Origin of the sequence: Tateyamaria algicola, assembly GCF_047715485.1 — a bacterium.
GTDB lineage: Bacteria > Pseudomonadota > Alphaproteobacteria > Rhodobacterales > Rhodobacteraceae > Tateyamaria.
Map to the genome: position 1 here is coordinate 2,449,501 of NZ_CP180422.1, position 53,455 is coordinate 2,502,955.

The 53,455-nt window shown below is 61.6% G+C and carries 61 protein-coding genes and 1 tRNA gene (2 of these 62 running past the window's edge); 37 read left to right on the forward strand and 25 right to left on the reverse strand.

The window, feature by feature from the left end:
• Positions 1-83, reverse strand: the start of a protein-coding gene (locus ACMHLQ_RS14415) for an NAD(P)/FAD-dependent oxidoreductase (RefSeq protein WP_415401390.1). The gene continues 955 nt to the left of window position 1, outside the view; the window shows 83 of its 1,038 coding nt (coding positions 1-83); it begins with the start codon at positions 81-83; its stop codon lies off the left edge, out of view.
• A gap of 50 nt (positions 84-133) precedes the next feature.
• Here ACMHLQ_RS14415 and mnmD point away from each other — a divergent pair, with 50 nt between their 5' ends.
• Both mnmD and ACMHLQ_RS14425 read left to right on the forward strand, forming a co-directional pair.
• The gene (gene mnmD, locus ACMHLQ_RS14420; protein WP_415401391.1) at positions 134-802 is read left to right on the forward strand and encodes a tRNA (5-methylaminomethyl-2-thiouridine)(34)-methyltransferase MnmD; all 669 of its coding nucleotides are present in this window, start codon (positions 134-136) and stop codon (positions 800-802) included.
• Positions 799-1,668, forward strand: a complete 870-nt coding sequence (locus ACMHLQ_RS14425; RefSeq protein WP_415401392.1) for a DMT family transporter — start codon at positions 799-801, stop codon at positions 1,666-1,668. The genes mnmD and ACMHLQ_RS14425 overlap by 4 nt, the downstream gene beginning before the upstream one ends.
• On the opposite strand, the gene ACMHLQ_RS14430 is transcribed toward ACMHLQ_RS14425, so the two are convergent.
• Positions 1,633-3,612, reverse strand: a complete 1,980-nt coding sequence (locus ACMHLQ_RS14430) for a transglycosylase SLT domain-containing protein (RefSeq protein WP_415401393.1) — start codon at positions 3,610-3,612, stop codon at positions 1,633-1,635. The genes ACMHLQ_RS14425 and ACMHLQ_RS14430 overlap by 36 nt on opposite strands.
• A gap of 128 nt (positions 3,613-3,740) precedes the next feature.
• Here ACMHLQ_RS14430 and dapA point away from each other — a divergent pair, with 128 nt between their 5' ends.
• Positions 3,741-4,613, forward strand: coding sequence for a 4-hydroxy-tetrahydrodipicolinate synthase (dapA, locus tag ACMHLQ_RS14435; protein ID WP_415401394.1), 873 nt, complete (start codon positions 3,741-3,743; stop codon positions 4,611-4,613).
• A 35-nt stretch (positions 4,614-4,648) separates the two neighbouring features.
• Here dapA and ACMHLQ_RS14440 read toward each other — a convergent pair whose 3' ends face one another.
• From ACMHLQ_RS14440 to ACMHLQ_RS14475, 8 genes are all read right to left on the reverse strand, one after another.
• Positions 4,649-5,521 (reverse strand): dimethyl sulfoxide reductase anchor subunit family protein, encoded by an 873-nt coding sequence (locus ACMHLQ_RS14440; RefSeq protein ID WP_415401395.1) that lies wholly within the window; start codon positions 5,519-5,521, stop codon positions 4,649-4,651.
• Positions 5,521-6,279, reverse strand: coding sequence for a 4Fe-4S dicluster domain-containing protein (locus ACMHLQ_RS14445; protein ID WP_415401396.1), 759 nt, complete (start codon positions 6,277-6,279; stop codon positions 5,521-5,523). The genes ACMHLQ_RS14440 and ACMHLQ_RS14445 overlap by 1 nt, the downstream gene beginning before the upstream one ends.
• A complete protein-coding gene (locus tag ACMHLQ_RS14450; protein WP_415401397.1) occupies positions 6,276-6,485 on the reverse strand; it encodes a hypothetical protein in 210 nt (69 codons plus the stop codon). The genes ACMHLQ_RS14445 and ACMHLQ_RS14450 overlap by 4 nt, the downstream gene beginning before the upstream one ends.
• A complete protein-coding gene (locus ACMHLQ_RS14455) occupies positions 6,482-9,292 on the reverse strand; it encodes a molybdopterin oxidoreductase family protein (RefSeq protein WP_415401398.1) in 2,811 nt (936 codons plus the stop codon). The genes ACMHLQ_RS14450 and ACMHLQ_RS14455 overlap by 4 nt, the downstream gene beginning before the upstream one ends.
• Entirely contained in the window at positions 9,289-10,302 is a 1,014-nt protein-coding gene (gene pta, locus ACMHLQ_RS14460) for a phosphate acetyltransferase (protein ID WP_415401399.1), read from the reverse strand. Before pta ends, ACMHLQ_RS14455 begins: the two co-directional genes overlap by 4 nt.
• A gap of 37 nt (positions 10,303-10,339) precedes the next feature.
• A complete protein-coding gene (gene xsc, locus ACMHLQ_RS14465) occupies positions 10,340-12,118 on the reverse strand; it encodes a sulfoacetaldehyde acetyltransferase (protein ID WP_415401400.1) in 1,779 nt (592 codons plus the stop codon).
• A 117-nt stretch (positions 12,119-12,235) separates the two neighbouring features.
• Entirely contained in the window at positions 12,236-13,693 is a 1,458-nt protein-coding gene (locus tag ACMHLQ_RS14470) for a PLP-dependent aminotransferase family protein (protein WP_415401401.1), read from the reverse strand.
• A gap of 332 nt (positions 13,694-14,025) precedes the next feature.
• Entirely contained in the window at positions 14,026-14,184 is a 159-nt protein-coding gene (locus tag ACMHLQ_RS14475) for a hypothetical protein (RefSeq protein ID WP_415401402.1), read from the reverse strand.
• Between the two features lie 136 nt (positions 14,185-14,320).
• Between ACMHLQ_RS14475 and ACMHLQ_RS14480 the strand changes: the two genes are divergently transcribed.
• The 8 genes from ACMHLQ_RS14480 to ACMHLQ_RS14515 all read left to right on the forward strand — a co-directional run bounded on the left by ACMHLQ_RS14480 (position 14,321) and on the right by ACMHLQ_RS14515 (position 21,957).
• Positions 14,321-16,054 carry an ABC transporter substrate-binding protein gene (locus ACMHLQ_RS14480; RefSeq protein ID WP_415401403.1) on the forward strand — a complete coding sequence of 578 codons (1,734 nt, stop codon included), beginning with the start codon at positions 14,321-14,323 and terminating at the stop codon, positions 16,052-16,054.
• A 93-nt stretch (positions 16,055-16,147) separates the two neighbouring features.
• Positions 16,148-17,212 (forward strand): ABC transporter ATP-binding protein, encoded by a 1,065-nt coding sequence (locus ACMHLQ_RS14485; RefSeq protein ID WP_415401404.1) that lies wholly within the window; start codon positions 16,148-16,150, stop codon positions 17,210-17,212.
• The gene (locus ACMHLQ_RS14490; protein WP_415401405.1) at positions 17,212-18,297 is read left to right on the forward strand and encodes an ABC transporter ATP-binding protein; all 1,086 of its coding nucleotides are present in this window, start codon (positions 17,212-17,214) and stop codon (positions 18,295-18,297) included. The genes ACMHLQ_RS14485 and ACMHLQ_RS14490 overlap by 1 nt, the downstream gene beginning before the upstream one ends.
• On the forward strand, positions 18,294-19,157 hold the full coding sequence (locus tag ACMHLQ_RS14495) for a carbohydrate ABC transporter permease (RefSeq protein ID WP_415401406.1): 864 nt from the start codon (positions 18,294-18,296) through the stop codon (positions 19,155-19,157). Before ACMHLQ_RS14490 ends, ACMHLQ_RS14495 begins: the two co-directional genes overlap by 4 nt.
• On the forward strand, positions 19,154-19,951 hold the full coding sequence (locus ACMHLQ_RS14500) for a carbohydrate ABC transporter permease (protein WP_415401407.1): 798 nt from the start codon (positions 19,154-19,156) through the stop codon (positions 19,949-19,951). The genes ACMHLQ_RS14495 and ACMHLQ_RS14500 overlap by 4 nt, the downstream gene beginning before the upstream one ends.
• The gene (locus ACMHLQ_RS14505) at positions 19,951-20,349 is read left to right on the forward strand and encodes a DUF2160 domain-containing protein (RefSeq protein ID WP_415401408.1); all 399 of its coding nucleotides are present in this window, start codon (positions 19,951-19,953) and stop codon (positions 20,347-20,349) included. The genes ACMHLQ_RS14500 and ACMHLQ_RS14505 overlap by 1 nt, the downstream gene beginning before the upstream one ends.
• Positions 20,350-20,429: 80 nt before the next feature.
• Positions 20,430-20,825, forward strand: a complete 396-nt coding sequence (locus tag ACMHLQ_RS14510; protein WP_415401409.1) for a BlaI/MecI/CopY family transcriptional regulator — start codon at positions 20,430-20,432, stop codon at positions 20,823-20,825.
• The gene (locus tag ACMHLQ_RS14515) at positions 20,812-21,957 is read left to right on the forward strand and encodes a M56 family metallopeptidase (protein ID WP_415401410.1); all 1,146 of its coding nucleotides are present in this window, start codon (positions 20,812-20,814) and stop codon (positions 21,955-21,957) included. Before ACMHLQ_RS14510 ends, ACMHLQ_RS14515 begins: the two co-directional genes overlap by 14 nt.
• Positions 21,958-22,048: 91 nt before the next feature.
• Here ACMHLQ_RS14515 and ACMHLQ_RS14520 read toward each other — a convergent pair.
• Positions 22,049-22,124, reverse strand: a tRNA-Ala gene (locus ACMHLQ_RS14520).
• A gap of 91 nt (positions 22,125-22,215) precedes the next feature.
• The gene (locus ACMHLQ_RS14525; RefSeq protein WP_415401411.1) at positions 22,216-22,545 is read right to left on the reverse strand and encodes a TIGR02300 family protein; all 330 of its coding nucleotides are present in this window, start codon (positions 22,543-22,545) and stop codon (positions 22,216-22,218) included.
• A gap of 225 nt (positions 22,546-22,770) precedes the next feature.
• Here ACMHLQ_RS14525 and ACMHLQ_RS14530 point away from each other — a divergent pair, with 225 nt between their 5' ends.
• The 3 genes from ACMHLQ_RS14530 (at position 22,771) to ACMHLQ_RS14540 (ending at position 25,206) form a co-directional block, all read left to right on the forward strand.
• Positions 22,771-23,391 (forward strand): M48 family metallopeptidase, encoded by a 621-nt coding sequence (locus ACMHLQ_RS14530; protein WP_415401412.1) that lies wholly within the window; start codon positions 22,771-22,773, stop codon positions 23,389-23,391.
• A gap of 31 nt (positions 23,392-23,422) precedes the next feature.
• A complete protein-coding gene (locus tag ACMHLQ_RS14535; RefSeq protein WP_415401413.1) occupies positions 23,423-24,073 on the forward strand; it encodes a GntR family transcriptional regulator in 651 nt (216 codons plus the stop codon).
• Between the two features lie 263 nt (positions 24,074-24,336).
• A complete protein-coding gene (locus ACMHLQ_RS14540) occupies positions 24,337-25,206 on the forward strand; it encodes an ATP-binding protein (RefSeq protein WP_415401414.1) in 870 nt (289 codons plus the stop codon).
• 3 nt (positions 25,207-25,209) lie between these two features.
• Here ACMHLQ_RS14540 and ACMHLQ_RS14545 read toward each other — a convergent pair whose 3' ends face one another.
• Positions 25,210-26,172 (reverse strand): acetyl-CoA carboxylase carboxyltransferase subunit alpha, encoded by a 963-nt coding sequence (locus tag ACMHLQ_RS14545; RefSeq protein ID WP_415401415.1) that lies wholly within the window; start codon positions 26,170-26,172, stop codon positions 25,210-25,212.
• A gap of 58 nt (positions 26,173-26,230) precedes the next feature.
• Positions 26,231-26,824, reverse strand: a complete 594-nt coding sequence (locus ACMHLQ_RS14550; RefSeq protein WP_415401416.1) for a LysE family translocator — start codon at positions 26,822-26,824, stop codon at positions 26,231-26,233.
• A 72-nt stretch (positions 26,825-26,896) separates the two neighbouring features.
• On the opposite strand from ACMHLQ_RS14550, the gene ACMHLQ_RS14555 reads away from it, so the two are divergent.
• Entirely contained in the window at positions 26,897-27,349 is a 453-nt protein-coding gene (locus ACMHLQ_RS14555; protein ID WP_415401417.1) for an Lrp/AsnC family transcriptional regulator, read from the forward strand.
• Between the two features lie 61 nt (positions 27,350-27,410).
• Here ACMHLQ_RS14555 and ACMHLQ_RS14560 read toward each other — a convergent pair whose 3' ends face one another.
• Positions 27,411-27,878 (reverse strand): DUF302 domain-containing protein, encoded by a 468-nt coding sequence (locus ACMHLQ_RS14560; protein ID WP_415401418.1) that lies wholly within the window; start codon positions 27,876-27,878, stop codon positions 27,411-27,413.
• Positions 27,879-28,015: 137 nt separating this feature from the next.
• Here ACMHLQ_RS14560 and ACMHLQ_RS14565 point away from each other — a divergent pair, with 137 nt between their 5' ends.
• Complete coding sequence (locus tag ACMHLQ_RS14565) at positions 28,016-28,489, forward strand: transglycosylase SLT domain-containing protein (RefSeq protein ID WP_415401419.1); 474 nt, start codon at positions 28,016-28,018, stop codon at positions 28,487-28,489.
• 62 nt (positions 28,490-28,551) lie between these two features.
• Here the strand turns inward: ACMHLQ_RS14565 and ACMHLQ_RS14570 are convergent, their stop codons facing one another.
• A complete protein-coding gene (locus ACMHLQ_RS14570; protein WP_415401420.1) occupies positions 28,552-29,511 on the reverse strand; it encodes an L-malyl-CoA/beta-methylmalyl-CoA lyase in 960 nt (319 codons plus the stop codon).
• Positions 29,512-29,782: 271 nt separating this feature from the next.
• Between ACMHLQ_RS14570 and dgcN the strand changes: the two genes are divergently transcribed.
• The 6 genes from dgcN (at position 29,783) to ACMHLQ_RS14600 (ending at position 34,829) form a co-directional block, all read left to right on the forward strand.
• Positions 29,783-30,784 (forward strand): N-acetyltransferase DgcN, encoded by a 1,002-nt coding sequence (gene dgcN / locus ACMHLQ_RS14575; RefSeq protein ID WP_415401421.1) that lies wholly within the window; start codon positions 29,783-29,785, stop codon positions 30,782-30,784.
• A gap of 45 nt (positions 30,785-30,829) precedes the next feature.
• The gene (dgcA, locus tag ACMHLQ_RS14580) at positions 30,830-31,795 is read left to right on the forward strand and encodes an N-acetyl-D-Glu racemase DgcA (protein ID WP_415401422.1); all 966 of its coding nucleotides are present in this window, start codon (positions 30,830-30,832) and stop codon (positions 31,793-31,795) included.
• A gap of 25 nt (positions 31,796-31,820) precedes the next feature.
• Positions 31,821-32,624, forward strand: a complete 804-nt coding sequence (locus tag ACMHLQ_RS14585) for a hypothetical protein (RefSeq protein WP_415401423.1) — start codon at positions 31,821-31,823, stop codon at positions 32,622-32,624.
• A gap of 31 nt (positions 32,625-32,655) precedes the next feature.
• Positions 32,656-33,519: a D-amino-acid transaminase gene (locus tag ACMHLQ_RS14590; RefSeq protein WP_415401424.1), complete on the forward strand. Its 864-nt coding sequence runs from the start codon at positions 32,656-32,658 to the stop codon at positions 33,517-33,519.
• A 135-nt stretch (positions 33,520-33,654) separates the two neighbouring features.
• Positions 33,655-34,551, forward strand: a complete 897-nt coding sequence (locus tag ACMHLQ_RS14595) for an SPFH domain-containing protein (protein WP_415401426.1) — start codon at positions 33,655-33,657, stop codon at positions 34,549-34,551.
• Entirely contained in the window at positions 34,551-34,829 is a 279-nt protein-coding gene (locus ACMHLQ_RS14600; RefSeq protein WP_415405291.1) for an NfeD family protein, read from the forward strand. Before ACMHLQ_RS14595 ends, ACMHLQ_RS14600 begins: the two co-directional genes overlap by 1 nt.
• A gap of 8 nt (positions 34,830-34,837) precedes the next feature.
• On the opposite strand, the gene ACMHLQ_RS14605 is transcribed toward ACMHLQ_RS14600, so the two are convergent.
• From ACMHLQ_RS14605 to ACMHLQ_RS14615, 3 genes are all read right to left on the reverse strand, one after another.
• Positions 34,838-35,428 carry an OsmC-related (seleno)protein gene (locus ACMHLQ_RS14605; RefSeq protein ID WP_415401427.1) on the reverse strand — a complete coding sequence of 197 codons (591 nt, stop codon included), beginning with the start codon at positions 35,426-35,428 and terminating at the stop codon, positions 34,838-34,840.
• Positions 35,425-35,739, reverse strand: coding sequence for a DUF1244 domain-containing protein (locus tag ACMHLQ_RS14610; RefSeq protein ID WP_415401428.1), 315 nt, complete (start codon positions 35,737-35,739; stop codon positions 35,425-35,427). Before ACMHLQ_RS14610 ends, ACMHLQ_RS14605 begins: the two co-directional genes overlap by 4 nt.
• Before the next feature lie 79 nt (positions 35,740-35,818).
• The gene (locus tag ACMHLQ_RS14615) at positions 35,819-36,556 is read right to left on the reverse strand and encodes an N-formylglutamate amidohydrolase (protein ID WP_415401429.1); all 738 of its coding nucleotides are present in this window, start codon (positions 36,554-36,556) and stop codon (positions 35,819-35,821) included.
• Positions 36,557-36,659: 103 nt separating this feature from the next.
• Here ACMHLQ_RS14615 and pyk point away from each other — a divergent pair, with 103 nt between their 5' ends.
• The 5 genes from pyk to ACMHLQ_RS14640 all read left to right on the forward strand — a co-directional run bounded on the left by pyk (position 36,660) and on the right by ACMHLQ_RS14640 (position 39,676).
• Entirely contained in the window at positions 36,660-38,105 is a 1,446-nt protein-coding gene (gene pyk / locus ACMHLQ_RS14620) for a pyruvate kinase (RefSeq protein WP_415401430.1), read from the forward strand.
• A gap of 30 nt (positions 38,106-38,135) precedes the next feature.
• Entirely contained in the window at positions 38,136-38,357 is a 222-nt protein-coding gene (locus ACMHLQ_RS14625) for a hypothetical protein (protein WP_415401431.1), read from the forward strand.
• A 133-nt stretch (positions 38,358-38,490) separates the two neighbouring features.
• A complete protein-coding gene (gene rpmI, locus ACMHLQ_RS14630; protein ID WP_027263382.1) occupies positions 38,491-38,691 on the forward strand; it encodes a 50S ribosomal protein L35 in 201 nt (66 codons plus the stop codon).
• 15 nt (positions 38,692-38,706) lie between these two features.
• On the forward strand, positions 38,707-39,069 hold the full coding sequence (rplT, locus tag ACMHLQ_RS14635) for a 50S ribosomal protein L20 (protein ID WP_415401432.1): 363 nt from the start codon (positions 38,707-38,709) through the stop codon (positions 39,067-39,069).
• Between the two features lie 169 nt (positions 39,070-39,238).
• Positions 39,239-39,676, forward strand: coding sequence for a BLUF domain-containing protein (locus tag ACMHLQ_RS14640; RefSeq protein ID WP_415401434.1), 438 nt, complete (start codon positions 39,239-39,241; stop codon positions 39,674-39,676).
• 4 nt (positions 39,677-39,680) lie between these two features.
• Here ACMHLQ_RS14640 and ACMHLQ_RS14645 read toward each other — a convergent pair whose 3' ends face one another.
• The 3 genes from ACMHLQ_RS14645 to ACMHLQ_RS14655 are packed head-to-tail and all read right to left on the reverse strand — an operon-like array spanning position 39,681 to position 40,978.
• On the reverse strand, positions 39,681-39,914 hold the full coding sequence (locus ACMHLQ_RS14645; protein WP_415401435.1) for a hypothetical protein: 234 nt from the start codon (positions 39,912-39,914) through the stop codon (positions 39,681-39,683).
• The gene (locus ACMHLQ_RS14650; protein WP_415401436.1) at positions 39,911-40,738 is read right to left on the reverse strand and encodes an OmpA family protein; all 828 of its coding nucleotides are present in this window, start codon (positions 40,736-40,738) and stop codon (positions 39,911-39,913) included. Before ACMHLQ_RS14650 ends, ACMHLQ_RS14645 begins: the two co-directional genes overlap by 4 nt.
• Before the next feature lie 30 nt (positions 40,739-40,768).
• Complete coding sequence (locus ACMHLQ_RS14655; RefSeq protein WP_415401437.1) at positions 40,769-40,978, reverse strand: hypothetical protein; 210 nt, start codon at positions 40,976-40,978, stop codon at positions 40,769-40,771.
• 184 nt (positions 40,979-41,162) lie between these two features.
• Between ACMHLQ_RS14655 and pheS the strand changes: the two genes are divergently transcribed.
• From pheS to ACMHLQ_RS14685, 6 genes are all read left to right on the forward strand, one after another.
• A complete protein-coding gene (gene pheS, locus ACMHLQ_RS14660; protein ID WP_415401438.1) occupies positions 41,163-42,236 on the forward strand; it encodes a phenylalanine--tRNA ligase subunit alpha in 1,074 nt (357 codons plus the stop codon).
• Positions 42,237-42,243: 7 nt separating this feature from the next.
• On the forward strand, positions 42,244-42,768 hold the full coding sequence (locus ACMHLQ_RS14665) for a hypothetical protein (protein ID WP_415401440.1): 525 nt from the start codon (positions 42,244-42,246) through the stop codon (positions 42,766-42,768).
• Between the two features lie 159 nt (positions 42,769-42,927).
• Entirely contained in the window at positions 42,928-43,140 is a 213-nt protein-coding gene (locus tag ACMHLQ_RS14670; protein WP_415401442.1) for a phenylalanyl-tRNA synthetase subunit beta, read from the forward strand.
• 31 nt (positions 43,141-43,171) lie between these two features.
• Positions 43,172-43,987, forward strand: a complete 816-nt coding sequence (locus ACMHLQ_RS14675) for an alpha/beta hydrolase family esterase (protein ID WP_415401443.1) — start codon at positions 43,172-43,174, stop codon at positions 43,985-43,987.
• Between the two features lie 91 nt (positions 43,988-44,078).
• Positions 44,079-46,478, forward strand: coding sequence for a phenylalanine--tRNA ligase subunit beta (gene pheT, locus ACMHLQ_RS14680; protein WP_415401444.1), 2,400 nt, complete (start codon positions 44,079-44,081; stop codon positions 46,476-46,478).
• Between the two features lie 219 nt (positions 46,479-46,697).
• The gene (locus ACMHLQ_RS14685) at positions 46,698-47,693 is read left to right on the forward strand and encodes a hypothetical protein (RefSeq protein ID WP_415401445.1); all 996 of its coding nucleotides are present in this window, start codon (positions 46,698-46,700) and stop codon (positions 47,691-47,693) included.
• A gap of 30 nt (positions 47,694-47,723) precedes the next feature.
• Here the strand turns inward: ACMHLQ_RS14685 and ACMHLQ_RS14690 are convergent, their stop codons facing one another.
• Complete coding sequence (locus tag ACMHLQ_RS14690; RefSeq protein WP_415401446.1) at positions 47,724-48,605, reverse strand: LysR family transcriptional regulator; 882 nt, start codon at positions 48,603-48,605, stop codon at positions 47,724-47,726.
• Positions 48,606-48,690: 85 nt separating this feature from the next.
• Between ACMHLQ_RS14690 and ACMHLQ_RS14695 the strand changes: the two genes are divergently transcribed.
• From ACMHLQ_RS14695 to ACMHLQ_RS14705, 3 genes are all read left to right on the forward strand, one after another.
• Positions 48,691-49,320, forward strand: coding sequence for a class I SAM-dependent methyltransferase (locus tag ACMHLQ_RS14695; protein ID WP_415401447.1), 630 nt, complete (start codon positions 48,691-48,693; stop codon positions 49,318-49,320).
• Positions 49,321-49,381: 61 nt separating this feature from the next.
• Entirely contained in the window at positions 49,382-49,828 is a 447-nt protein-coding gene (locus ACMHLQ_RS14700) for a YtoQ family protein (RefSeq protein WP_415401448.1), read from the forward strand.
• A 117-nt stretch (positions 49,829-49,945) separates the two neighbouring features.
• Entirely contained in the window at positions 49,946-51,553 is a 1,608-nt protein-coding gene (locus ACMHLQ_RS14705) for a GMC family oxidoreductase (RefSeq protein ID WP_415401449.1), read from the forward strand.
• An 83-nt stretch (positions 51,554-51,636) separates the two neighbouring features.
• Here the strand turns inward: ACMHLQ_RS14705 and ACMHLQ_RS14710 are convergent, their stop codons facing one another.
• On the reverse strand, positions 51,637-52,335 hold the full coding sequence (locus tag ACMHLQ_RS14710; RefSeq protein WP_415401450.1) for a glutathione S-transferase family protein: 699 nt from the start codon (positions 52,333-52,335) through the stop codon (positions 51,637-51,639).
• A 149-nt stretch (positions 52,336-52,484) separates the two neighbouring features.
• Between ACMHLQ_RS14710 and mscL the strand changes: the two genes are divergently transcribed.
• On the forward strand, positions 52,485-52,913 hold the full coding sequence (gene mscL, locus ACMHLQ_RS14715) for a large conductance mechanosensitive channel protein MscL (RefSeq protein ID WP_415401451.1): 429 nt from the start codon (positions 52,485-52,487) through the stop codon (positions 52,911-52,913).
• A gap of 51 nt (positions 52,914-52,964) precedes the next feature.
• Here the strand turns inward: mscL and ACMHLQ_RS14720 are convergent, their stop codons facing one another.
• Positions 52,965-53,455, reverse strand: the 3' portion of a protein-coding gene (locus tag ACMHLQ_RS14720) for an SDR family oxidoreductase (protein ID WP_415401452.1). Its footprint extends 364 nt past the window's final position; only the last 491 of its 855 coding nucleotides appear in the window; its start codon lies off the right edge, out of view; the stop codon is at positions 52,965-52,967.

Below are 53,455 nucleotides of genomic sequence, written 5' to 3' on the forward strand. Positions count from 1 at the left end.
GAGGCGCCGCGCTGCGTCAGCACCCACGCGATGGACAGGCCAAAGATGCCCGCCCCGCGCACTGTGATCTTGTCCGTTGCCATTCCACAAGCCTTTCGCCAAGGTCGCCGCGACATACCTACAGGGGCGGGCAATGCAGGACCAGCGGGCAGAACTGGAGTGGCGCGACGGGGCGGTGCCGGTGTCGGTGCGCTTTGACGATCCCTATTTCAGCCTCGATGACGGGTTGAACGAGACGCGGCATGTGTTTCTGGACGGCAATGACCTGCCTGCGCGGTTTTGCGACGGGTTCCGGGTGGCGGAGTTGGGGTTTGGCACGGGCCTGAATTTTCTGGCGACATGGGCGGCGTGGCGTGCGGCGGGTGTGCCCGGCACGCTGCATTTCACCAGTTTCGAGGCCTATCCGATGGCACCGTCGGACATGGCCACGGCGCTGGCCGTGTTTCCCGAGCTGGCCGATCTGTCGGCGCAATTGGTGGCGGCGATTGGCACCGCGGGCGTGATTGCTTTTGACGGTGTGACGCTTGAGGTGATCGAAGGCGATGCGCGCGCATATCTGCCTGCGTGGGACGGACATGCCGATGCGTGGTATCTGGATGGGTTTTCGCCGGCCAAGAACCCCGAGCTGTGGAGCCCTGATCTGATGGCCGAGGTGGCCCGTCACACCGCCCCCGGTGGCACTGCGGCGACCTATACGGCGGCGGGATTTGTGCGCCGGGGGCTGGAGGCGGCGGGGTTTGACGTCACCCGCACGCCCGGCTTTGGCCGCAAGCGGCACATGACGCGCGCGACCTTGCGATGAGCGCGGGCAACAACACGCGCCTTGGCATCGCGCTGATGGTGGCCACATCGGTGGTCTTTGCGGGGCAGGACGGCATCTCGCGCCATCTGGCGGGCGAATACAACGTCTACATGGTCGTGATGATCCGCTATTGGTTTTTTGCCGCCTTTGTCATCACCATCGCGGGGCGCAAGGCCGGGGGGATCTCCGCCGCGGCGCGCACGAAACGCCCTGGTATCCAGATCCTGCGCGGCGGTCTGCTGGCGGCTGAGATTTGCGTGATGGTGACCGGGTTCACCATTCTGGGGCTAGTGGAAAGCCACGCGGTCTTTGCCGCCTATCCGCTGCTGGTGGCGGCGTTGTCCGGGCCCATCCTGGGTGAGCATGTGGGCTGGCGCCGTTGGGCGGCGATTGGCGTGGGGTTTGTTGGCGTGCTGTTCATCCTCAAACCAGGGTTGGGCGTGTTCAACCCGGCAGCCGTGATCCCGCTGATCGCGGCGATCATGTTTGCCACCTACGGGCTGCTGACCCGCTATGTGGCGCGCGACGATGACACCGCCACCAGTTTTTTCTGGACGGGCACGGTGGGGGCCGTTGGCATGACGGCGGTGGGACTGTGGTTCTGGGAGCCGATGACCGGGGCCGACTGGATGTGGATGGGCGCGCTGTGCCTGACGGGGTCGCTGGGCCATTGGCTGTTGATCCGCTGTTACGAGGTGGCGGAGGCCAGCGCGGTCCAGCCTTTTGCCTATTTCCAGATGGTGTTTGCCGCCGCCGTGGGCATCGCCCTGTTCGGCGAGGCCTTGCAGATCAACGTTCTGATTGGGGCGGCCATCATCGTGGCGGCGGGCCTATTCACCCTGTGGCGCGAACGGCAGCAGGGTTGAGCCGGTGAGTTCCTCGGTGAAGGACACCGGCAGCGCGTCCTTGCCCAGCCGCGCGCGGTAGATCGGCAGGCTTTCCGTCACGCGCATCACGTAGTTGCGGGTTTCGCGAAAGGGGATGTGTTCGATCCAGTCGATCACGTCGAAATCCTCTGTCTCGTTGCGCGGATCGCCATAGAGCCCCATCCAGCGTGTGGGGCGGCTGGGCCCTGCGTTATAGGCGGCTGACATCAGGATCACGTTGCCATCAAAGCGGCCCGCAAGTTCGCTGAGATACTGCGCGCCCAGTTCGGCATTGTAGACGGGATCGGCGGTCAGCCGGTCGGTGGAATGTTCGCTGCTGCGCCCGAGGCCTGCGGCGACTTCGCGCGCGGTGGCGGGCATGATCTGCATGAGGCCCCGCGCGCCCACGCCGGATTGCACGACCGGGTCGAACTCGCTTTCGCGTCGGGCGATGGCGAGGTTCATTTCCGGGGCCATGGGCAGATCGGCCTCGGCCAGCGGGTGCAAGGGATAGTAGGGGGCGGGCAGGGTGATGCCGCGCCGGGCCACGCGCTTGCCGATCATCACGGCCAGATGCGGTTGCTCGGCGTCGATGGCGGCCTGACCAAGTTGCCCGGCCTGCGCGCGGTCGAGGGATTCGGCCAGATGCGTCCAGAACCGTTCGGCGATGTCGCGTTCGCCCGAGGCCTGCAAGAGCAGCCCGGCCCGGAACAGATCACGCTGGTTGAGATCGGAGGTGCGCCAGTCAGCGAATGCCTCGTCCCCCGCAAGGGCCGGATCGACAGGCAATCCGCCCCGTTCTGCTGCCAGCAACCCATAGAACGACGTCTGGAACTGCGCGCCGTCTGCATAGGATGCCGCTGCCTCGTCCGTGTTTCCCATCGCCTCGTGCGCGCGCCCGATCCAGTAACCCGCCCGCCCGCGCGAGATGGGAGAGGCGATGGCGCTGCGGTGGTTCTTGAAATGGGCCAGGGCCAGTTCCGGGTCCTTGAGTTGGCGCAGGGCGATGTAGCCCGCCAGCCATTCCAGATCGGCATAGCTGGACCCGGCGGTCAGGAAATGCCGGGCGGCGAGTTGGTAGGCAATCGCGGCCTCCCCATCGCGCATCTCGTCGCGGGCCATGGCGCGGCGGCGGTTGGCCCATTCCTCGGGCATGCCCAGAGCCTCCGCAGAGCGTGAGCGGTCGAGCAGCAGTGCCTTGGCGTCGGCCCAACGCCCCTTGCGGATGCGCCATTCAAACCGGTCATGCGCGAGGCCGGGATCGTTTTGCAGCGCCTCTGGCACGGCTTCGATCAGGGAATCGACATTGCCCGCGCGGGCTTGCAGGGCGAAGCGGGCGCGGATCAGCGCGGCCTCGCCCTCGGGAATGAGGTCGAACATGGCGCGGGCGTTTTCGCCTTCGCCTTCCCACGCCATCGCGCTGGCCCGCGCGCTGTGATGGGGTGCGATGAGGTTGCGGTAAAGCGACAGGTAGAGCGCGCGTGTGCTGGACGACATGTCCATGCTGCGCCAGGCGAGAACGACGGTTGCGTGGGCCTCGCCCTCATTGCCCATGGCGGCCTGTGCCTTGGCATAGTCCAGCGCGCCCTGGGCGGTTTGTGGGGCGGTGTTTGCGTAGAATTTCAGCACGGCCTCTGGGCCCGCCTTGGCGACCGCGGGTTCGGATTTGCGGCGCAGAAATGCCTCGCCCGGCCAGTCGGGGCGTCGTGTGAGAAAGGCGTCGATGTCATCCCATGTGCCCCGCCCGGCGCGCAGGCGGTGCCATTCGATGATGTCGGCGGCCACCGGGCCATCGCGGGCTGCAAGTGCGGCCGCCGTATCCCAACTGCCGCCCCGCATCGCGTCCAGCGCCCAGCCCAACGGGCGTGGCCGTTCGGCCAGCGCGGCCACAGACAGCAGAAAAAGCGCCATCACGGCGAGGGCAATCCGGCTCATCACTTGCATTTCCTGTGGTCACATGGCTAGAGCCTCTGAGCATATGCACGATACGTGACGTTTCAACTCACCTCTGCGGCATATGCGCATTTCATCCCAGGCCATCCGCCTGCCACACGTAAAAAAGGAGCGTGAGAATGTTTAAAGGTTCTATGCCTGCCCTCGTCACGCCGTTTCGTAACGGCGCTTTGGATCTGGAAACCCTCAAGAAGCTGGTCGAGTGGCATATCGGTGAGGGCACACATGGGTTTGTGCCTGTTGGCACCACCGGGGAAAGCCCCACGCTGACCCACGAAGAGCATGAGACCGTGATTGAAACCGTGGTCAAGGCGACGGCGGGCCGCGTGCCCGTGATTGCCGGGGCCGGGTCGAACAACACGGTCGAGGCCATCCGCTTTGTCGAGCATGCCGCCCGTGTGGGGGCCGATGCCGCACTGGTTGTCACGCCCTATTACAACAAGCCCACCCAGCGTGGGCTGATTGCGCATTACACGGCGCTGCATGACTGTGCCGACATCCCGATCTTTATCTACAACATCCCGGGCCGGTCGGTGATCGACATGACACCCGAGACGATGGGTGAGCTGGCGAAACTGCCCCGTATTGTCGGCGTCAAAGATGCGACCGGTGACATGGCCCGCGTGTGCGACACACGCATCACCTGCGGCACCGATTTTATCCAGATGTGTGCCGAAGATGCGGTGGCGCATGGATTCAACGCCGTGGGCGGCGTGGGCTGTATTTCCGTGACCGCGAACGTGGCGCCCAAACTGCTGAGCCAGATGCAGGAGGCGTGCCTTGCGGGGGATTATGCGACTGCGCTGGAGATCCAGACCAAGCTGATGCCGCTGCACAAGGCCATCTTTACCGAGCCGGGGCTGGTGGGCGTGAAGTACGCGATGTCGCGCCTAGGCCTGTGTTCGGACGAGGTGCGCCTGCCGCTTGTTGGCCTTGCGGACGAGACCAAGGCACTGGTCGATGCCGGGCTGGAGCATGCCGCGCTTCTCTGAAAAGGAAAAGGCGGGCTTGTTTGCCCACCTTGCTTTTATCTTTTGCCGTAGTAGAGGCCGACCACATGCTCGGCCTCTGCAAAGAACAGCCAGCGGGTGGTGAGTGCCCCTGCGACATGGCTGACGACCGCCAACAGCGCAATGAAATGCGAGAAGGACGCGGCCAGCAGCAGGATCGGGATCACGGCCATCAGGACCAGACCGATCACGCGCAGTTTCATCGCATGTTTGCGGCCCACCACATAAGCAAACTCCTTGAGCAGGTAGTTGGTGCCGGTGTGGGGCGGTTCGAACGCGCGCACGCTGCCATCGGCGCCAAGACCCGTCGCTGTGGCGAGGTTAGAGCCGGACCCGGCCAACGCGCCGTCCCCTTGTGCCCAGAGGTACACCTGGATGACTGCGGCCACGACCAGCAGGCCCATGGCCCACGTGATCTGGCCAGACAGCAGGGCGCCGCCCGCCAGCGCATAGCTGAGGAACATGCCCGGTGTCGCGGGGGAGTTCCAGCGCGGGATGGTCTTGAGCTGGGTGTAGATCATGGATGTGGTGAAGATCGTCAGCAGCGAGAAGATCGCGCCGACAAATCCCAGCAGGCCCCACCGCTGGCCAAAGAACACAAGGCCCATGCCATAAAGCGCCATGACCAGCAGGGCGATGACAGCACAGACACCTTCGCGGCTGAGCCAGGAGGAGCGCCATTGCGTGAACGCCTTCATCGCGCGTTCGGGATGGCCAAGGTGGAAGGTCGACGAGATCAACCCGCCCACGGCGCAGAGATAGGCGATCACGAAGAACGCGAATGCCGTCCAGCCGGTGACGTTTGGATAGCCCAGGCCAAGGAAGGTCAGCAGGCCAAAGCCGATGCCCGAGAACACGGTGAAGAAGATGACGGAAGGTGCGGGATGCATCAGAGTTTCTCCAGCGTTTTGTCGAGCCAGCCGAGGAAGCCTGAGGCCTCTTGGGCCACGGGTTCGAGATAGGGGGCGAGGATGTCGATGTCGCCTGCGCCCTCGCTCAGCGTGTCCTTGGGGCGTGGCGGCAGGTACTTGTTGACCGGTTTGGTGCCTTGTTCGGGCATCAGGTCCATCCCGCCGCGTTCAGCCGTCAGTTTGGACACGTTGCTGTCGGGGTCTGCGAAATCACCAAAGTGGCGTGCACCGGCCGGGCAGGTGCGCACGCAGGCGGGTTCGCGGTCTTCCTCTGGCAGGTTTTCATTGTAGATGCGATCGACGCAGAGGGTGCATTTCTTCATCACCTTTTCGACGGCGTCCATTTCGCGCGCGCCGTAAGGGCAGGCCCAGGCGCACAGGCCGCAGCCGATGCAGTCGGATTCGTTCACCAGCACGATGCCGTCTTCGACCCGCTTGTAGCTGGCGCCCGTGGGGCAGACGGTGACGCAGGGCGCGTCCTCGCAATGCAGGCAGGATTTGGGGAAGTGGATGAGTTGCGCTTCGCCTTGGGGTGGCTGGACCTCGAAGCTGTGCACGCGGTTGAGGAAGGTGCCCGAGGGGTCGCTGCCATAGGCGTCTGTGTCAGACAGGGGCGCGCCGTAGTTTTCGGTGTTCCAGCCTTTGCATGAGATCACGCAGGCATGGCAGCCCACGCAGGTATCCAGATCGATGACCAGGCCGAGTTTGCGCGTCGTGGATTGGGGAAGAGTTGTCATGCGGTTGCTCCTGCTGCGGGGGCAGGACCGGGGCGCTGCCCCGGACCCCGGAGTTTAGTCTGCAAGATGAAGGGAGCAGTCTCGTTTTTCATGCCGATGGGGGCCGCTTTGGACGCGTCCCAGTTGGCGATGAAGTAGATGAACGTGCCTATGGCCACTGCGAGGAAGGCCGCGATGGCCAGGAGGGTGCGCTGGATGCCGGTCATTTGCCCACCTTCCACGAGAGTTGCTTGGGCCCTTTGCCAACGGGGGATTTGATCGGCTTCATCGCTGGTTGGGACTCGGCGGGCGCGTCGGCCTTTTCAATGCGGACCTTGAGGTCGAACCATGCGGCCTGACCTGTGATCGGGTCGGAGTTGGCCCAGCGGAGGCCATCGCCCTTGGGCGGCAGCAACTCGTGGATCAGGTGGTTGAGCAGGAAGCCTTTGGTCGCTTCGGGTGCGTTTTCGTCGAGTGCCCAGGCGCCCTTGCGCTTGCCGATCGCGTTCCACGTCCACACCGTGTTTTCGTTGAGCGCGGCCATTTCGAGGACGGGGACAGTGATCTCGCCATGGGGCGAGGTTACCTTGGCCCAGTCGCCATCTGTGAGGTTGTTGTCGCGCATCAGCTTGGTTGGCAGGTAAAGCGGGTTGTGCCCGTGCAATTGGCGCAGCCACGCGTTTTGCGATCCCCATGAGTGGTACATCGCCATGGGGCGCTGAGTGAGCGCGGTGATGGGGAAATCGTCCACCTTGTTCTCGGGGGCGGGGTCGTACCAGATCGGCAGCGGGTCCATCGTGGCCTTGATCCGTTCGCGCAGGTGATCGGGGGGCTGGCGGTCGCCGTGCCCTTCGGCGGCAAGCTGGAAGCGCCGCATGGGTTCGACATAGAGCGAGAACAGGTAGGGTTGGGGGCTATCATAGAGCCCGAGGTTGACCGCCCAGTCCTGATACCCGGCGTTCCAGGGTTTGTAGTAGTTTGCACCGTCCGGAATGTGTTCGACGAAGAAACCGCCGTTTTCGATGTATTTGTCGAGCTGGTCGGGGTTTACATCGCCGCGCCCGGCCTGATCGCCGTCGCCCCGGAAGCCTGCGAGCGGGCCGATGCCGGGTTTGCGCTGGTGGTTCACGATATAGTCGGCGTAGTCCGCGTACTTCTGGCCGCCGTCCTCGTTGGTAAAGCCGGGCAGGCCGAGTTTGGCGCCAAGTTCGCACAGCACCGACTGGAACCCGCGCACGTCGCGATCAGGTTCGATCACGGGCCAGCGGATCGCGTCGGCGGCGGCGTCAGCCTCGCAAATGGGCCGGTCGAGCAGCGAGATGCAGTCGTGGCGTTCGAGGTATGTGGTGTCGGGCAGGATCAGGTCGGCATAGGCGACCATTTCCGAGCTATACGCATCCGAATAGATGATGCGCGGGATGACGTAGTCGCCGTTCTCGTTCTTGTCCGTCAGCATGTCGATGACGCCGCGCGTGTTCATGGACGAGTTCCACGACATGTTCGCCATGTACATGAACAGCGTGTCGATCTTGTAGGGATCGCCCGCATAGGCGTTCGAGATCACCATGTGCATGAGGCCGTGGGCCGACATCGGGTTTTCCCAGGTGAATGCCTTGTCGATGCGCGCCGGTGTGCCGTCTTCTTTCAGGGCGAGATCGTCGGGGCCTTGCACGAACCCGAGGTGTGGGCCGTCGAGCGGTTTGTCAGGTGTGACGCCGCAATGGGGTTTCGGGTGCGCTGTGGCCGGTTTTGGATAGGGCGGTTTGAAGCGGAAGCCGCCGGGAACCTCGACACTGCCCAGCAGGATTTGCAGCACGTGCAGGGCGCGGCAGGTCTGGAAGCCGTTGGCGTGGGCACTGATGCCGCGCATGGAGTGGAAAGAGACGGGGCGGCCCTGCATCGTCTTGTGTGTTTCGCCGCGGAAGTCGGTCCACTCCTGATCCAGCTCGAATGCCTCGTCAAAGGCAACGCGGGCAATTTCTGCGGCCAGCGTGCGGATGCGTTTGGCAGAGATGCCGACACGGTCGGCCACGGCCTCGGGGGCGTATTCGTCGCTCAGATACCGCTCGGCCATGTGCTGCATGACGGTGCGGTGGCTGATGCCTGCGTGACGGTGCGTGGCGGTGAGGTCGGGTTTGACGCCCTTTTGGTCGAACGGGGTCAGTTTGCCGGTTGCGCGGTCCATCACCAGTTCTTTGCCGTCGTCATCGCGCAGCAAGAGGCCGAATTCGGGCGATTTCTCGTCGCCATTCACCAGGCAGGGCGCGTTGGTGTATTGCGCGAGGTAGTTCACGTCGATCTTGCCAGCCTTCATCAGGCAGTGGACCATCGACAGGATGAACAGACCGTCGGTTCCGGGTGTGATGCCCACCCAATCGTCGGCTACGGCGTTGTAGCCGGTGCGGATCGGGTTCACGCCGATGACGCGGGCGCCGCGCGCCTTGATCTTGCCGATGCCCATCTTGATCGGGTTGGAGTCGTGGTCTTCGGCCACGCCGAACAGCATGAACAGCTTGGTGTGGTCCCAATCGGGCTGGCCGAATTCCCAGAACGCGCCGCCCATCGTGTAGATGCCTGCGGCCGCCATGTTGACCGAGCAGAAGCCGCCATGGGCCGCGTAGTTCGGTGTGCCGAAGTTCTGGGCGAAGAAGCTGGTGAAGGATTGGGACTGGTCGCGGCCTGTGAAGAAGGCCAGCTTGCTGGGGTCATCCTTGCGGATGGGGGCCAGCCAGTCGGTCGCGATTTGCAGGGCCTCGTCCCACTCGATTTCCTGGAACTCGCCCGCGCCGCGTTCGCCAACACGTTTCAGCGGCTTGCGCAGACGCGACGGCGCGTTGACCTGCATGATGCCTGCCGAGCCCTTGGCGCAGAGCACGCCCTGGTTCACGGGGTGGTCGCGGTTGCCTTCGATATAGGCCACCTTGCCGTCTTTAAGATGCACGTTGATGCCGCAGCGGCAGGCGCACATGTAGCATGTGGTTTTGCGGACCTCGTCAGAGACCTTGGGCGACAGATCGAGCTTGGGCTGGTTCATGAGGTCTCCTGATTGGCGGCGGCTTGCAGGGCGGTGACGGCGATCATGTGCATGACATCATCGGCCGTGCATCCCCGGCTAAGGTCATTTGCGGGTTTGGCGAGGCCCTGAAGGATCGGGCCGATGGCGGTGCAGCCGCCGACACGTTGCGCGATCTTGTAGCCAATGTTGCCCGCATCGAGATTGGGGAAGATCATCACATTTGCATGGCCTGCAACATGTGACCCTTTGGCCTTGCTTGCCCCCACATCGGGGACAAAGGCGGCGTCGAACTGTAATTCACCGTCCGAGGCGATCTGCGGGTGCTGTTCCTTGAGGATCGCGGCGGCGTCCGTGACCTTGGTCACGTTCGGATGGCGCGCGCTGCCCATGGTGGAAAAGGACAGCATGGCCACCTTGGGGTCTGCCCCCAGAAGGGCGGTGTAAGAGGCGGCGGATTGTGCGGCAATGGCTGCCAACTCTTCGCTGTTCGGGTCGATGACGAGGCCGCTGTCGGAAAAGATCATCGCGTCACGCCCCGACGGGTGACCATCGGGCAGCACCATGAGGAAAAAGCTGGAGACGAGGGCGGCGTCCTTGGCCTTGCCGATCACTTGCAGGGCGGCGCGTACGGTGTCGGATGTTGTCGCGACTGCGCCGCCGACTGTGCCATCTGCCTGACCCTGCCGCACCATCATGGCGGCAAAGACCAGCGAGCCGCGCACCAGTGCATCGGCCTTTTCGGGCGTGACGCCCTTGTGTTTGCGCAGCTCGTGAAACGCGTCGGCAAAAGGTGCAGTTTGGGAGGATGTCGCGGGGTCGGCGATCCGCAATGTGTCAGAGGCGGTGGCGCCTTGCGCGCTCAGCTCAGCCTCGATCAACTGGGTCTCGCCAACAAGGGAAACGGTGGCCAGCCCGATCTGGGTGGCACGAATGGCGGCAGCCACGATCCGGGGATCGTGGCCTTCGCTTAGCACGATATGGGCGGGGTGGGCGGCTGCGCGCGCCTGGATATTGTCAAGCACGCTCATGCCGCCCACCCTGTTCGTTCGTTAAAGTCCACGTAGATTACACAACCTGCGGACGCATGTCGTCTTTGCTGATGCCGGCCACTTCGACGGGCTTCTTCATCGCGTCGCGGCGGAAGGGGTCGCCCAATTCCTGGTTGATCATCGCTTCGATCAGGGTGGTGACACCGTTTTCCATCTGGTCCTTGATCGCCTGGTCCAGTGCCGCTGTCAGCTCTTCCTGGGTGCGGCAGATCACGCCCTTGAGGCCACATGCATTGGCGATACCGGCGTAGGACACCTGCTCGTCCAGCTCGGTGCCGACAAAGTTGTCGTCGAACCATAGGGTCGAGTTCCGCTTTTCCGCGCCCCACTGGTAGTTGCGGAAGACGATCTGCGTGATGGCAGGCCAGTCGCCGCGGCCGATGGCTGTCAGCTCGTTGACCGAGATACCGAAGGCGCCGTCACCGGCGAAACCCACAACCGGCACGTCAGGCTTGCCGATTTTCGCACCCACGATCGAGGGCAGGCCGTAGCCGCAGGGGCCGAACAGGCCGGGGGCCAGGTACTTGCGGCTTTCGTTGAAGGATGGATAGGCGTTGCCGATGGCGCAGTTGTTGCCGATGTCGGACGAGATGATCGCCTCGACCGGCAGTGCGGCCTGGATCGCGCGCCATGCCATGCGGGGGGCCATCCAGTCGGGTTTGGCCGCGCGGGCACGTTCGTTCCAGTTGGTGCCGGGATCGTCCTGTTCCTCGGTCATCGAGGTCAGTTCCTGCGCCCATGCGGATTTGGTGGTTGCGATGGTGTTCTTGCGCTCGGCGCGGTTGGTGTCGCCTGCGTCATCGCTGAGTTGTGCGGTGATGCCGTTGGCCACTTTGGCTGCGTCGCCGACAATGCCGACTGTGACTTTTTTGGTCAGGCCGATGCGATCGGGGTTCAGGTCGACCTGAATGATCTTGGCGTCCTGGGGCCAGTAGTCGATGCCGTAACCGGGCAGTGTCGAAAACGGGTTGAGGCGCGTGCCGAGGCACAGAACAACGTCGGCCTGGCTGATCAGCTGCATGCCGGCCTTGGAGCCGTTATAGCCCAGCGGACCTGCGAACAGCGGGTGGTTGCCGGGGAAGGCGTCGTTGTGCTGGTAGCCAACGCAGACGGGTGCGTCGAGTTTCTCGGCCAGAACGCGCGAGGCTTCGATGCCGCCCTTGGACAGAACCGCGCCAGCACCGTTCAGGATGACGGGGAATTTGGCTTCGCTCAGCATCTTGGCGGCTTCGGCCACGGCGGTGTCACCACCTTGGGGCAGTTCGAAGTCCACGATGACGGGCAGTTCGATGTCGACCACTTGGGTCCAGAAGTCGCGGGGGATGTTGATCTGTGCGGGGGCCGAGGCGCGCTTGGCCTGCATGATCACGCGGTTCAGGGTTTCGGCGATGCGCGACGGGTCGCGGACCTCTTCCTGATAGGCGACACAGTCAGCGAACAGGTTCATCTGTTCCATTTCCTGGAAGCCACCCTGACCGATTGTCTTGTTGGCGGCCTGCGGTGTGACCAGCAGAACCGGCGTGTGGTTCCAGTAGGCGGTTTTCACGGCGGTGACGAAGTTCGTGATGCCCGGGCCGTTTTGCGCGATCATCATGCACATCTTGCCGGTGGCGCGGGTAAAGCCGTCGGCCATCATGCCGCCGGATGTCTCGTGGGCGCAGTCCCAGAATTTGATCCCGGCATCGGGGAAGATGTCGGAAATCGGCATCATGGCCGAGCCGATGATCCCGAATGCATTGTCGATCCCGTGCATTTGCAGTGTTTTTACAAACGCTTCTTCTGTGGTCATCTTCATGGGGCGCTCTCCAAATAAAAAGGGGGGCGTCGAATCGCCCCGAGTACGTTGTCGCTCAGGTTAGAGGCCTGAGCGGGTTGGCGTTAGGGCCAGTTGAAATGCCCATTTAAGTCCAGCTTAGCCATCAAGGCAGTTTGCGATCAGTTCAATCCCATCGCTGATGCGATCCGCTTGGATCGAAGAGTATCCGAGGCGGTAATAGGTGCGGGGCTGATCCTCGCCGGAAAAGAAGGTGTGCCCGGGTTCGATCAGCACGCTTTTGTCCTGCAATTGTGCGGCGAGGTGGCGCGCGTCGTGCCCGTCGGGCGCGCGCATCCAGAAGGATGAACCGCCAAACGCGCCGATCCCGGCGATGTCGAGGCCGTGTGCGTCGATCGCCTCTTGCATGATGGAACGGCGGGTGTGCAGGGCGGCGCCCATCTTGCGGATCTGTGCATCATAGTGCCCCATCGACAGGAAATAGGCGGCTGTGCGCTGGATATGCCCAGGCGGATGGCGCAGCACGGAGGTGCGCAGCGCCCGCGCCTCGCGCACAAAGGGTTCCGAGCCGACGAGATAGCCCAGTCGCAGACCCGGAAACAGCGATTTGGAAAAGCTGCCCACATAGATCACGCGCCCGTCCGTATCCATGGATTTGAGTGCAGGCGAGGGCGGTTCGAGGAAGGACATCTCGAACTCGTAATCATCCTCGACCACCAGCGCATCGAGGTCGCGGGCGCGGTCCAGCAAGGCCTGCCTGCGTGCCATGGGCATGGTCGCGGTGGTGGGGCATTGGTGGCTGGGCGTGGTAAAGATCACGTCCGCTTCGGGCGGGATCGCATCGGGCGGCAGGCCGTCGCGGTCGACCCGCACAGGGGCCATGTGGCAACGCGATTGCGTGAGGATTTCGCGCAAGGCGGGATAGCAGGGATCCTCGAACGCGGCCGTGCGGCGTTGGGTCAGCAGCACCTGGGCGGCCAACCACAGCGCGTTCTGTGCGCCCAGCGTGATCAGGATCTGATCGGCATTGGCCGCGATGCCGCGCCGGGGCAGCGTATTGCGCTGAATGAACTCGATCAGTTGCGGGTCGTCCCGATCGAAATAGTCAGAGGTCAGGGCCGAAAAGTCGCGCTGTCCAAGCGCCTGTAGCGCGCATTGCCGCCAGTTGGCGTGATCGAACAGTTGCGGGTCGGTCTGGCCATAGATGAACGGATAGCGGAACCGCGCCCAATCCTGCGGCTTGGTCAGCGTTTCGCCCCCCGCAAAGCGCTGTCCGATGGCGCGTGTCCAGTCGACGGAGTCACTGGCCGCGTGCTGGGGTTGGAACACGGGCGGCACAGGCGCATTGGAAGAAACGTAATACCCGGAACGCCCCCGCGCGGTGAGGTAGTCGGAGGCCACAAGTTCGGTATAGGCGAGGGTTACGGTGATCCGGCTGATGCCCAGATGGGTGGCAAGCTTGCGGGTCGAAGGCAGCTTTTCCCCGGTGCCGAACCGGCCCGACAGAATGCCATGGGCAATCATCTGCTGCACCTGGCTTTGCAGGGTGCCCTGATGTGTGGGCGACAAGAAGAAAGTTTCGACGGGCAGGGCCATATGCGCAGCCTAATCTGGCCTTACGCCAAATGCAATCTGGCATTAAATGCGGGTGAAAACGCTGCGCATACAGTAGATGGTGCATACGCATATGTCAAGGCATTTCAATATTAATGAAACGTTTTGTATCAATAATTGTGGAAATTGCAATATCGCCGATGTGGCAGCTGCGCAGTGGCCCGACGCATGCGATACACCCTTTCACCTTGATGGGTGCGCCTGATGTCTTCGGAGCACGTATACGGCATTGCCAATAGGGCATCGCCTACGGACATGCAGGATCAGGCGCGCGCAAGCCACCATGGTCCATGGCCAGGCGGGTCGGTGGATCGTCACACACCCTTGGCGCTGTCGCGCATTTTCTCGATACGCTGACGTAGTGTGGATAGGCGGTACGCGCCCCGCCGTTGCGCTGCAATCTGGTGGAATGGTGGTGCGGCAAAGCCTTGCTGTGTGTGGCGATATTGGTGCCGCTTTGCGCCGAAAATCATCAAGGTGGGCAATAAGGCGATGTTTTAAAACGGAAATTTACTACTAAACTATTAGTTTGACAGAGGCAAAATTTTGAGCCTATCGTAAAGCAGTCGGCAAAAACCGGCTCACATAGAAATCTTGGGAGGAGATAAGATGCGCAAGTATCTGCTCTCCGCGACTGCAGCTATTGCTGTCATCGCGGGGCATGGGACTGCTTTGGCCGATCAGGCGGCAGCCCAAAAATGGATTGATCAGGAATTCCAACCATCCACGCTTAGCAAAGCCGAGCAGATGGCCGAGATGGAATGGTTCATCGGTGCGGCCGAGCCCTATGCAGGCATGGAAATCAACGTCCTGTCCGAAGGTATCCCGACGCATGGTTATGAATCCGAGGTTCTGACCAAGGCGTTCGAGGAAATTACCGGCATCAAGGTCAACCACCAGATCCTCGGCGAGGGCGAAGTGGTGCAGGCCGTGCAGACACAGATGCAGACTCAGCGGAACCTCTATGACGGCTACGTCAACGATTCCGACCTGATCGGCACGCACTCGCGTCTCCAACTGGCGTATAACCTGACGGAACAGATGGCGGGTGATTGGGCGGCCACGACGTCCCCAACGCTGGACCTTGATGACTTCATGGGCATCCAGTTCACGACTGGCCCGGATGGCAACCTGTATCAGCTGCCCGACCAGCAGTTTGCGAACCTCTACTGGTTCCGCAAGGACTGGTTCGATGATGAGGACAACAAGGCGGCGTTCAAGGCCAAGTACGGCTATGACCTCGGCGTTCCGGTCAACTGGTCGGCCTATGAGGACATCGCAGACTTCTTCAGCAACGATGTGAAGGAAGTCGATGGCGTCGCGATCTATGGCCACATGGATTACGGCAAACGTGCGCCTGACCTTGGCTGGCGTATGACCGATGCGTGGCTGTCGATGGCAGGCACAGGATCGAAGGGTGAGCCGAACGGCGTGCCGATCGACGAATGGGGCATCCGTATGGAAGCCGGGTCTTGCAACCCTGCCGGTGCATCCGTGACGCGCGGTGGTGCGGCGAACGGCCCTGCGGCGGTCTATGCGATCCGCAAGTGGGACGAGTGGCTGCGTGCCTATGCCCCTCCGGGTGCGGCGTCTTACGACTTTTACCAGTCGCTGCCCGCATTGGCGCAAGGCAACGTGGCCCAGCAGATCTTCTGGTACACCGCCTTTACCGCCGACATGGTCAAGCCGAAGTCCGAAGGCAACAATACCGTCGATGACGAGGGCAACCCCTTGTGGCGGATGGCGCCCAGCCCGCACGGCCCCTATTGGGAAGAAGGCCAGAAGGTGGGTTACCAGGACGTGGGATCGTGGACATTCCTGAAATCCACGCCGTCGGATCGTGCACAGGCCGCATGGCTCTATGCTCAGTTCGTGACGTCCAAGACGGTCGATGTGAAGAAGTCGCATGTGGGTCTGACCTTTATCCGCGACAGTTCGGTCAACCACGACAGCTTCACCGAGCGTGCGCCCAAACTGGGTGGTCTGGTCGAGTTCTACCGCTCGCCTGACCGCGTGGCATGGTCGCCCACCGGCATCAACGTGCCGGACTATCCCAAGCTGGCCCAGATCTGGTGGCAGCAGATCGGCGACGTGAACTCGGGTGCGTTCACACCTCAGCAGGCGATGGACCGTCTGGCCGAGGAAATGGACATCACCATGGCCCGGATGCAGCAGGCTGATGAGGCCGCTGGTGTCTATGGCGGCTGCGGCCCGCGTCTGAATGAAGAGCAGGACGCCGAGTACTGGTTCGCCAATGGCGGCGCCAAGCCCAAGCTCGACAACGAGAAGCCGCAAGGCGAGACCGTGAACTATGACGAGCTGGTGGCCCGCTGGCAGCAGTAAACCTCCCCGTTGGTCCGCCTGGTGAGTGCAGGCGGGCCGGCATCAGGCCGGGGTTCCCAACAGCCCCGGCCGTTTTGAAACAGGTACATCTCAATGACAATCGAGCTGAAACAGGCCAGTAAGGTGACCCGCGGGATCACCCACATCAAGCCGACGTCGCTGGTGCTGGAGACGGGTCATTTCAACGTGTTGCTGGGCCAGACCGGGTCGGGCAAGACATCCCTGATCAAGCTGATGGCGGGCCTTGATCCGCTTGCAAGCGGTGAGATCTGGATGGACGGGCAGAACGTGTCGAAACTGTCCACGCAAAAACGGAACATCAGCCTCGTGCACCAGTTCTTTGTGAACTATCCGCAGATGACGGTGTTCGACAATATTGCCTCCCCCTTGCGGGTTGCAGGCATGGCGAAATCCGAAATTCAGGGGCGTGTCGAGGCGGCGGCGGATGTGCTACAACTGCGCCCCATGCTGAACCGCCGCCCGCAGGAGTTGTCGGGCGGGCAGCAACAGCGCTGTGCGCTGGCGCGTGCCATCGCCAAGGAGAGCCGCGCGGTGTTCCTGGACGAACCCCTTGCCAACCTCGATTACAAGCTGCGCGAAGAGCTGCGCGAGCAACTGCCCGAGCTGTTTGCGGGGCGGGGCGCGGTGGTGGTCTATGTCACCTCCGAACCCGAAGAGGCGCTGTTGCTGGGGGGTATGACCGCCCTGATGGAAGACGGCAGTGTCACCCAGTTCGGCCCCACGGCGGAGATTTACCGCAAGCCGCAGAACCTGACGGCGGCGCGCGTGTTTTCGGACCCGCCGATCAATGCCGCCGATGTGGTCAAGACCGGCAGCGAGGCGCGGATGGAGACGGGCGTGACCTGGACGTTGCAGGGTGCTGCCGCGGACCTGCCTGATGGTGCCTACACCGTTGCCATCCGCCCGCATCATGTGACGCCGGTGTCTGAATCACCCAGTGATGTGCCGTTGATGGGCACTGTGCTGGTCACCGAACTGTCCGGTTCGGAATCAAGCGCGCATTTCCAGATGGGCGGGGATGGCTGGGTGTCACTGGCTCATGGCGTGCATCCGTATGAAGTCGGGGAAGAGCACCAGTTTTTCATGGATGTCAGCAAGGCATTCTATTTCGACTCAGATGGGAGGCTTGTTACCTGATGGCCAGGATTGTCCTTTCCAATTTGCGGCATGCCTACATGCCCAACCCGGCGTCGCGCGATGACTATGCGCTTAAGGAGATCGACCTCGAATGGCAGGATGGTGGTGCCTATGCCCTGCTGGGGCCATCCGGTTGTGGCAAGTCGACCCTGCTCAACATCATTTCTGGCCTGTTGGTGCCGTCAGAGGGGCGGGTGCTGTTTGATGATCAGGATGTGACTGACCTGCCGCCCAACCAGCGCAACATTGCGCAGGTGTTCCAGTTTCCGGTGATCTACGACACGATGACTGTGCGTGATAACCTCGCCTTTCCCCTTCGCAATCGCGGGGTGGACGAGGGGCGGATCGCTGCGCGCGTGGCCGAGATTGCCGCGATGCTGGAGGTCGAAGAGATGCTCGACACCCGCGCCTCGCACCTGAGCCCCGACAACAAGCAGAAAATTTCGATGGGCCGTGGGCTGGTGCGCGACGACGTGAATGTCGTGATGTTCGACGAGCCCCTGACCGTGATTGACCCGCATCTGAAGTGGAAGCTGCGGTCTAAGTTGAAAGAGCTGCACCAGCGGGTGCGCGCCACCATGATCTATGTGACGCATGACCAGACCGAGGCGCTGACATTCGCGGATCAGGTGGTGGTCATGCAGGAGGGCGAAGTCGTGCAGATTGGCACGCCGGTCGAGTTGTTCGAACGGCCCCAGCACACCTTTGTCGGCCACTTCATCGGATCGCCCGGCATGAACGTGTTGCCGGTCGAAGAACGCGCAGGCGGTGCCCTGTTCGAAGGACAGCCTGTCAGCCTGGAAGGCAAGGTGACGGGTGCGGGCGGGTTGACCCAACTGGGCATCCGGCCTGAATTCGTGTCGCTGTCTGATCAGGGCCTCGCCGCGCGCATACACAAAGTGTCGGACGTGGGCCGCCACGCCGTGGTCGAGGCCATGGTGGGCGACACATCCGTCAAGGCGATTGTCGAGGGCGAGGTGCCTGCACAAGGCGAGGCTGTGCATCTGGCCTTTCGACCGGATCAGACTCGGCTTTATCGCGACGGCTGGATCGCAACAGAGAAATCGGGGGCAACGGCACCATGAAAACCGAAAACCAAAAGGCGTGGTTCTTTGTCCTGCCCGTCCTGTTGTTGGTCGCGTTCAACGCGCTGGTCCCGATCATGACGGTGGTCAACTATTCGGTGCAGGAGACGTTCGGGAACAACGTGTTCTTCTGGCAGGGCCTCGACTGGTTCGAACAAATCCTGCGGTCTGATCGTTTTCAGGCTGCGTTGGGTCGCCAGTTCCTGTTCACCTTCCTGATCCTGATCATCGAGGTGCCGCTGGGCATCATCATTGCCCTGTCGATGCCGCGCAAAGGCATGTGGGTGCCTGTTTGCCTCGTGTTGATGGCCCTGCCCATGCTGATCCCGTGGAACGTGGTCGGCGCGATGTGGAACATCTTTACTCTGCCCAAGATCGGGCTGATGGGCTATTTCCTCAACGATGTGTTGGGCATTGCCTATGACATGACGCAGAACCCCTTTGCGGCCTGGGTCACGATCATCGTGATGGATGTCTGGCACTGGACCTCGCTGGTTGTGCTCTTGTCCTATGCGGGCCTCGTGTCGATCCCGGATGCCTATTACCAGGCGGCCAAGATCGACGGCGCTTCCCCTTGGAAAGTGTTCCGCTACATCCAACTGCCCAAGATGAAGACGGTTCTGACCATCGCGATCCTGTTGCGGTTCATGGACAGCTTCAACATCTATACCGAGCCGTTTGTTTTGACGGGCGGTGGGCCCGGCAACTCGACCACGCTCTTGTCCATTGATCTGGTCAAGATTGCCCTTGGGCAGTTCGACCTTGGCCCTGCGGCGGCGATGAGCCTGATCTATTTCGCGATCACGCTGCTGGTGTCGTGGCTGTTTTACACTCTGATGACGAAGGATGATGCGAAATGAGAAAACGCTCCCTCATTCCGATCCTCTACATCGCGTTCCTGATGCTGCCGATCTACTGGCTGGTCGCGATGTCGTTCAAAACCACCAATGAAATCCTGTCGGGGTTCAGTCTGTTTCCACAGACCTTCACGCTGGACAATTACAAGGTCATCTTCACCGACCCGAGCTGGTATTGGGGCTACATCAACTCGATCATTTACGTGTCGATCAACACGGTGATCTCGGTCTGTGTGGCGCTGCCTGCGGCCTATGCCTTCTCGCGCTACAGGTTTCTGGGCGACAAGCAGTTGTTTTTCTGGCTGCTGACCAACCGGATGGCGCCCGCGGCGGTGTTCGCGTTGCCGTTCTTTCAACTCTATTCCTCGGTGGGGCTGTTTGACACGCACCTTGCCGTGGCGCTGGCGCATTGCCTGTTCAACATCCCGCTGGCGGTGTGGATCCTGGAGGGGTTCATGGGTGGCGTGCCCAAGGAACTGGACGAAACGGCCTATGTCGATGGCTACTCCTTCCCCCGCTTTTTCGTCACCATCTTCCTGCCGACGATCAAGGCGGGGATCGGGGTCGCGGCGTTCTTCTGCTTCATGTTCTCTTGGGTGGAACTGTTGCTGGCCAAGACGCTGACGGCCGTTGCCGCCAAACCGATTGCGGCGACCATGACCAAGACGGCCTCGTCCGCCGGGTATGAGTTGGGGCTGCTGGCCGCCGCAGGGACGCTGACCATCATCCCCGGGGCCATCGTGATCTACTTTGTGCGCAACTATATCGCCAAGGGCTTTGCCCTGGGGAGGGTGTGATGAAACATCTGATCTATCTCGCCGCATTGCTGCCGACATCGGCGCTGGCACAGGGCTGGGGCAACGTGGCCAATCAGGCAGAGGAAAAGGGGTTTTCCTGGACCGACCCGCTGTGGCCCAGTTTCTGGATGGCGTGGACACCGATCACATTCGCACTTTTCTGCGGCATCTTTGGAGCCATCGCGATCATTGCGGTGCTGGAAATCACCAAGTATCGGGACGGGATCGAACGGACGGGGGTGTTTGGACTGACCACGACGCTCGGTGACCGCTTGTTCATCACGCTGCTGGGCACCGCCTATATTTTCCTCGCCTGGCTTGGGCTTATGGGCCAACCGCTGTGGGTTCCCTTGGGCATATCGGTGGTTTGGGGCATCTTCTGTTTCTGGAAAGTGTGAAAAAGCGTTTTGAAAAACTAAAATCTTCGTATCTACTCGCGCGACATAATACGTGAGCGATACGTCCTGGATGGTACCGCATGAGACAAAAGAAAAAGAACGAGCTGCTGACCGAGGTTGAACTGGAGTTCATGAATGAACTCTGGGCTTTAGGCGAGGGGACGGTGCGCGATGTGCTGGACCAACTGCCCGAGGGCCGTGACCTTGCCTATACGTCGGCGGCCACCATCCTGCGCATATTGGAACAAAAGGAATTCGTGACCAGTCGGAAGGATGGCAAACGCCATGTTTTCAAACCGACCCTGGGCAAGGACGCCTATCAAACCCGTTCACTAAAAGATCTGTCTATGAAGCTGTTTGACGACACGCCCGTTTCACTGGTGGCGCGTCTCGTCAATGATGATGCACTGACAGAAGAAGCATTGGGGAAAATCCGGGCATTAGTGGATCGGAGGTTGAAAAATGATACCGGGTGACGCCCTTCTCGATGCTTTCATCAATGCCAATATTCTATTTGTCGCGGCTTATTTCTTCTGGTCGATGGCGCGGTTCCTTCTGAACCATCTGGGCCTGAAACACAGCTATGTCACGCAACTCAAGTTGCTGAACACCGTCTTTCTGGCGATCGTCTTTTCGCCCTTCCTGATCCTTGCCTTCACCACCTTGCAAAGCAGCGGTTACGCCAAGAGCGTGAACGTGAACCTGTCGGACATGGTCGTTGCCTACTACTTGAACGGTGGCTTCGAAATGCCCGCGACCGAGTTCGAGCGGTTGGTGATGATGCGCGATACGTTCCTGACCAATGTGGTGAACGCCGCCGGATGGGTCGCATGGACTGTCATCGCGCTGTTCCTCGTGGGGCTCGCGCTGGGGACGGTCCGCCTGTTCTACTCCATGGCCTGCCTCTACCGGATCGTGTCGGCGGGATATGCCTGGCGCAGCTTTGGCCGCATACGTTTGCGTCTGTCTGACCGGACACTGGTGCCGTTTTCGACGCGTGGTCTGTGGTGCTATTACGTCGTTGTTCCCTCGCATATGCTCGGCCAACGCCAGGAGCTGAAAGTGTCGATTGCGCACGAATTTCAGCATCTGCGGCAAGGCGACATCGAATGGGAGATCGTGCTGGAGGCGCTCAAGCCGTTCTTTTTCCTCAACCCCGCCTATCACGCATGGAAGCGTCAGGTGGAGAACCTGCGCGAGTTGAGCTGCGATGCAGAGGTGCTGCGCCGGGGCAAGATCGATGTGCGCGCCTATTGCGATACGCTGCTGTCCGTGTGCCAGCAAACTTTGCGGCGGGACCGTATGTTTGTTGTGGCTGTGCCCAAGGTGACGTTGGTCACGGCGGACCGCTCGGCCTTGCTGGACGGGCGTGCCAGCCTGTTGCAAAAGCGGATCACATCCTTGCTGGACTTGCGCCACCTGCGCCGCCCGCGTTTGCTGTATCTGGCGACGATCTGCCCGCTGGTTGCCTCCATCATGCTGACGGCCATCGCCATCCAGCGCCCCGGCGATTGGAGCCAGGACCGCCTGATGCTGTCCACCGTCGTCAATCTGGAGCGCCTGGACGAGATCAATCGTCTGTCGACCTTTGGACGCGTGCGGAACTGAGCATCGGCTCGCGGTTTAGCGAACGCGCGTCAGTCAGCGCCCACATATGTATCCAGCACGCCTGCGCGTTCGTGAATTTCCAGAGGAAGGATGGTGGAGCATAGCGGGATCGAACCGCTGACCTCCTGCATGCCATGCAGGCGCTCTCCCAGCTGAGCTAATGCCCCATCCTTGGGTGGCCGTCTTGGGCCGTGCGCCGCTGATTAGGCGCTTTGCCGAACGGGATCAAGCGAAAAAGACCCCGTTCGACCGTCGCATTTACGAGTCGTCGTCATCCGCCGCTACGTCGGCCAGTTCGTCGAGGGGGACTGTATCTTCGTCCTCGTCGTCGTCCAGCAGATCGTCGTCCAGTTCAACCTCGACATCATCGTCGTCCAGCACCTGATCGTCGTCGGTGGTCGCTGTTGCGGCCTTGGCCTTGGCTGTCACGGCATCCTCGGCATCGGCGGCGATCATGCGTGTCTTGGTGCTGTCGAGTTCGACCTGTTCGCCTGTATAGGGGCTGACGATCGGCGAGCGGTTCATGTCGTAAAAGCGCTTACCGGTGGTCGGGCACAGGCGTTTGGTGCCCCATTCTTCCTTTGGCATCGGTAATCCTTGTCTCTCTTGTTGCGCGCGCGTGCGCCCCGGATCGGGCACATGCGATGGCGGTCCATATTGCGGCGATTCTGGGCAAGTGCCATAAGGCCGGGACGGAGTCAAAGCCTTATGGCGAGATGGGGTAGATGGGATGGCCGAGCGTGTCCTTCAAGGGTGCGGGCAAGGGGGCGGGAAATCGCGTTGACCCTGCGCCGCTCGACGCGCGCACGTCGCATGACCTTGCGGATTTCGCAACTGGATGGCCGCGTGACACTGACCTTGCCGCCCCGGGTGTCCGAGCGCGAGGCCATGGCCTTCGCGCAGGAAAAACACGACTGGATCTGCAAGCATCTCGATGCCCGCCCGGATGAGGTCTTCGTCCAACTCGGGGCGGTGCTGCCCGTTGAGGGCGCTGACAGGACTGTCGTTGCCGGAACGGGCCGCGCCGTGCGCCTTGAGCCGGATGCGCTGGTTGTGCCCGGTGCGCCAAATGCGGTGCCGCGCCGGGCGCTGGGGTTTCTCAAGGCCCGCGCGCGGGATCGTCTGGCGGCTTCCAGTGATCATTATGCCGCGCGTCTGGGGCGCCCCTATTCCGGCCTCAGCATTCGTGACACCCGCTCGCGCTGGGGGTCCTGTTCGTCGGCTGGCCGGCTGATGTATTCCTGGCGCCTGATTTTGGCGCCGCCTGCGGTGCTGGATTATGTCGCTGCGCACGAGGTTGCCCATCTGGCGCAGATGAACCATTCGCCCGCCTTCTGGGCCGAGGTGGGGCGTATCCACGGCCCCTATGCCCCGTTGCGCGCCTGGTTGCGCACCGAGGGCAATGCGCTGCACCGCTACCGCTTTGGTGATTGACCCGGGGCGCGTGCTGTGATCACAAACCGGTATGCAGCTTTCGTCCCGCCCCCGTGACACGACCACTGCGGCCCATGACCGCGTGTACCGCCGTTTGCGCACCAGGATCATGCACGGCGATATTGCCCCCGGTCAGGCGCTGACCCTGCGCGGCATCGCCAAACAGTACGATGTGTCCATGACCCCGGTGCGTGAGGCCGCCCGCCGGTTGATGGCCGAAGGGGCACTGACCCTGTCGCCCTCGGGCCGGATGTCGACGCCCGAATTGTCCAATGAACGGATCGAGGAACTGGCCGCCCTGCGCGCCCTGATCGAGGTCGAACTGGCCACCCGCGCCTTGCCCCGCGCGCACCTCGCCCTGATCGAGCGGTTGCAGACAATCAACGGTGCCGTGGCCGAGGCCGTCGCCCACCGCGATGCGGTCAGCTATATCCGCACCAACCTCGAATTTCACCGCACTCTTTATCTGCGGGCGCAGGCCCCTGCGATGCTGGCGATGGCAGAGACGGTTTGGTTGCAGATGGGCCCCACGATGCGCGCCCTATATGGCCGGTTGCGGCGCACTGAGCCGCCCCAATATCACCGCCTGATCATCGCCGCCCTGCGGGCCGGAGACGAGCCTGGACTCCGCCTTGCCGTCCGGTCCGATGTCACCCAGGGGTTGCGTATGCTTGCCAGTTGACACGTTAAAGCTTTGGTAGGTGAGGTGACGCTATAGTGCAGCACAAGCAAGGGACGTGTGATGCACTGTATCGATTTCAAGCTCTATGATTTCGTTGACCAACCCGTGTTCGTGTTGGTGCCGGACGAGAAAAACCGCCCCGTCTACGCCTTTGCCAACAGGATTGCGCTGGGTCATCTGGGTTTGCATCTGGACGAGATAGTAGGGCGGCGTGCCTGTGACATTTTTTCGGGCCGTGCCGCTTATTCCGTGTTTCGCCGCCAATGCGCTGCCTGGGAGGGGGGCATCATACCGAATACGAAATCGCCCTGCCCATCGGCAATGACCACATGTGGGTGCGCACATCGCTTGTGCCCGTGCGCGACGAGGATGGGACGCTGACTCATATGGTCGGCACATCGCAGAACATCACGCCCGAACGGGACCAGTTGCAGGTGCAGGCCATGTCGACAGCCGCCGCACGCGAGATGGAGGATATGGTGTGCCTCGCCGCGCATGATCTGCGCAGCCCGATTGGCAATCTGAAAACGCTCGCCGAAGTGATGCGGCGGGATTTTGTCGATCATGGTGATGGCAAGCTGGAGTTGGTCAACATGATCGATAACATTGCCGACAAGGCTCTGAACGTCGTGTCGGGAATCATGGCGCAGGCCCTGACCACAAGCGGGCCGCAATGCAGCCAATTGTTCGACTTTGGCGAACTCTGTGACGATGTTCTGGTACTGCTGGACCCGATGCGCGTCCACAGCGCGGTCTATCCCCGGATTGAGATTGATGCCGACTATACCGTCGTGCACATCATCCTGCGCAACCTGATCGACAATGCCCTGAAATATGCGGGGCGACCCGAAGTGCAGTTGCAGATCGAAATCACGCAGATGAATGCGCAGCGGCTGCTGATTGCGGTGCGCGACAATGGTCAGGGATTTGGCCAGACCTTGATGGAACTGGGCGACCTTGATGACGGGGTCAGCGTCGGTGCGGGCGGTTTTGGTCTGTTGGGGGTACGCCGTCTGGCCCGGTCTCGCGGGGGCAAGGTCAGCGTGATGCCCTGCATGAACGGGGCTGAAGTGCAGTTTGAGCTGCCGGGCCGCATCGCGATACCATGTGCTGCGACAGTGATGACGGCCTGACGATCAGGCTGCCAAACCGATCTGGCCCAGCCCGAGGAATTTTTGACGGCGGTCAGCAATCAGCGCGGCGGCGTCCTTGCCATCAAGATCCTGCAACATGCCTGCAATCGCCGTCCCGACCGAGGCAATTGCAACGTCCGGCTGGCGATGTGCGCCGCCGACCGTTTCGGGAATGATGCGGTCTATCACGCCAAGCTGCTTGAGGTCTTGCGCCGTCAGCCGCAACGCCTCTGCCGCTTCGCGCATCTTTTCCGCATCTTTCCACAGGATCGAGGCGCAGCCTTCGGGGCTGATCACCGAATAGACCGAGTGTTCCAGCATCGCCACGCGGTTTGCGGTGGCAAAGGCCACGGCCCCGCCTGATCCGCCTTCGCCGATCACAACGGAGACCAGCGGCACGCCGATCTGCAGGCATTTTTCGGTCGAGCGGGCGATCGCCTCGGATTGGCCGCGTTCCTCAGCGCCTTTGCCTGGATAGGCGCCGGGTGTGTCGACCAGCGTGATAACCGGCAGATGAAAGCGGTGCGCGAGGTCCATCAGGCGGATCGCCTTGCGATACCCTTCGGGCCGGGCCATGCCGAAATTGCGTTCGATCCGCGATTTGGTGTCGTTGCCCTTTTCATGGCCGATCACCACGACGGGGCGATCCTCGAACCGGGCCAGCCCGCCCATCACCGCATGGTCGTCGGCAAAGTTGCGATCCCCGGCGAGCGGGGTGTAGTCCGTAAACAGCGCCTTGATGTAATCCACGCAATGGGGCCGATCCGGGTGCCGCGCGACCTGGCATTTGCGCCATGGCGTGAGATCTTTGTAAAGGTCGTCGAGCAGTGTAACAGCCTTGGCATCCAGTGCGGTTGCCTCGTCCGAGACATCCATGTCTTCGTTCTGGCGCGCGAGGGCGCGAAGTTCTTCTGCTTTGCCCTCGATTTCGGCCAGGGGCTTTTCGAATTCCAGATATTGCGTCACGCGCGCACTCCTGATGCGGTTTGAGGCTATATGGCCGGAGGCCGCGCGATTTGCAACGTCAGGGAAAGATCACCGGGTAAAGCGAGGCCACCAAAAGGGCGGCCATCGTCCAGTTGAAAGCCGTCAGGCGCGCCGGATTTGTCAGCACCCGTGCCATCTGTTGCCCCAGCAATGTCCACGAACTGACCGAGGGCAGGTTGATCGCGCCAAAGACCAGTGCCACGATCCCGATGGCCCACAGCGTGGTGTCGGGGGTGTAGACGGTGACGGCCGTCAGGGCCATCGTCCAGGCCTTGGGGTTGACCCACTGAAAGGCTGCCGCCTGCAGGAATGTCATGGGAGTGCCGCTGTTATCCCCATCCTTGATCGGCGCTGCGTTGGCGATTTTCCACGCCAGATACAGCAGATAGCCGACCGATCCGACCTTGAGGATCGTGTGGCTGATTGGGTAGCCGTCAAAGATCTGGACCAGCCCGGCCCCGACCAGCAGCACCATGATGGTGAACCCGATGCCGATGCCCAGCATGTGCGGGATCGTGCGGCGGAACCCGAAATTGGCACCCGACGCCATCAGCATCAGGTTGTTCGGCCCCGGCGTGATCGAGCTGACAAAGGCAAATGTCGCAAGGGCGGTGAGGAGTTCGAGTGTCATGTGCAATAAATGCGCGCATTTGCGACATGAGAAATTGCAAACATGCAGATGTTGCGGCTATCTTCGCAACTAATGACCAGATTTGACGACATAAACGAGCGGATATTGCATGAGTTGAGCCGCGACGGCCGCGTCAGCAATATCGAATTGGCGGATCGGGTGGGGCTGTCGCCCTCGGCCTGCTTGCGTCGTGTGCAGGAGCTGGAACGTCTGGGCATCATTACCGGCTATCGCGCAGTGCTGGATCGCACAAAACTGGGCGCAGGCTTTGTCGCCTATATAGGCGTGGGCTTGAACGATCATTCCAAGGCCAGCCAGGAGGCGTTCGAGCGCGCCATTTCGCGCGCGCCAGAGGTGCGGGAGTGTCACAACATCACCGGCACGATTGAATACCTGCTGCGCGTCGAATGTGCGGATATCGCCAGCTACAAGATCTTTCACACCGACATGCTGGGCGCGTTGCCGCAGGTCAGTGGCATCACGTCCTATGTGGTGATCGGATCGCCCAAGGATGAGCGGGCGTAAGGGCCGTGACGGCAGGAGCCTCCGGCGGGGATTTTTGGAACAGAGAAGAGACGGGCGCGCGCTATTGTGTGGCCTGCGCGCTGATGGCGGCGAAGATGGTGTCGAGTTCGGAGGCGAGTGTTGCGAGGTCGGGTCCGGCCTCTTCCATGTAAGGCGCGAACACGGTCGAGGGCTGTTTGTAGCTGAGCGTTGCTGTGCCATCGCTATTTTCCGTGACGTAGACGCGGATCGGTGCCTCGATCATGGCGGCGGTGGACAGGTTCAGGACATTCACCGCGTAGACGTTGTTGAACAGCCCGATGACCCGGTTGCCAGGGATGGTGATGCCCCTGTTCTTGGCGGCACCCGTCGGGCCCGCCTGCGTCACGACGCCCATCTTGTTGGCCTTGGCGGCGGCCTTCACGGCGTCGATCAGCTCGTTATAGTTCTTGTCTGTCGGGGTCACGGACCAGCCGTCGCGCGGCGCCATTTCGGCTTGAGCGGCGTGGCCAAAGGCGATCAAGACGAGGGCGGCAAGCAGGCGGTGCATTATGTGTCTCTCCGGTTGGTTGGGGGCAGTGAACACGGGCACGCGGCCCAAGCCCAATCACGTCTGTGTGCGCGGGCGCTTGCCGATCCGATTTTGCGCACTGGGCGCGTCGGCTTGGGCCGTGTAACGGGTGCGCCATGAGATGGTTTTTGATGATCCTGATGGTGGCGCTTGCCGCTTGTGGCGGGGGCGAGCCTGAACCGGTGGCCGCACCCGCGGTGCCCCTATATCCCAACGAGACACCGCTGTTGCGCAGTCAGATCGAGGCGGCGGCGGCGGAGAATGACATCCCTGTGGCGCTGGTGCAGCGGGTCGTGATCCGCGAAAGCACGCACCGCCCCGGCGCGCGCAACGGGCCCTATTACGGGTTGATGCAGATCCTGCCTGCCACGGCGCGGTCGATGGGGTTTCGCGGACAGCCAAGCGATTTGCTAGATGCCGAGACCAACCTGAAATACGCCACCCGCTATTTGCGCGGGGCATGGCTGGTGTCGGGCGGGGATATGGACGAGGCCGTGATGTGGTATGCGCGCGGCTATTACTACGAGGCCAAGCGGCTGGGTCTGATCGAAGAGACCGGCGTGGACGGCCGCAAGGTCTGGCCGGATTAGGGAGACGGGCGGACGCTCTTTGCCCTTGGCAAAGACGCCCCACCCGCCGTCCCATTTGGCGCCTAGTGGCTGGCGATCATCTCGGATTGTTTGACAATCACCTCGGCCTGTTTGATCGACGCGATGTCGACGAGCCGGCCGTTGTAGACTGTCGCCCCTTCGCCATTGGCTTTGGCGGTTTCCATCGCGGCGAGGATTTCGCGGGCTTCGGTCACGGCCTCTTCCGACGGGGTGAAGACTTCGTTCGACAGGGCCACCTGTTTGGGGTGGATCGCCCATTTACCCACCATGCCGAGCGTGGCCGAGCGGCGTGCCTGCGCACGGAAGCCTTCGTCATCCGAGAAGTCGCCGAACGGGCCGTCCACGGGCAGAACGCCGTGGGTGCGGCAGGCGGCGACAATCGCTGCCTGTGCCCAGTGCCAGGGGTCGGACCAGTGTTTCTGTCCCTCGTGCAGCATGTAGTAGTTGGCCTGCGTCCCACCGATCCCGGTGGTTTGCATCCCCATGGAGGCGGCAAAGTCGGCAGCACCCAGGCTCATCGCTTGCAGGCGGGGGGAGGCGGCGGCGATCTCTTCCACATGGGCGATCCCGGCGGCGGATTCGATGATCACCTCGAACGCGATGGGCTTGCTGCGCCCCTTGGCGGCTTCCACCGACGTGACCAGCGCATCGACGGCATAGATGTCAGCCGCATTGCCCACTTTGGGGATCATGATCTGGTCAAGCCGGTCGCTGGCCTGTTCGAGCAGATCGACCACATCGCGGTACCAGTAGGGGCTGTCGAGCCCGTTGATGCGCACCGAAAGCGTCTTGTTGCCCCAGTCGATGTCATGCGTCGCCTTGATGACGTTTTCGCGCGCGCTGTCCTTGTCGGAGGGGGCGACTGAATCCTCGAGGTCAAGATTGATGACGTCAGCGGCAGAGGCGGCCATCTTTTCGAAAATTGCGGGGCGCGAGCCGGGGCCGAAAAGCTGGCAGCGGTTGGGACGGGCAGGCGGGGTTGGTTGAAGGCGGAAGGACATGGGTCGCACCCTTTCGGCAAGATTGTTGCGTCGATTGTGCTGTGGCAGTTATTAAATTGCTTCGCCTTGCGCAAGCGCGATTGTGCAGTTGCAGCATGAATGGGCCGCAGCTTTTGATCGTCATGTAAGTGCGCGTTGCAAGAAATTTGCGCAAGATTGCGTATTTGCCCGGAATTCTTCGATGAACTCTCGTTCTCAAGCGCGTTTCGCGATGTCTTTGCATCGGAATTGGGTCAATTTGCAGTGTCACACGCCAATGGGGAGCGCATCAATGATTCAGACACCATACCTCTTGTTCTTGGGCGATGCGCCTGACCAACTGGCTGCCAAAGTGGCGCAAGGGATCAAGGACTGGCGCCCCGAGAATGCCGTGGGTCAAATCCGCCTGCCGGGCTGCGGCGCGGATATGGGCCTGACCGACATGACGCTCGAAGAGGGGCTTAAGGCCGGGGCCAAGACGTTGGTCATTGGTGTGGCGAACCGGGGCGGTGTGATCTCGGACGAATGGAAGACCGTCCTCGTGAAGGCCTTGCAGATGGGCTATGATCTCGCGGCTGGCCTGCACAACCTGCTGCGCGACGAGAATGAGCTGCAATCGGCGGCCAAGGTGAACGGCGGCACGCTGCATGACGTGCGTGTCCCGACCATCGCCTATCCCATTGCCAACGGTGTGAAACGGTCTGGCAAGCGTGTGCTGGCGATCGGGACGGATTGTTCCTGTGGCAAGATGTACACGGCCATGTCCATGGATGCCGAGATGCGCAAGCGTGGCATGAAGACGGATTTTCGCGCCACGGGCCAGACCGGCATTCTGATCACCGGCAAGGGGGTGCCGCTGGATGCCGTCATCGCGGATTTCATGGCGGGCGCGGTTGAATACCTGACGCCCGACAATGACGACGATCACTGGGACCACATCGAGGGGCAGGGCAGCCTGTTCCACGTGTCCTACTCTGGCGTGACCATGGCGCTGATCCATGGCGGTCAGCCGGACGCTTTGGTGCTGTGTCACGAGCCGACCCGCACCCATATGCGCGGCTTGCCGCACTATACGTTGCCCTCGCTGGAAACGCTGCGCGACACGGCCTTGCCCCTGGCCCGGGTGGCAAACCCGGCGGCACAGGTGACGGGTGTATCGGTCAACACCAAGGCGCTGGATGAGGCGGCGGCCAAGTCCTGCCTGCAAGAGATCGAGGACCGCATGGGCTTGCCTGCAGCTGATCCCTTCCGCTTTGGCGCGGGCAAGCTGGTGGATGCGTTGGCGGCGCTGTAGCATCGCCTCCGGCGGGCATATTTGTGGAACAATGAAGGAGTGGGCATGCGCATAGACGTAACGCGGGACGTGTTTCAACTGGCGCAGGTGTTCACCATTTCGCGCGGGTCGCGCACCGAAGCGCATGTGTTGACCGCACATGTCAGTGACGGAACGCATACCGGGTGGGGCGAATGTGTGCCCTATGCCCGCTATAATGAGACGCTGGACAGTGTAACGGCGGAGATCATGGCCTTGCCCGACACTATCGGCCGTGCTGCGCTCTATGATCTGCTGCCCGCAGGGGCCGCGCGCAACGCGGTGGACTGTGCCTTGTGGGATCTTGAGGCGAAACAGGCGGGCAAGCGCGCCTGGGAGCTGGCGGGCCTGCCCACACCGGGGCCCGAAATCACCGCCTATACGCTGTCGCTGGACAGCCCCGAGGCGATGCAGGCGCAGGCGGGCGAACATGCGCATCGTCCCTTGCTCAAGATCAAGCTGGGTACGCCCGATGACATGCCCCGGCTTGAGGCTGTGCGCGCAGGTGCGCCGCAGTCGCGTATCATCGTGGATGCGAACGAGGGGTGGTCGGCAGAGGTCTATACCGACCTTGCCCCGCATCTGGTGCGCCTTGGTGTCGGGATGGTGGAACAGCCCCTGCCCGCTGGCGATGACGAGGCCCTGTTGGGGCTGGAACGGCCCGTGCCGGTCTGTGCCGACGAAAGCTGCCATTACCGCGCCGACCTGCCCGCGCTGAAGGGCAAGTATGACATGGTGAACATCAAGGTCGACAAGACGGGTGGTCTGACCGAGGCCCTGGCGCTGCGCGATGCGGCCCTGGCCGAAGGATACAGCATCATGGTCGGCTGCATGGTCGGCTCGTCCCTCGCCATGGCCCCCGCCACGCTGGTGGCGCAGGGTGCGGCGGTTGTGGACCTTGACGGACCGCTTTTGTTGGCCGAAGACCGGGACACCCCGTTGGTCTTTGATGATGCAGGCATTCACCCGCCCACACAGGACCTGTGGGGGTAGCCGCGCGCCGCGCAGGGGAAAATTTATGCGTTTGATTGCTGGTCTGTTTGTTCTGATTTCGGCCCTGTCCATGGCGACGGCGGGCGTGGGCCAGGAGGCATGGACCGTCACGCTGACCTCAAAGCAAAGCAAACAGCTTGCAGGGTTGGCGGCAGAGGACGCCATAACCGCCTTTGCCATATCGCCGGACGGGCCTTGGGGGCGGTCATGGGGCTATGACTCAAAGGCCAAGGCGGAACTGAACGCCTTGCGCTATTGCCGAGAGAACTTGCGGCGCCGTGACCGCGATTGCCTGATCTATCAATCGGATGGCCAGCGAGTCGTTCCGGACGTTGTGCAAACCCGGCGCGTGTCCGAGGTGTACAAACCCCTCAACGGGCGCAAGGCGGCCAGCGTGTTTGGGCGCGTCGCGTTCAATTTTCAGGGCGATGCGGGCGCTGCGCGGGCGCAGCTTGCTACGGCCCCGACCAAACGCGCCGACCTCACCGAGGATCGCGCGCTGCGCAAGGTGCTGACGGGGCGGACGTTGATGACCACAAAAGCCAAGGGTTTTGCCGTGACGTTCGAGGACGTGTGGGCCGAGCATTCCGCGTCTGCAAACAGTGGGATCATCACCGTTTTCTTCGACAGTTGGACGGTGACATCGAGCGGGCTTGTCTGCATGTTCGATGGCTATTGGGAAAGCACGCGCAAACCGGTGGGGACGCGGTGCATGGTGTTGAATGCGGCTGGAAACGGCCTTGTCGACATGTCGTGGGACAATCGACCGAATGCGTCGGTCAAAGGGCAACTGATTGCAGGCGATGCACGTTTCGCCGCAGTGAAATAACCACGGGCCTCGGCCCGCGCAGTGAGGATGAATGATGCGTACAGTCTATGTGAATGGCGACTACCTGCCCGAGAATGAAGCCAAGGTGTCGATCTTTGATCGCGGGTTTTTGATGGCAGATGGCGTGTACGAGGTGACCAGTGTGCTGGATGGCAAGCTGATCGACTTTGACGGTCACGCGGTGCGTTTGCAGCGTTCGCTGGATGAGCTGGACATGCGTTCGCCCATTTCCAAGGAAGACCTGTTGGAGGTGCACCGCGAGTTGGTGCGCGCAAACGGGATCGAAGAGGGGATGATATACCTCCAGATCACGCGCGGCGCACCGGATGACCGCGATTTCGTCTTTCCCGACCCGGAGACAACCGCGCCCACAATCGTGCTGTTCACGCAGAACAAGCCCGGCCTTGCCGACAATCCGGCCGCTAAAAAGGGCATGAAGGTCATCAGCATTGACGACATCCGCTGGGGCCGTCGCGACATCAAGACGGTGCAGCTGCTTTACCCTTCCATGGGCAAGATGATGGCCAAGAAGGCGGGGGCCGATGACGCCTGGATGATCCAGGACGGGTTCGTGACCGAAGGCACCTCGAACAACGCCTATATCGTGAAGGGCAACAAGATCATCACCCGCGCCAAATCCAACGATATCCTGCACGGGATCACACGTGCCGCTGTCCTGCGTTTTGCCCAAGAGGCGCAGATGGAGATTGAAGAACGCAATTTCACCATCGTAGAGGCGCGTGAGGCGGACGAGGCGTTCATCACATCGGCCTCCACATTCGTGATGCCCGTGGTGGAAATTGACGGTCAGGCGCTGGGGGACGGCACGCCCGGTCGGGTGGCCCCTCGCTTGCGCGAAATCTACCTGGATGAAAGCCGCAAAGCGGCTGTTTAAAGGATCAAAAGCGCCGCGTTTTGCGGCGCTTTCGTTCGTCCTGACGGGTGGGTGTGCGGCCATTCCACCTTGAAAAGCAGGTGGATCATCACCATCTCGTTATGTAAATCTTATTTACTTTGAGGGACGAATAAAATGAATGAAGAGCTGATCCTGAGCCTCTTGAGTGAAAACCTGATCCTGATTCTGGGTGCGCTTTTCCTGCTGTTGTGCCTGTTTCTGGGCGTGCGGATCGTGCCGCAAAGCGAGAAATACGTTGTCGAACGTTTTGGCCGCCTGCATTCGGTTTTGGGGCCGGGCATCAACTTTATCGTGCCGTTCCTGGATGTCGCGCGCCACAAGGTGTCGGTACTGGAACGCCAGTTGCCCAATGCCAGCCAGGATGCCATCACGTCGGACAACGCGCTGGTGCAGGTCGAAACCAGCGTGTTCTACCGCGTGACAGAGCCTGAGCGCACCGTGTACCGGATCCGCGATGTGGACGGCGCTGTGCAGACGACCATTGCGGGGATTGTGCGGGCTGAGATCGGCAAGATGGAACTGGACGAGGTACAGTCCAACCGCTCGCATCTGATTGCGGAGATCAAGCTGCTTGTCGAAGAAGCCGTGAACGACTGGGGAATCGAGGTAACGCGCGCCGAAATCCTTGACGTGAACCTTGATGTGGCGACTCGTGAGGCGATGTTGCAGCAGTTGAATGCTGAACGCGCGCGCCGAGCGTCGGTCACAGAGGCCGAGGGCCACAAGCGCGCCATCGAATTGAATGCGGATGCCGAGCTTTATGCGGCCGAGCAAGCCGCCAAGGGCCGCCGGATCAGCGCCGATGCCGAAGCTTATGCAACACAGGTCGTGGCCGAGGCCATCGCGGCCCACGGGATCGAATCCGCGCAGTACCAGGTCGCGCTCAAACAGGTCGAGGCCGTGACCGAGATTGCGCGCGGTGATGGGCAACAGACAATCGTGTTGCCCGCGAGTGCGATGGATGCCTTTGGCGAAGCCTTTGGCATGCTGGCGGGAAGGAGCAAGAAATGATGGACCTTTGGACCCTGTGGTGGGTGTGGATCGTTGCCGCGCTTGTGCTGAGCATCATTGAAGTCTTCGTGCCGGTCTTTGTCTTTCTGGGCATGGCTGTGGGGGCGGTTGTGGTTGGCATTGGTCTCGCCTTTGGCCTGCTGGGCTGGATTGCGACGCTGCCTGTGTTGCTGATCATCTTTGCCGCTGCGTCGGTCATCGCGGCCATCGCCCTGCGCTCCGTCATTGGGGTGCGCAAGGGTCAGGTCAAAGTCTGGGACCGCGATATCAACGACTAGATCGCGGATTAGGCCCCGTTGCCGGACCGGCTGACCGTCTCGTCCCCATTGTGCACCAGCCGTGTGGACCACGGGATTGGATTGCGCAGGGCAAAGTGGGCCATGCAGGCCCCCTCGGCTTCATCCAGCAGTGCCTGAATTTTCTCGCGCGGCTCGGGGCTGTCGATCAGCACGTGGGTTTCGACCAGTTCGGTTTCGCCCTGCGTCGTGTGACCCAAATCGCGCATATGCGACAGGTTGGTCTTGAACCGCACCCTTTGTTCCAACTTCAGCGACGTGATCTCGATCTTGCGGGCGGTGTAGATGTCCGTCAGGTGCGTCATCAGGCAAAAGCCAATGCCCGCGCAGAAATAGGCCAGCGGCGGCGGGGCCTGATCATCGCCGACGGGGGGCTGTTCATCGCAATAGAGCTTGAGCGGGGAGAAGCCGGGGATGTTCACAGACACGGTGCCTGTCTTTTGCTGCTTGCTATGCGCTTCGGCGACCAGGTTGACCTCGAATTGCAGCGGTTCGGGTGGTTTGGCGCGTTTGAACGGGTCGGGGGTAAAGGCGGTGGGCGCGGCCACGGCCTCGCCCCGTTCGCCGACACGGTAGGTCACGATTTGTCACCAACATTCTCGGCAAACGCCGTCTTGAACGCCTCTTGCTGCGCGCCGGTCGCATCCGTCTGGTAGTTGGCTTTCCATTCATCCATGGTCATGCCGTAGAATTCCTCGCGCGCGGCATCCTTGGATATCTCGATCCCCTTTTCCGCGGCGGCCTCTTGATACCAGCGCGACAGGCAGTTCCGGCAAAATCCGGCAAGGTTCATCATGTCGATGTTCTGCACATCCGTGCGGTCCTGCATCAGGTGTTGGCGCAGGCGGCGAAAGGCGGCGGCTTCGAGTTCGAGCTGGGTTTGTGCATCCATGGCGGCGGGTCCTCTTGGTTGGGGTCGGACTGGGGCTCTGCCCCAGACCCCGGGATTTTTGGAACAGAGAAGGGTTGGGTCAAAGATTGGCGTTGGCGCGGGCGGCTTCAAGATGTGGGGCCAGTCGGTGGGCCCATTCGGTTTGCCCTTTGGGCGCCGCGATCAGGTCCTGGCGCAGTTCGAGGATCACGTTTGGACGCCCCGGAACATGGGCGTGCTGGCTGAGCGCGTCGCCGGGAAAGAAGCCTGCATAAGGGGCGTTGTCGCCCACGGGGCTGGACAGCACGGATTGCAGCCCGGCGATCAGCGGGTCGGCGATCCGCCGGTCTTGCGCTGACAGCACACCGATTTCCCATGGGCGCACGGCGCGCCCTTTGAGTTGCGGTGTAAAGCTGTGCATGGACAGGAACGTGATATCCTTGTTGCGTGCCGTGTGTGCGATGGCGTCGTGGTAGGGGCGGTAAAGCGTGTCGAGCCTGCGCGTGCGCTCTGCTGCGTCGAGATAGCGGTTCCCTGCGATGATCGTGCCATCGTAAAGCTGCGGGATCAGTGTGGGATCGTCGGCACCCCGGTTCGGGTCGATCACCAGCCGCGAAAAGTTCGAGCAGATCACCGGTGCATTCAGCGCCTCGCCCAAGGCCAGTGCCGTGCCCATGGCCCCGATGTCATAGGCGATGTGTCGGCCCATCTCGGCCTCGGGCAGGCCAAGTGTGCCACCCCCGACAAAGCCGGGCACGGTGTTGGTCGCGTGGTCGCATGTGATGACCCAAGCGCCTGTTCGTTCAGCACCGTGGATAGAAAATGGGGAATATGTCATGCCAATGTCACCTGATCTGTTGCAGGTTTAGGCCAGTTGCCTACGGAAGTGAATTGGGCAATAAGGTGCCCGTTAGCGGTATCATCCAGAGGGGCCTCAGATCATGAGACGTATGCGGAACGTGAAAATCGTGGCCACGCTGGGCCCGGCCTCGGATACTTACGAGATGATCCGCGCGCTGCATGAGGCCGGGGCGGACGTGTTTCGCCTGAACATGTCCCATGGCAGCCACGAAGAGATTGCCGAGAAACACGCCATCATTCGCAAGATCGAAGAGGACACCGGATCGTCCATCGGCATCCTGGCCGACCTTCAGGGCCCCAAGCTGCGTGTCGGCGTGTTTGCCGACGAAAGCGAGATGCTGGAGGAGGGTGCAAAGTTCCGCCTTGATCTGGACACTGCCGAGGGCGACAGTAACCGCGTGTGCCTGCCGCACCCGGAAATCTTTGCCGCGCTTGAGCCGGGAAAGACCCTGCTCGTCAACGATGGCAAGATCCGTCTGACGGTCGAGGCGTGCGGTGCGGATTTCGCCGATTGTGTCGTTGTGGCAGGTGGCGTGATTTCCAACCGCAAGGGCGTGAACGTACCGGATGTCGAGCTGCCCTTGGCCGCCCTGTCCGACAAGGACCGCGCCGACCTTGAATTTGTTGCCGAACTTGGCGTGGACTGGATGGCGCTCAGCTTTGTTCAGCGCCCTGCGGACGTGGAAGAGGCGCGTGATCTCGTCAAGGGCCGCGCCGCCATCCTGTCCAAGATCGAAAAGCCCAATGCGGTCGAGCGGTTCGACGAAATCCTGGCCGCCAGTGACGGTATCATGGTGGCCCGCGGCGATCTGGGTGTCGAACTGCCTGTGCAGAACGTCCCGCCGATCCAGAAGCGGTTGGTGCGCAAATGCCGCAAGGTGGCCAAACCCGTCATCGTGGCGACCCAGATGCTGGAAAGCATGATTGAAAGCCCCATGCCGACCCGTGCCGAAGTGAGCGATGTGGCCACGGCCATCTACGAGGGTGCAGATGCGGTTATGTTGAGTGCCGAGAGCGCGGCGGGCAGCTATCCGATCGAGGCGGTGACCACCATGGACCGCGTTGCTGCCGAGGTCGAACAGGACCCGACCTATACCCAGATCATCGAAGCGAGCCGCAGCGTCAACGGCGGCTCGGTCGCTGATGGCATCGTGGCGGCGGCGCGAGAGATTGCGGAAACCGCTGACATCAAGGCGATCTGCTGCTTTACCCAAAGCGGCACAACGGCGCTGCTGGTTGCGCGTGAACGCCCGCGCGTGCCGATCATTGCCCTGACGCCGCTGGTGGGCACGGCCCGCCGTCTTGCGCTGAGCTGGGGATGCAACTGTGTCATCACCGGCGTTATGGACCGGTTCAAGGGGGCAGTTGTCGGGGCCGCCAAGGCGGCGCGTGAACAGGGATTTGCGGGCGAAAACGACCAGATCGTCGTTACTGCGGGTGTCCCCTTTAACGTCACCGGCACCACCAATATCCTGCGGGTTGCGCCCTGTGATGAACGTTTGATTTACTCAACTGATCCAGAGTAATCTTACCAGCACTATAGGTAAGGTACTAGAATGAGCCCTGATTTGTATCTGGTGCTCGGCATCATCATTGCCGGGTTTTCCATTCCGTCCGTATTGTCCGCTATTTCCGACCGTCGTGCGCCACGTGCCTCTGCGGTTACCATTCTGATTGCCGGTGGCCTGATCCTGCTGGCCGTGCAGACCCAACCCGGTGGCTACACCTTGCAGGAAATCCCGGATGTCTTTGTCCGGGTGATTGCACAGTTCATCTGACAGCGCGCAGGCGGCACGCAATTGCCCTTGCCATACCGGAAAGGACCTCCTATACGCCCATTTCGTTCCGCGCGTCCGGCCCAAGTGGCATGCCGAGTCGCGCATCTACCGAACTCAAAGACAGGAGACGGAAATGCCCAAGATGAAGACGAAATCGAGCGCCAAGAAGCGCTTTAAAGTGACCGCGACCGGCAAGGTCATGGCAGGTCAGGCCGGCAAGCGCCACGGCATGATCAAACGCACCCGCAAATTCATCCGTGACGCCCGTGGCACCACGACCCTGTCGGCCCCCGACGCCAAAATCGTCAAGGGCTTCATGCCCTACGACCGCTGATAGGAGGATACGCACATGTCCCGCACCAAAGGTGGAACCGTCGCTCACGCCCGTCACAAGAAGGTCATCAAAGCCGCCAAAGGTTACTATGGCCGCCGCAAGAGCACCTTCAAGGTCGCTCGTCAGGCCGTCGACAAGGCGAACCAATACGCAACGCGTGACCGTCACAACCGCAAGCGCAACTTCCGCGCGCTGTGGATCCAACGCATCAACGCCGCCGTACGCGCCCATGACGAGGCGCTGACATACAGCCGCTTCATCAACGGCCTGAACCTGGCCGGCATCGAAGTGGACCGCAAGGTTCTCGCCGATCTGGCCGTGAACGAGCCCGAAGCATTTGCTGCGATCGTGGACCAGGCCAAGGCACAACTGGCGTAAGTCAGTGCGGCAACAGACCTGTTCTAGGCCACCTCGAAAGGGGTGGCCTTTTTCAATTATAGTCCCGGTTGAAAATGCACGCAAAGCAGTGCACATCGGACTATTTAACTTGATCTTGTGGCAACTTTAGTCGGATCATACCATATCTGCTAAAGTAATAGGTACTGCCATGAATCTCACTCGCCTTGTTTACTATTCGCAGCGCAACCCGTCCGAAAGCATGGATGCGCAGGCCCTTATCGAGACGTGCAAACGCAATAACGGTCGGATGAACCTGACAGGCATGCTGCACTACAACGGTGATCACTTTATGCAGGTGATCGAAGGCGGTAGGGTCGAAGTGTCGGCGCTGTACCACCGTATCGCGCGCGATCCGCGCCACAGCAATATCATCCTCCTGGCCTGTTCCGACGTGCGCGAGCGGATGTTCCCGACATGGTCGATGGGGCTGCATCAGGGCATGGATGACCGCACGCAAAACATCTACCTGCGCTATTTCTCGACCGACGTCGTGAACCCGGAAACGGTGAACGTGGAAAGCCTGTTGGACGTGCTCCAGGACTTGTCAGTGGAACTGGCGCCGCAACTGCGGATCGACCACGGTTAAGTCGTCAGCGGCGCGCCTTGCGCCGCTCGCGGGTCAGGGCGTTTTCCGCCGCGCGTGCGCGGTCTTCGGCCACCTTGGCCCGGCGCCGCAACTTGGCGGCCTCTCCAGACAGAACGGCAATCCAGCTTTCGCTTTGGCGGGTATATTTCTGCCGGGCAATCATGAACCCGACCGCCGCAGCCCCGCCAAGCAGCAGAAGAGCGACGGCAAACTGGATTGCGATCAGGCCCATGTTCATTGCAACACCTCTTTGCGCATCACCCGCAATTCAACACGGCGGTTGATCGCGTCTTCGGCATCGCTGCCTTCGGTCAGGGGCGCGCGCGAGCCGAAGCCCACGGCCTCGAATTGAGAAACATCGACTGCCAGTGAGGCCAGAGCGTTCAGCGTGTTTTCGGCCCGCGCCCAGCTGAGTTGCAGATTGATGAGGTCCGTGCCGGACGTATCGGAGTGACCTGCGATTTGCACATGCGCTGCGGGGCATTCATTGATCTGCGCGCCCACCCTGGCCAGCGTGACCAGATCGTCCGGTCGGATTTCCGCACTGCCCGCATCGAAGTTCACGACCGTTTGGGCAACTTGCGCCGCCAGCGTGTCCACGCAATCGGCCAGTTTGGCAGGTTGGGCAGGCCGCGCAGTCACGGGTACGGACATTGCGATATCCTGCAATTCTGGCGCGGTCGATGCGGGTTGTGGCAGTTCGTTGTTCAGTGCGGTGACCCAAGGCAAATCGGTCGGCGCAATAGGTGCGGTTTGCAGGGGTTCCTGTTTTGCTTCAACTACTTGCGGGGTTTCCGTCGGGGTCGGTTCTGCCGTCACTACCGTTTCCTCGGCCTGCGCGGGGTCGACCGAATCAAGAGGCGCTGCGGCTTGTTCCTGCGCGCCTGACAGGTTGAGGCTGTAAACCCCAACCCCGGCCAGAATGAGTATGGAGGCCGCTGCGGCTCCGATCAGTTTTGCGGTGGACCCGCCGCCCGATTGTGCGACACGATCGGCACTGGCTAATGTCAAACCCGCAGCGCGCAGGGCGCGGACATCCCGTTCTTTGCTTTTCCGAACCATTTTCACTAACCCCTTGTTCTAAAATGACTCTCAGTTGAAAAACGTCACCGAAACGCCTGAATCCCGCTGTTCGACATGGACTTGTATCCCCAGCAATGCCGCTGTTTCGCGCATCATTGCCTCGTTCTCCAGCAGGTCTAATTCGGATTGACCATCGTCCAGCACAACCGTCAGCCCCAGCTCCCGTACCGTTTGCTGCAAAACCGATTTCAAACGGTGGGAATACATGGTCGGTTTCATTACGGATCCTGAACTCAGTTACAACAAATGTGTATGTAAGGTACACAATATGATGTGTCTCGCAACGGGAACTTGTCCAAATATCGTATGGGTTGAATCTGATCGCGAAACGGCTGTGTTGCGCGTGGGCAGTGTTTGCCATCGCCATGTGTTGTGATAGCAGGGCAGCCAAAAGGAGCACGTCATGGACGATCTCAAATCCAAATATCTGACCCTGATTGCGGACGCTGCGGATGAGGCAACGCTGGAGGATATCCGCGTCTCTGCCGTGGGCAAAAAGGGCGAGGTGGCGCTGAAGATGCGCGAGCTGGGTCGCATGACGCCCGAGGAACGTCAGGTTGCTGGCCCGGCGCTCAATGCGCTGAAGGATGAAATCAACAGCGCGCTGACCGCCAAGAAGGCCGGGCTGGCCGATGCCGCACTGGACGAACGCCTGCGGTCGGAATGGCTGGATGTTACCCTGCCCACCCGCGCCACGCGCCAGGGCACGATCCATCCGATCAGCCAGGTGAGCGAAGAGGTCACCGCCATCTTTGCCGAGATGGGGTTCAGCGTTGCCGAGGGGCCGCGCATCGACACCGACTGGTACAACTTTGATGCTCTGAACATCCCCGGCCACCACCCCGCCCGGGCCGAGATGGACACGTTCTACATGCACCGGGCCGAGGGCGACAATCGCCCGCCCCACGTGCTTCGCACCCATACCAGCCCTGTGCAGATCCGGTCGATGGAGGCCACGGGCGCGCCGACGCGCATCATCTGCCCCGGTGGTGTCTACCGCGCGGATTACGATCAGACCCACACCCCAATGTTCCATCAGGTCGAGGGCCTTGCCATCGACAAGGACATCTCGATGGCGAACCTGAAATGGGTGCTCGAGGAGTTCGTGAAATCCTACTTCGAGGTGGACGGCGTCGAACTACGCTTCCGCGCCTCGCACTTCCCGTTCACCGAACCGTCCGCCGAGGTCGATATTCGTTGCTCATGGGAAGGTGGAACGCTGAAGGTAGGCGAGGGCGACGATTGGCTCGAGATTCTCGGCTCCGGCATGGTCCACCCCAATGTGCTGAAAGCAGGCGGGATCGACCCGGACGAATGGCAAGGCTTTGCCTTTGGTATGGGGATCGACCGTATTGCGATGCTGAAATACGGCATCCCCGATCTGCGCGCCTTCTTCGATAGCGATCTCAGATGGTTGCGCCATTATGGCTTTGCCTCTTTGGATGTGCCGACGCTGCATGGCGGCCTAAGCCGCTAACTCAACGATGACCGCTAGCCAAAATATATATGAAGACTTTGGTGGGGTAATACGTCTACTGAACGACCTGGATTCAGTTTTTGCGCTAGCGTTTTCATTGTTTGTTGCTACGTGCGTCTATCGTTGGCAAAAGAGAGAGGATCGGCGCACGCAAATCGCCCAAGAGGTTAGGTCTGAGTTTGCGAAATCGCTGCAAGTTGCAGCAGAACTCAAACGTGGATGTTTGGGGGATTACAGCCACTTTTCGGATACAGCCTACGAAAATTTGATGCGTGACTTTATGCTGCTAGAGAAGAAACTATTCGTACTCGGTGAAGTTGAGGCTAGCAAAAAAGTGAGCGACCACAGCTATTCCTGCTTTCGAGCACGAAGCTACGACCTTTTTCGGGACTTTGGCGGCTTGTCCGATGAAGACGAAATGCGACAAGCAGCCGCCCAGATTGACGAGGTTGAAAACACCTACAAAAGTTTGTCAGACTTAATGCAAAACCGTGTCCGCAAGAATGCGGGACTGCAGATTGCAGCACATTAAGACGGCGCAGATTTCCAAACGGATCACACGAAACTTCGTAGAGCATGTCTGCTCTTTGCGTGGAGGATTCCTACGTGCTCAACTGCGCTGCTCGTTCATCGGAAAATTCAAGGCTAAACATCAATTGTGCACCCTTCTCTCAGCGCTACGTGGCCTGCTATGCGAAAATGGATTGTCCTCACACTCGCCACCGTGATCGTCGTCGCTCACATTTTCTTGTGGCGGTCTGATATGGACACGGGCCTCAAGCTGACCTTCACCGTCCTGAACGCGGCGGGCTGGACCATTGTGCTGGCCCCCATTCTGCTGATTGATCGCTGGCTCGAGGCCATCAAGACGCGCAACACAAGCGACCACGATAATTTGACGTGACACCACCGCACGGTGGCGTAGCGTGCGGCGGATGAGATACCTGATTGCATTGCTTGCCCTTTGGGCTGCCCCCGCCGCCGCCATGGGTCCGTGGCAACGTGATTGCCAGTTGGATGTACCCTGCGCAGTCGGCGACAGGTCGTACCACGTCAAAGAACCCGATGGGTGGGACGGCGAGAGCGCAATGCCCGTGCTGATCCATTTCCATGGCTGGCAGCGCACCGGGGCCTTGCCTGTGCAACATCAGCGGATTTCGGGTGCCACGCGCAGACGCGGGGTGCTGCTGATCGCCCCCAATGGCAATCGCAAGACCTGGAACATGTGGTCGCCCGAGACAGAGGATGTCGCCTTTGCCCAAGAGGTGCTGGAGGATGTGGCCAAGCGCTATCCTATTGATCGTGGGAACATTTTCCTGTCGGGCTATTCCTATGGGTCGATCATGGCGTGGCGCGTGGCCTGTGATCGCGGCAGCGAGATGAACGTGCGCGCGCTGCTGGGTATCTCTGGGGTTCTCAACCAGTCCGAAGATTGCGCAGGTGCGCCGCAAGAGGTGCGGCATGTGCATGGGCTAAAGGACAACGTGCTGGATTTTCCATATGGCCCTGGCAACGACACGACCTACCCCGTGCAGTTGTGGCGGGATCGGCTGGGCTGCACTGAAGTGGCCGAGGCCAAGGGTGACTGGTCGGTGGTGGATTTCCTGACGCTCACACGGACCGAATGGCACGACTGTGCGGGTGGCAATCTGGTGGCGCTCGACACCCATCCGGGTGGGCATTTCATTCCCCATGGCTGGATCGGACGGCAGTTGGACGAGTTGTTGGGCCGGGCGCCGGTGTATCCCTGACACGCAAGGTGCAGCGTTCGCTGCCCTGCGCTTGCACCTTGGCCCGATCTTTGCCATTGCAGGCCCGTACTGGAATGCAGGGGACGCTCCCATGAAATTCACGCTCAGCTGGCTCAAGCAGCACCTCGATACCACCGCAACGGTGGACGAGATCACCTATGCGCTGACCGACCTTGGACTGGAAGTCGAAGGGGTCGACGACCGGGGCGCGAAGCTGGCGGACTTTACCATCGGCAAGGTGGTGAGTGCGGAAAAGCACCCCGATGCCGACCGCCTGCGCGTCTGCCAGGTCAACACAGATGAGGGCATGAAGCAGATCATTTGCGGCGCCCCCAATGCGCGCGAGGGCATCACCGTGGTCGTGGCCAAGCCCGGCGTTTACGTGCCCGGCATCGACACCACCATCGGCGTGGGCAAGATCCGCGGCATCGAGAGTTTCGGCATGATGGCCTCGGAGCGCGAGATGGAGCTGTCGGACGAGCATGACGGTATCATCGAGCTGCCCTCGGGCGAGGTCGGGGACCGGTTCGTCGACTGGCTGGCCGAGAATGACCCGGCCAAGGTGGACCCGGTGATTGAAATCGCGATCACGCCGAACCGCCCCGATGCGCTGGGCGTGCGGGGCATTGCGCTTGACCTTGCGGCCCGTGGTCTGGGCACGATGAAGGCTGCGCCCGCAAGCCAGATCGAGGGGGCGTTCCCGTGCCCTGTCACCGTGACCATTGACGATGATACGCTGGATCAGTGCCCCGTCTTTTTCGGCCGTATGATCCGCGGCGTGACCAACGGACCAAGCCCGCAATGGATGCAGGACCGCCTGCGCGCCATCGGGCTGCGCCCGATTTCGTTTTTGGTCGATGTGACCAACTATTTCACCTACGACCGCAACCGCCCTTTGCACGTCTTTGACGCTGACAAGATCGCTGGCAGCGCCCTGCGCGTACATCGCGCGGCAGGTGGCGAGACGCTCGTCGGTCTGGATGAGAAGGAATACACATTCCAGCCCGACATGACCCTGATTTCGGATGCCAACGGCCCTGAAAGCATCGGGGGCGTCATGGGTGGCCTGCACTCGGGCTGCACGTCCGAGACGGTGAATGTGTTTGTCGAGGCGGCCTATTTCGATCCGATCCGCACGGCCTATACGGGCCGCGCCCTCAAGATCAATTCGGATGCGCGCTACCGGTTCGAACGCGGGATCGACCCCGAGTTCACGCCCGTTGGGCTTGATTTGGCCTGCGAGATTATCGTGGAACATGCGGGTGGCGAAGTGTCGAGCCGTGTGCAGGCCGGGGCCATTCCCGACACGTCCCGCGCATACAAGCTGAACGCCGCACGGGTGCAAAGCCTTGTGGGCATGGACATCCCCGAAAGCGAGCAGCGTCAGACGCTGACGGCCCTGGGTTTCCGCCTCGAGGGCGACATGGCGCACGTGCCAAGCTGGCGCCCGGATGTGATGGGCGAGGCCGATCTGGTGGAAGAGGTCGCGCGCATTGCGTCGCTGACCAAGCTGCAAGGCCGCCCGCTGCCGCGTATGACCAACGGTGTGCCCAAGCCGGTGATGACCCCCATGCAGCGCCGCGAGCAGATCGCGCGCCGCACGGCTGCGGCACTGGGTTACAATGAATGCGTGACCTACAGCTTTATCGATCAGGCGTCCGCCGCCCTGTTTGGAGGTGGCAATGATGCGACCATGCTGGAGAACCCGATTTCCAGCGATATGAGCCATATGCGCCCCGCGCTGCTGCCCGGCCTGTTGCAGGCCGCTGCGCGCAATCAGGCGCGCGGGTTCATGGATGTCGCCCTGTTCGAGGTTGGCCCGGCCTTTCACGGTGGTGAGCCGGGCGAGCAGCATTTGCTGGTTTCTGGCCTGTTGGTCGGACGGACAGGGCCAAAGGATGTGCATGGCGCGTCCCGCCCGGTGGACGTCTACGATGTGAAGGCCGACGCCGAGGCGGTACTGGCCGCCATGGGCGCCCCCGCCAAGGTGCAGATCATGCGCGGCGCTGAAGAGTGGTGGCATCCGGGCCGTCACGGCAAGGTCTGCCTTGGCCCCAAGAAGGTGCTGGGCATTTACGGCGAGTTGCACCCCCGCGTGCTGGCGGCGATGGACATCAAGGGGCCTGCAATGGCCTTTACCCTCTGGCCTGCCGAAATCCCGATGCCGCGCAAGTCCGGCGCCAACAAGGGCGCGCTTGCGATCAGCGATCTACAGGCGGTCGAACGTGACTTTGCCTTTGTCGTCGACACGCAAGTCGAGGCGCTGACGCTGGTCAATGCGGCCATGGGGGCCGACAAGGCGCTGATCGAGGATGTGCGCATCTTTGACGAATTCATCGGCGGCTCACTGGGAGAGGGCAAGAAATCCCTCGCCCTGACCGTGCGCTTGCAGCCCAAGGACGCGACGCTGAAAGATGCCGAGATCGAGGCCGTGGCGCAAAAGGTAATCGACAAGGTCACCAAGGCGACCGGTGGGACATTGCGCGGCTAGGCCCGCACTGTGGCGCAAGCGCCACGCCGGACGCGACCGTTATCAAAAGGGGCTTGAGGCGACTCAGGCCCCTTTCGTATGCACCCGCCAGCAATCAACCCGATGGAGGCCGCAAATGCGTGCACCAGCCAGACCGATACCGGGCATCTTCGCCCTGACTTGATTGCCCGCCGACACCCTCGGACGGGCGCCTGCCCTGTTTTCCCGAGGATTTTTCCGATGCACTTGGATGCCGTTGGCACCATCCGGCACAGTCTGCCGGAGGTTCTGCCCTTTGACTACTACACCGATCGCGAAGCCGCGTGGCTGCTGGCGCAGCACATGGGCGATGATGCCTCTGTGCGAGCGCTGAAGGCGGGGCGTTTGGCCCGTCATCTGGATCGCACCCTGTTGCGCCCGCTTGTCGCGCGCTCGGGCGGTGTGGTGCGCCGCGCGGATGTGCTGGCCCTGGCCTATGCGGACCGTGCCTTGCGCCTGCCCGATGTGGGTGCGGCGGCAAGTGCAGCCCTGGCCACCATTTGCGAGAGCGACTGGCACGACTTCGAGCTGACCTTCGATCTGTGGGAGGACTACCAGATCACCCGTCCAGGCGCGAACCTTGTGGTGCAGATGGGTTTCCCATCTGATCACGCGGCACTGATGGGCCGGTACTTCCGCGATGACGTGCGCCACAAGTTCGAGGAGTCGTTCCACCCGGTGCGCAAGGATGGAAGGCCCACATTGGCCTGGGCGCGTCTGGATATCGACATCGCCACGGGCGAGGCGCTGATCGAAGAGGTGCAGTCGGATTGGTTGCGCTTTGTCACTTGGGAGCGGGAGGACCTGGAGCATAACGCGCCGCGGTCGCGCGATCTGATCGCCACACGCGCCTATGAGCAGGCGGTGCTGGCGCGCTATGCCAAGCTGTGGCCGCGTGCGCTGATGCTGGCGGTGCTGATGCTGTTGCGCGACCGGCTGGCGCTGCGGTCGGTTTGGATGCACACACCTGCGCTCGGCATGGTGTTGAAGGGGATCTGGGGTTCTGGCCCGCCTCGGTCGCTCTACACCAGTCTGCCAAAGTCCTTCGGGTTCGAAGCGACGCGGGAGGTGCCGGCCTTTCTGACGGTCACGGACCGCCGTCGGGGTGTGCCGCGCATCAGCCGGGCCACCGCACGCCGCTTGCGCCAGATGCGCGGCCATGAGGGGCCGTTGTTCTGGCGGATGCAGTTTGACTGACGGGGCGGGCAGGGGTGACCTTGCCCGCTGTCATGTCTCCGACAGCATGTCGGCCAGCAGATCGAACACCAGACGGATGCGGCGACTGGTGTGCAATTCGCGGTGGGTGACCAACCAGACGGGAAAGCTGAGGCGCGTCACATCCGCGAGGACTGGCACGATGTCGTCAAACTGGGCGGCGATGTGGTCGGACATCGGAAACAGGCCAAAGCCCTTGCGCATCAGTTCCCACGTGGTGATCCCGCTGTTGGAGCCGGTGTGCATGTTGTCCGGGTTCACGCGCAGCCCACGCTCGGCCATGGCGGCGACCATGAGGGTATCGTCGCCCATCGAGATGAAGTCGTGCTGCCAGAGGTCATCCAGCGTTGCGGGCTGTCCGCGCGCTGCGATGTAAGATTTGGCGGCAAACAGGCTCGCGCTGCTGTCGCCGATGCGGCGGGCGATCAGGTCGGGTTCGGTCGGTCGGACGTGGCGGATGGCGATGTCGGCCTCGCGTTTCAGGATGTCCCGGATGTCATTTGCGGCGATCACATCCACGCGCAGACGCGGAGCCATGCCGCGCAGGCGTACGAGGATGTCGGGCAGGATATAGGCGCTCATCATATCCGATGCGGTGACGCGAATGGCGCCTTCGAGCGCTTGTGCGCGGCCCCGCGCTAGCAACGCAATGCGATCAGCAGCCTGTGCCATGGTGCGCGCCTCGTCCAGCAGGTCGCGGCCCGCATCGGTCAATTGCAGGGCGCGGCCCGTGCGCTCGAACAGGGCGAGGCCCAGTTCTTGTTCCAGCGCGGTGACTTGCCGCCCGAGGGTGGGCTGTGTCAGCCTGAGCTGGCGCGCCGCAGCTGACAGTGACCCGGTTTCCGCCGTCGCCAGAAAGGCGCGCATGCGATTCCAGTCGAATCCATTATCCATGCGTTTTTGTATGCTTGCCTTGCGGATTTCGTCAATTCACCGTGTTTGGCGATCGATATATATGCGCTGGTGAAGGAGATACCCGATGAAACCCAATGCAAAATTCTGGGATGGTCTGGCCACGAAATATGCTGCCCAACCCATATCGGACATGCAGGCCTATCAGCAGACGCTCGAACGGGTCCGGTCCTATCTGAAACCGGACGCCCGCGTGCTGGAACTGGGCTGCGGCACCGGGGGCACGGCGCTGCAATTGGCACCGCATGTGCATCACATCACCGCCACAGACTTTTCTGACGGCATGATCGCACAGGCCCATGCCCGCCCGCCTGCTGACAATGTGACGTTCCTGCAGGCGGACGTGTTCGACCCAGGCCTGCGCAAGGGCAGCTTTGACGTGGTGATGGGGTTCAACCTGTTTCACCTGGTCGAGGATGTGCCGACCACCTTTGCGCGGGTGCATCAGTTGCTGGCGCCGGGGGGGCTGTTCATCTCCAAGACGCCATGCATCGGTGAGCGGTCGCTTGGGTTCAAGTTCGGGTTGATGCGCCGGTTGATCCCGCTGATGCAATGGATGGGCAAGGCCCCGTTTGTGCGGTTCGAAAAGATCGAAGGGCTGGAGCAGCAGATCACTGCGGCAGGCTTTGACATCATCGAGACGGGGAACTATCCGGTGCGTCCGCCAAGCCATTTTGTGGTGGCCCGCGCTGTCTGACCCTTGCTTTTGTGCTGGCAAGTTGCAGGTTGTGCAGCACTAGACCAAAGGAGCCTACCCCATGCTGAACGTTTATCTTTCCGGTGAAATCCACACTGACTGGCGCGAACAGATCATTGATGGGGCGCAGGGGTTGGACGTGACCTTTTCCGCGCCGGTCACGGATCACGGTGCGAGCGACGATTGCGGCGTCGAGATTCTGGGGGCGGAGCCGAACAAGTACTGGCACGACCACAAGGGTGCGATGGTCAATGCGATCCGCACTCGCAAGGGGATTGCGGACGCAGATGTGGTCGTTGTCCGTTTTGGCGATCAGTACAAGCAGTGGAACGCGGCCTTTGACGCAGGCTATGCGGCGGCGCTGGGCAAGTCGTTGATCATCCTGCACGGGCCCGATCATGCCCATGCGTTGAAGGAAGTGGATGCGGCGGCCCTGGCCGTGGCGCAGGAGCCGGGTCAGGTGGTCGATATCCTGCGCTATGTGCTGACTGGCACTCTGCCGGGATAGGTCGGCGGGCGGCTCTGTTCCGGGCCATGCGGCCCGAAAGACGCCCGCCCACCGACCCAGGGTCACGCTTGTGTCCGACCTTTGGCCTTGTAGGGTCAACGTGAGGGAGGATGGGCCGTGAAATATGACTACGTGATTGTCGGGGGCGGATCGGCGGGCTGTGTGATGGCCTCGCGTCTGAGCGAGGATGCGTCGGTATCTGTCTGCCTGATCGAGGCGGGCGGGAACGGTCGCGACATCTTTACCCGTGCCCCTGCCCTGGTGGCGGGCATGATTTCGGGCCGTCCCAGGATCAACAACTGGGCATTCCAGACCGAGCCGCAGCCTGGCCTGAACGGGCGACGGGGCTATCAGCCGCGTGGCAAGGCGTTGGGTGGTTCCAGCGCGATCAACGCGATGCTGTATGTGCGGGGCCATGCGCGCGACTATGATGAATGGGCGGAACTAGGGGCCGAGGGCTGGGATTGGGCGTCGGTTCTGCCGTGGTTCAAGCGGGCGGAAGGCAATGTGCGCGGCGGTGACGAGTTGCACGGGGGTGACGGCCCGCTGCAGGTGGCCGATCAGTCGGAGCCGCGTGCTATCACCCACGCCTTTGTCGAGGCGGCGGCGCAGATGCAGGTGCCGGTGCGTGACGATTTCAATGGCTCTGAGCAGGAGGGTGTGGGCCTCTATCAGGTGACCCAGCATCATGGCGGTGCGTCCCGTGGTGAGCGGTGTTCGGCCGCCTCCGCCTATCTGCCGCATGCCGTGCGCGCGCGGGCCAACCTGACGGTGATGACCCGGGCCATGGCTCAGAAGGTCGAGATGCAGGATGGCCGTGCCATTGGTGTGCGGATCAAACATGGCGGTCAGGTCAAGCTGGTGGAGGCGGGGCGCGAGGTGATCCTGTGCGGCGGTGCCTTTGGCTCGCCCCAGTTGTTGATGCTGTCCGGGATCGGACCGCGTGACGAACTGGCCGCCCATGGGATCGAGGTAAAGTGCGAAGCGCCGGGGGTGGGGCAGAACCTGCAGGACCATCTGGATTACATCCTGAGTTACCATTCCAAGCGCGACGATGTGGTGGGGCTGGGCCCGAAAGGGTTGATGGATCTGGCCAAGGCGGGGATGCGCTGGCGCAAGGATGGCACGGAGCTGTTTGCCTCACCCTTTGCGGAAGGGGGTGCGTTTCTGAAATCGGCACCGGACGTGGAGCGCCCGGACCTGCAATTGCATTTTGTCGTCGGTATCGTGGATCAGCACATGCGCAAGATCCATTTCCGCTTTGGTTATTCCTGCCATGTCTGCGTGTTGCGGCCCCACAGCCGGGGGCATGTGGGGTTGTTATCGGCGGATCCTGCACGCCCGCCCCGGATCGATCCGGGATATTTGAGCGATGCGCGTGATCTGGAGGTGCTGATGGCCGGGGCGCGTCAGATGGAGGCGATTTTGGACGGTGCGCCGCTGGACCCTTGGCGCGGCATGCGGCTTTATCCCCATGACGGTAGTGATGCAGCCCTTGAGGCGGATATCCGGGCGCGTGCGGATACGATTTATCACCCTGTCGGCACCTGTCGGATGGGGCGGGACGAGATGGCGGTGACGGACCCGGCGGGCCTGGTGCACGGGGTTGACGGTTTGCGTGTTGTCGATGCGTCGCTGATGCCGCGCCTTGTCGGGGGCAACACGAATGCGCCCGTGATCATGATGGCGGAAAAGATCAGTGCGGGGATGCGTGGCGCGACCTGAATGAGGCTGCGCCACGCTTTTGTTTCAGGGGGCTCTGCCCCCGGCCTACGGTCTCCCCCGTGGTATTTGAGGTCAGAAGATGATCAGGGCCGGGGTGGGATGTTCTTGCCCTTTTCCACGGCGGGGCGGGCCATGAAGCGGTCGAGATAGGCGACGAGGTTCTTGTGATCGTCCCAGCCGACCATCTCTTTGGCCCCGTAGAAGTTCAGCGCGTTGAGCCAGGGCGCGATGGCGATGTCGGCGATGGAGTATTGGCCGGTGATCCAGTCCTTGTCGCTCAGTTCCTTGTCGAGCACGGCGAGCAGGCGCTTGCCTTCGGCGACGTAGCGCTGTTGTGGGCGCTTGTCCTCCCATTCGGAGCCTGCGAATTTTACGAAAAAGCCCATCTGCCCGAGCATGGGCCCGAGGCCACCCATCTGGAACATCAGCCACTGGATCGTCTTGGCCTTGTCGGAGGCCGTGTCACCGATCAGCTTGCCCGATTTTTCCGCGAGGTAGATCAGGATCGCACCGGATTCGAACAGCCCGACGGGCGTGCCGTCGGGGCCGTTGGGGTCGATGATCGCCGGGATCTTGTTGTTGGGGTTCAGCGACAGGAACTCGGCGCTTTTGACATCGGCATCGGCCAGCGTGACGAGATGCGCCTCGTAGGGGATCTCCATTTCCTCAAGCGCGATCGAGGCTTTGACCCCGTTGGGGGTCGGGAAAGAAAACAGTTGCAGGACATCCGGGTTTTGCGGGGTCCATTTTTGCGTGATCGCAAAGCTGCTGAGGTCGGCCATATGGGCATCTCCAATTGAGTTAGGGGGCACAGATAGGCGGTTTTCCCCGTCAAAATACCCTTTGTCCTGTGAGATCATGTGTTAACAGGTGTTCACATGCGCACGGTCACGCTGAAAAACGATGCGCAGTAGCCAACAAGGGACGAACTATGCTTAACGAATTCAAAGACTTCATCGCCAAGGGCAATGTCATGGACATGGCCGTCGGTATCATCATCGGCGCGGCCTTTACCGCCATCGTATCGTCGCTGGTCGCCGATCTGATCAACCCGTTCATCGGTTTGTTCATGGGCGGGATCGACTTTACCAACATGTATTTCGTGTTGTCGGGCGATGTGGCCGAGGGCGCTTCGCTGGAGGCCGCACGCGAGGCCGGGGCGGCCGTGTTCGCTTATGGTGCCTTCATCATGGCGATTATCAACTTCCTGATCATCGCCTTCGTGGTGTTCATGCTGGTGCGTTACGTCAACAAGGTCAAAGCCGCGACCGAGACGCCCGAAGAGCCCAAGGAAGAGGCCCCCGCAGGCCCGAGCGAGCTGGATATCCTGATGGAAATCCGCGACTCGCTCGCCAAGTAAAAGGCCCCCACATCCAATGCCGAAGGCCCGCCACTGGCGGGCCTTTTTGCGTCAGGTCAGGAACTGTTCGATGACCTTTGCCTGCTGCTTCTTGCCGTCCGGGTCGAGATCGGTCTTGAGCGCGCAAAAATCTTCGCCCCATTGGGACGTGCGGGCGCGAATAGGTGGGTCTGCCGCCTCGACACACCTCATCACCACCTCTGCCACCTGATCGGCGGTCTGGTAGATGTCGCCCCCTTGCCGTGTTTCGGCCCCGCCAATGTATTTTTGCAGGATCGGCAGATACTCATCCTCGAGCATGCCGCCCGTATCGGCGACGTGTTTCAGCACGTTGGCGGCAAAGTCAGAGGCGATGCCGCCCGGTTCGATGCAGGTAAAATTCACGCCAAAGCTGGGCGTGATGTAGGAGGCCATCGCCTCGGTATACCCTTCGACCGCGAATTTCGCGGCGCAGTAGATTTCATTGAAGGGCTGCCCCACCAGCCCGCCGACGGACGAGATGTTGATGACATGCCCGCTGCGCGCCGTGCGCATATGCCCGA

What these genes read in the sequence shown, in the direction of transcription:
- mnmD (WP_415401391.1), top strand. Translation starts at nt 134, where the DNA reads ATGCAGGACCAGCGGGCAGAACTGGAGTGGCGCGACGGGGCGGTGCCG.
- ACMHLQ_RS14425 (WP_415401392.1), top strand. Translation starts at nt 799, where the DNA reads ATGAGCGCGGGCAACAACACGCGCCTTGGCATCGCGCTGATGGTGGCC.
- ACMHLQ_RS14430 (WP_415401393.1), bottom strand. Translation starts at nt 3,612, where the DNA reads ATGCAAGTGATGAGCCGGATTGCCCTCGCCGTGATGGCGCTTTTTCTG.
- dapA (WP_415401394.1), top strand. Translation starts at nt 3,741, where the DNA reads ATGTTTAAAGGTTCTATGCCTGCCCTCGTCACGCCGTTTCGTAACGGC.
- ACMHLQ_RS14440 (WP_415401395.1), bottom strand. Translation starts at nt 5,521, where the DNA reads ATGCATCCCGCACCTTCCGTCATCTTCTTCACCGTGTTCTCGGGCATC.
- ACMHLQ_RS14445 (WP_415401396.1), bottom strand. Translation starts at nt 6,279, where the DNA reads ATGACAACTCTTCCCCAATCCACGACGCGCAAACTCGGCCTGGTCATC.
- ACMHLQ_RS14450 (WP_415401397.1), bottom strand. Translation starts at nt 6,485, where the DNA reads ATGACCGGCATCCAGCGCACCCTCCTGGCCATCGCGGCCTTCCTCGCA.
- ACMHLQ_RS14455 (WP_415401398.1), bottom strand. Translation starts at nt 9,292, where the DNA reads ATGAACCAGCCCAAGCTCGATCTGTCGCCCAAGGTCTCTGACGAGGTC.
- pta (WP_415401399.1), bottom strand. Translation starts at nt 10,302, where the DNA reads ATGAGCGTGCTTGACAATATCCAGGCGCGCGCAGCCGCCCACCCCGCC.
- xsc (WP_415401400.1), bottom strand. Translation starts at nt 12,118, where the DNA reads ATGAAGATGACCACAGAAGAAGCGTTTGTAAAAACACTGCAAATGCAC.
- ACMHLQ_RS14470 (WP_415401401.1), bottom strand. Translation starts at nt 13,693, where the DNA reads ATGGCCCTGCCCGTCGAAACTTTCTTCTTGTCGCCCACACATCAGGGC.
- ACMHLQ_RS14475 (WP_415401402.1), bottom strand. Translation starts at nt 14,184, where the DNA reads ATGATTTTCGGCGCAAAGCGGCACCAATATCGCCACACACAGCAAGGC.
- ACMHLQ_RS14480 (WP_415401403.1), top strand. Translation starts at nt 14,321, where the DNA reads ATGCGCAAGTATCTGCTCTCCGCGACTGCAGCTATTGCTGTCATCGCG.
- ACMHLQ_RS14485 (WP_415401404.1), top strand. Translation starts at nt 16,148, where the DNA reads ATGACAATCGAGCTGAAACAGGCCAGTAAGGTGACCCGCGGGATCACC.
- ACMHLQ_RS14490 (WP_415401405.1), top strand. Translation starts at nt 17,212, where the DNA reads ATGGCCAGGATTGTCCTTTCCAATTTGCGGCATGCCTACATGCCCAAC.
- ACMHLQ_RS14495 (WP_415401406.1), top strand. Translation starts at nt 18,294, where the DNA reads ATGAAAACCGAAAACCAAAAGGCGTGGTTCTTTGTCCTGCCCGTCCTG.
- ACMHLQ_RS14500 (WP_415401407.1), top strand. Translation starts at nt 19,154, where the DNA reads ATGAGAAAACGCTCCCTCATTCCGATCCTCTACATCGCGTTCCTGATG.
- ACMHLQ_RS14505 (WP_415401408.1), top strand. Translation starts at nt 19,951, where the DNA reads ATGAAACATCTGATCTATCTCGCCGCATTGCTGCCGACATCGGCGCTG.
- ACMHLQ_RS14510 (WP_415401409.1), top strand. Translation starts at nt 20,430, where the DNA reads ATGAGACAAAAGAAAAAGAACGAGCTGCTGACCGAGGTTGAACTGGAG.
- ACMHLQ_RS14515 (WP_415401410.1), top strand. Translation starts at nt 20,812, where the DNA reads ATGATACCGGGTGACGCCCTTCTCGATGCTTTCATCAATGCCAATATT.
- ACMHLQ_RS14525 (WP_415401411.1), bottom strand. Translation starts at nt 22,545, where the DNA reads ATGCCAAAGGAAGAATGGGGCACCAAACGCCTGTGCCCGACCACCGGT.
- ACMHLQ_RS14530 (WP_415401412.1), top strand. Translation starts at nt 22,771, where the DNA reads ATGACCTTGCGGATTTCGCAACTGGATGGCCGCGTGACACTGACCTTG.
- ACMHLQ_RS14535 (WP_415401413.1), top strand. Translation starts at nt 23,423, where the DNA reads ATGCAGCTTTCGTCCCGCCCCCGTGACACGACCACTGCGGCCCATGAC.
- ACMHLQ_RS14540 (WP_415401414.1), top strand. Translation starts at nt 24,337, where the DNA reads ATGCGCTGCCTGGGAGGGGGGCATCATACCGAATACGAAATCGCCCTG.
- ACMHLQ_RS14550 (WP_415401416.1), bottom strand. Translation starts at nt 26,824, where the DNA reads ATGACACTCGAACTCCTCACCGCCCTTGCGACATTTGCCTTTGTCAGC.
- ACMHLQ_RS14555 (WP_415401417.1), top strand. Translation starts at nt 26,897, where the DNA reads ATGACCAGATTTGACGACATAAACGAGCGGATATTGCATGAGTTGAGC.
- ACMHLQ_RS14560 (WP_415401418.1), bottom strand. Translation starts at nt 27,878, where the DNA reads ATGCACCGCCTGCTTGCCGCCCTCGTCTTGATCGCCTTTGGCCACGCC.
- ACMHLQ_RS14565 (WP_415401419.1), top strand. Translation starts at nt 28,016, where the DNA reads ATGAGATGGTTTTTGATGATCCTGATGGTGGCGCTTGCCGCTTGTGGC.
- ACMHLQ_RS14570 (WP_415401420.1), bottom strand. Translation starts at nt 29,511, where the DNA reads ATGTCCTTCCGCCTTCAACCAACCCCGCCTGCCCGTCCCAACCGCTGC.
- dgcN (WP_415401421.1), top strand. Translation starts at nt 29,783, where the DNA reads ATGATTCAGACACCATACCTCTTGTTCTTGGGCGATGCGCCTGACCAA.
- dgcA (WP_415401422.1), top strand. Translation starts at nt 30,830, where the DNA reads ATGCGCATAGACGTAACGCGGGACGTGTTTCAACTGGCGCAGGTGTTC.
- ACMHLQ_RS14585 (WP_415401423.1), top strand. Translation starts at nt 31,821, where the DNA reads ATGCGTTTGATTGCTGGTCTGTTTGTTCTGATTTCGGCCCTGTCCATG.
- ACMHLQ_RS14590 (WP_415401424.1), top strand. Translation starts at nt 32,656, where the DNA reads ATGATGCGTACAGTCTATGTGAATGGCGACTACCTGCCCGAGAATGAA.
- ACMHLQ_RS14595 (WP_415401426.1), top strand. Translation starts at nt 33,655, where the DNA reads ATGAATGAAGAGCTGATCCTGAGCCTCTTGAGTGAAAACCTGATCCTG.
- ACMHLQ_RS14600 (WP_415405291.1), top strand. Translation starts at nt 34,551, where the DNA reads ATGGACCTTTGGACCCTGTGGTGGGTGTGGATCGTTGCCGCGCTTGTG.
- ACMHLQ_RS14610 (WP_415401428.1), bottom strand. Translation starts at nt 35,739, where the DNA reads ATGGATGCACAAACCCAGCTCGAACTCGAAGCCGCCGCCTTTCGCCGC.
- ACMHLQ_RS14615 (WP_415401429.1), bottom strand. Translation starts at nt 36,556, where the DNA reads ATGACATATTCCCCATTTTCTATCCACGGTGCTGAACGAACAGGCGCT.
- pyk (WP_415401430.1), top strand. Translation starts at nt 36,660, where the DNA reads ATGAGACGTATGCGGAACGTGAAAATCGTGGCCACGCTGGGCCCGGCC.
- ACMHLQ_RS14625 (WP_415401431.1), top strand. Translation starts at nt 38,136, where the DNA reads ATGAGCCCTGATTTGTATCTGGTGCTCGGCATCATCATTGCCGGGTTT.
- rpmI (WP_027263382.1), top strand. Translation starts at nt 38,491, where the DNA reads ATGCCCAAGATGAAGACGAAATCGAGCGCCAAGAAGCGCTTTAAAGTG.
- rplT (WP_415401432.1), top strand. Translation starts at nt 38,707, where the DNA reads ATGTCCCGCACCAAAGGTGGAACCGTCGCTCACGCCCGTCACAAGAAG.
- ACMHLQ_RS14640 (WP_415401434.1), top strand. Translation starts at nt 39,239, where the DNA reads ATGAATCTCACTCGCCTTGTTTACTATTCGCAGCGCAACCCGTCCGAA.
- ACMHLQ_RS14645 (WP_415401435.1), bottom strand. Translation starts at nt 39,914, where the DNA reads ATGAACATGGGCCTGATCGCAATCCAGTTTGCCGTCGCTCTTCTGCTG.
- ACMHLQ_RS14650 (WP_415401436.1), bottom strand. Translation starts at nt 40,738, where the DNA reads ATGGTTCGGAAAAGCAAAGAACGGGATGTCCGCGCCCTGCGCGCTGCG.
- ACMHLQ_RS14655 (WP_415401437.1), bottom strand. Translation starts at nt 40,978, where the DNA reads ATGAAACCGACCATGTATTCCCACCGTTTGAAATCGGTTTTGCAGCAA.
- pheS (WP_415401438.1), top strand. Translation starts at nt 41,163, where the DNA reads ATGGACGATCTCAAATCCAAATATCTGACCCTGATTGCGGACGCTGCG.
- ACMHLQ_RS14665 (WP_415401440.1), top strand. Translation starts at nt 42,244, where the DNA reads ATGACCGCTAGCCAAAATATATATGAAGACTTTGGTGGGGTAATACGT.
- ACMHLQ_RS14670 (WP_415401442.1), top strand. Translation starts at nt 42,928, where the DNA reads ATGCGAAAATGGATTGTCCTCACACTCGCCACCGTGATCGTCGTCGCT.
- ACMHLQ_RS14675 (WP_415401443.1), top strand. Translation starts at nt 43,172, where the DNA reads ATGAGATACCTGATTGCATTGCTTGCCCTTTGGGCTGCCCCCGCCGCC.
- pheT (WP_415401444.1), top strand. Translation starts at nt 44,079, where the DNA reads ATGAAATTCACGCTCAGCTGGCTCAAGCAGCACCTCGATACCACCGCA.
- ACMHLQ_RS14685 (WP_415401445.1), top strand. Translation starts at nt 46,698, where the DNA reads ATGCACTTGGATGCCGTTGGCACCATCCGGCACAGTCTGCCGGAGGTT.
- ACMHLQ_RS14690 (WP_415401446.1), bottom strand. Translation starts at nt 48,605, where the DNA reads ATGGATAATGGATTCGACTGGAATCGCATGCGCGCCTTTCTGGCGACG.
- ACMHLQ_RS14695 (WP_415401447.1), top strand. Translation starts at nt 48,691, where the DNA reads ATGAAACCCAATGCAAAATTCTGGGATGGTCTGGCCACGAAATATGCT.
- ACMHLQ_RS14700 (WP_415401448.1), top strand. Translation starts at nt 49,382, where the DNA reads ATGCTGAACGTTTATCTTTCCGGTGAAATCCACACTGACTGGCGCGAA.
- ACMHLQ_RS14710 (WP_415401450.1), bottom strand. Translation starts at nt 52,335, where the DNA reads ATGGCCGACCTCAGCAGCTTTGCGATCACGCAAAAATGGACCCCGCAA.
- mscL (WP_415401451.1), top strand. Translation starts at nt 52,485, where the DNA reads ATGCTTAACGAATTCAAAGACTTCATCGCCAAGGGCAATGTCATGGAC.